Raw genomic sequence first — 57,225 nt, 5'->3', positions numbered from 1 at the left:
ACATTTAGGCCGCCGCTAGGATGGTCCCCATGAGTACTGACGCACGCATCGCATCCGGTCACGGTCTCGCCACAGTCACTGCTGAGGGCACAGTTCTGGACACCTGGTTCCCCGCCCCCGTCCTCGCACCCCTGAACGAGAACAACGACGACGCCCTGCTCGCTTCACTGCGCGAGGCGGAGAGCGAGGACGCCGACCGCGGCGTCCGCACACAGGTCGTCTCCGTTGAGGCCGACCTGGACGCCCAGGCCGCCGACACCTCGGATGTGTGGCTGCGTCTGCACCTGCTCTCCCACCGGCTCGTAAAGCCCAACACCATCAACCTCGACGGCATCTTCGGCCACCTCACCAACGTGGTCTGGACCAACTTCGGCCCCTGCGCGCTTGAGGGCTTCGAAACGACGCGGCTGAAACTGCGCTCCCGCGGCCACGTGACCGTCCACAGCATCGATAAGTTCCCCCGCCTGGTGGACTACGTCACGCCCAAGGGCGTGCGCATCGGCGATGCAGACCGCGTCCGCCTGGGCGCCCACCTTGCTGAGGGCACCACCGTGATGCACGAGGGCTTCATCAACTTCAACGCCGGCACCCTGGGCACCTCCATGGTTGAGGGGCGCATCTCCGCCGGCGTCGTCGTCGGAGACGGCACGGATGTGGGCGGAGGCGCCTCCATCATGGGCACTCTCTCCGGCGGCGGCAAGGAGAAGATCACCCTGGGTGAGCGCGTCCTGCTGGGTGCCAACTCAGGTGTGGGCATCTCGCTGGGTGATGACTGCGTGGTGGAGGCGGGCCTGTACCTGACCGCCGGCACCAAGGTCACCGTGCTGGATGCGAACGGCGAGGTCTCCGGGACCGCGAAGGGCAGCGAGCTGTCGGGATCCTCGGGCCTGCTGTTCTTGCGCGACTCCGTCACCGGTCAGGTCCAGGCCCGCCCCCGCCAGGGTCAGAAGGTTGAGCTCAACGCGGCACTGCACGCCAACTGAGACCGGGCCGAACCAGCGATGATCATCCGACGCCGCCAACGCCCCGTCGTTGCCACCCGCACCATGGCCCGCCGCAAGAGGCGGCGCCGGGCTCTGACCGCCTTGGGCGCGGTCTCCGCACTGGTTGCGGGCACCGCCTACGGGGCGTGGCGGTACATCGACGAGAACGAGTATCTCCTCGATGAGCGCTGTGAGGTGAGCATCGGGGGCACCGAACACCGGTTGAGTCCCGAGCAGGCCCACAACGCGGCCACGATCGCCGCCGCGGCCGTAGACCGCGGGCTTCCCCCCGAGGCCGCCGTGCATACCATCGGCATCGCCCTGCAGGAATCCGATCTGGTAGTGCGTGAGTCCGAGGACGAGCGGGACGCCCGCGTGCTCTTCGCCCGCGGCACCCCTTCCTGGTCCGACGGTCCCAACGCCCAGTCCGTGGCGATCTCTCTGGAGGGCTTCTACGACGTGCTGGAGTCCTCCTGGCAGGAAGCGCTGGAGACGGACCAGGACGAAGAGAACGACGACGACGTGGCCAGCGAGGAGGAGGAATCCTCCAAGCCGCCGGCCTGGGATCCCTCCATGGATCTCGAGGAGGCGGCGGAGGCCCTCGGCAGGCCGCAAGACCCCTCGTTCTACCCCCGGCACTATGAGCGGGCCCGTGCCTTCGCCCTGCCGCTGGCCGGCCAGGAGCAGGCCACCATGTTCTGCCGTCTCAGCCAGGACGAGACCAAGGTTCCCGCCCCAAACCCGGAGGGGGTCTCCGACGAGATCGCCGCGATGCTCCCCCACGCCCTCCAGATGCCCTTCACCGAGCCGGAGGAAGGCGAGGAGTCTGAGGAAGAGAGCTCCGAGTCGGAGGAGTTCGCGCCCGAGCCCATCACCGATGGCATCATCACCGTCGAGGGCGAGGGTTCAGAGGCGGTCATGACCATCGCAGTGCCCGAACGCGACGGGGAGTATGACTACCTCTGGATGCTCGGCCACTGGTCCGTGGCCACGGCCTACGACTACGGCATCGAGTCCGTGCTGGCCGGCCCGTACCGCTGGGAGCGCGACAGCGGCCTGTGGGTACGCGGCCAGGGCCACAGCGACGACGCAGTGGTCCTGCGGTTCGGCCCAGACGAGGACTGACCCCTACGGTTCGGGTTGCTCGCCCCCTGCGCCCGAGCCGCCCGAACCCTCCTGCGCACAAACCGTTCGGTGTCGGATTGTGACGACATTCTGACCCCCAGACCGCCCGAACTCCGGTCAGAATCCATCACCGAACGGGAACTTCCCCTATAGAACGCAGCAGCGCCCCGGCCGTGACGGCCGGGGCGCTGCTGCTATAAGGGGGGGGTCTTACTTCACCGGGTAGTCGCGCAGAGCCTCGCCGGTGTAGATCTGGCGAGGACGGCCGATCTTGGTGGTGCGGTCGCTCATCATTTCGCGCCACTGGGCGATCCAGCCGGGCAGACGGCCCAGAGCGAAGAGGACGGTGAACATCTTCTCCGGGAAGCCCATGGCCTTGTAGATGAGGCCGGTGTAGAAGTCGACGTTCGGGTAGAGCTTGCGCTCCACGAAGTAGTCGTCCTCCAGGGCCACGGTCTCCAGGCGCTGTGCGATGTCGAAGAGCTCGTCGTCGCCGCCGAGCTTGACCAGCAGATCGTCGGCCAGCCCCTTGACGATGCGAGCACGGGGATCGTAGTTCTTGTAGACGCGGTGACCGAAGCCCATCAGGCGGATGCCGGCTTCCTTGTTCTTCACCTTGTTCATGAAGTCCTCGGGGCTGATGCCCTCGGCCTGGATCTCCTTGAGCATCTTCAGCACAGCCTCGTTGGCGCCGCCGTGAGCGGGGCCGAAGAGCGCGTTGATGCCGGCGGAGACGGAGGCAAACAGGTTTGCCTGGGCGGAGCCCACAAGACGCACCGTGGAGGTGGAGCAGTTCTGCTCGTGGTCAGCGTGGAGGATCAGCAGCGTGTCCAGGGCCTTGGCCACGTCGGGGTCCACCTCGTAGTGCTCGGCAGGCACGCCGAAGCAGCCGCGCAGGAAGTTCTCTGCGAGGTCGAGGTTGTTGTCCGGGTAGAGCATCGGCTGACCGATGGACTTCTTATAGGCGTAGGCCGCGATGGTGGGCAGCTTGGCCAGCAGGCGCCAGGTGGAGCGCTCGACCTGCTCCTCATCGAACGGGTCCAGGGAGTCCTGATAGAACGTCGACAGGGCGGAGACCGCGGAGGAGAGCACCGGCATGGGGTGCGCGTCGCGGGGGAAACCCGAGAAGAAATCCTTCAGATCCTCGTGCAGCAGGGTGTGGCGACGCGTGGTGGCGTCGAACTCTGCCAGCTGCTCCGGGGTCGGCAGCTCGCCGTAGATCAGCAGATAGGAGACCTCAAGGAAGTTCGAGTTCTCTGCGAGCTGCTCGATCGGGTACCCGCGGTAGCGAAGGATGCCCTCGTTGCCGTCGATGTAGGTGATCGCCGATTTGGTGTTGGCGGTGTTCATGAAGCCGGGGTCATAGGTGACGGCCCCGGTGGTCTTCAGCAGAGGACCGATGTTGAGGCCATCATTGCCCTCAACGGCGGTCTCCACAGGGAGCTCCAGGTCCTGTCCCTGATAGCTCAGGCGGGCCGAAGTCTGCTCGGTCATTGCGGTCTCCTTCATCAGACACAGTCAAGTGACAACAGTGAACAACCTACCTTGTGTGAGCGATCACAGGAAAGTTCGTGACGGAACCGGCCGGTTCAGGCAGTCAACCGTTCGGCGGCCGCTGAGATCCGTTCGTCAGTGGCCGTCAGCGCGACCCGGATATAGCCGGAGCCCGCTTCGCCGTAGAAGACGCCGGGCCCCACAAGGATCCCCCGCTCAGCCATGTGCCGGACCATCTGCCAGGTGTCTGCGCTCTCAGGGGCCGCGGGCTGGGAGAAGCGCCCGCTACGGTCGGTGGTCCACAAGTAGAGGCCCGCAGCGGAGTGCTCCACTGTGAAGCCTGCCTCTTCCAGAGCCGGCTTCAGGATCGCACGACGACGCCGGTACAGCTCCCGCTGGGCCTCGACGTGGGCGTCGTCGTCCATCGCGGCCTGCAGGGCCGCCTGCACGGGCATCGGCATGATCATCCCCGCGTGCTTGCGGGTGTTCAGCAATCCCGCGATAAGCCGCGGGCAGCCCGCGGTGAAGGCAGCCCGGTACCCGGCCAGATTCGACTGCTTGGACACGGAGTAGACCGCCAGCAACCCCTTGTGAGAATCACCCGATACGCGGGGGTCCAGGATCGAGGGAGCCTCGTCCACGTCCCAGGGCAGCTCGGCGTAGCACTCGTCGCTGGCGACGACGGCGCCGATGCGGCGGGCCAGGGCGACGACCTCGCGCATGTGCTCGACCGAGTCGACCCTGCCGGTGGGATTGCCGGGAGAGTTCAGCCAGATGAGCTTCACCCGGGCCAGGACCGACTCATCGAGTTCCATCGGGTCGTCAGTAGCCACCGCCTGGGCACCGGCGATCTGGGCACCGATGTCATAAGTGGGGTAGGCGACACGGGGACGCAGGACGACGTCGTCGCGCGTCAGCCCCAGCAGTGTGGGCAGCCAGGCGACGAACTCTTTGGAACCCACGGTCGGGAGGATATGGGCCGGATCCAGTCCCTGAACGCCGCGGCGCCGGGCGAACCATCCGGCGATCGCCTCGCGCAGCGCCGGCGTGCCGTGTGTTGTGGGGTAACCGGGTGCGTCGGCCGACTGCGCCAAGGCCTGCTGAATAACCTGCGGCGTGGGGTCCACCGGCGTGCCGATCGAGAGGTTGACCAGCCCGTCCGGATGGGCGGAGGCCAGCTCGCGGTAGGACGCCATGGCGTCCCAGGGATAGTCCGGCAGGGTCAGCACAGCTGCACGCTCCTCAACGTTCGGGGATGGAATTCTGCAGCACTTTCCCTGCTCAGCGCCCCGAAATGCCGCGGAAATCCATCACCGAACAGAGCAGCGGGGCGGGAAAGGGAACTTGGCCGTGGCCTAGTGTTCGTCGTGCTCCTGGGGTGGCAGCGCGGCGACGACCTCGTGGTCCTTCTCGATCTTGCCGAGCTTGGCGGCACCGCCGGGCGAACCGATGTCGTCGAAGAACTCGACGTTGGCTCGGTAGTACTCGCTCCACTCCTCGGGCAGGTCATCTTCGTAATAGATGGCCTCCACCGGGCAGACCGGCTCGCAGGCACCGCAGTCCACGCACTCGTCCGGGTGGATGTAGAGAGAGCGTTCGCCCTCGTAGATGCAGTCCACCGGGCACTCGTCGATGCAGGCCTTGTCCTTGAGGTCCACACAGGGCAGTGCGATGACGTAGGTCATAAGTGTCGAAGTCTCCTTCAGCGGGTGCGTCAGCTTCCCAGTCTACTGCCACCCGGGGGTGGCTGCCTCGGCCGGAGCCCTTGCGCCCGGCGGTAGGCGTCTCGGGCAAGGATCCACTTCACCAGGACCATGGCCAGCAGCGTCACGCCTGCACTGCCGAGCCACCAGAGCCCGGAGGCGATGACCGGACCGGGGACCAGCTCATAGGCCTGCGGACTGTAGGGCACCATCAGCTGGTCCGGGCCGGGCCACCCGTAGGCGATGGAGGCGACCGTGAAGGTCGAGGCCCCCATGACGAGGGTCTCCGTGAGCCGGCCGGCCGTGAGTCCTGCCCAGATCTGCGCCATGAGCGCGATCAGCAAAGCAAGCGCTGCACCCCAGGGCAGCACCAGACCCGTCTGGGTTCCCCCGATGATCCACAGGTTCCCATGGATCAGGGTGCCCAGCGCGCCCCAGATGAGGCCAGTGGCGAAGCAGATTCCGAGCAGCACCGGTCGGGCCATATTAGGCGTTGGCGCTCTTCTTCTTACGGGATTCCTTGAGCCGGTCGGAGGCGTTGAGAATCACCTTGCGGATGCGGATGGCCTCCGGGGTGACCTCCACGCACTCGTCGTCGTTGGCGAACTCCAGGGACTCCTCCAGCGTGAGCTTGGTGGGCGGGGTGAGGCCCTCGAAGCTATCGGCGGAGGCAGCTCGCATATTGGTGAGCTTCTTCTCCTTGGTGATGTTGACCTCCATGTCATCGGCACGCGAGTTCTCGCCGACGACCTGGCCCTCGTAGACCTCCGACTGGGGCTCCACGAAGAAGGTGCCGCGCTCCTGGAGGTTGATCATCGCGAACGGAGTGGCAGTGCCCGCCCGGTCAGCCACGAGCGAGCCCGAGGTCCGGTACTCGATGGCACCCTTCCAGGGCTCGTAGCCGGCCGCGTAGGAGGAGGCGATGCCGGCGCCGCGGGTCTCGGTGAGGAACTTGGTGCGGAAACCGATCAGACCACGGGCGGGAACCGTGAACTCCATGCGGATCCAGCCGGTGCCGTTGTTGGTCATGCTCGTCATGGTGCCCTTGCGTGCGGCCAGGAGCTGGGTGATGGCGCCCATGAACTCCTCAGGGGCGTCGATGGTCATGGCCTCCATGGGCTCATGCAGCTTGCCGTCGACCTCCTTGGTGACCACCTGAGGCTTGCCCACGGTCAGCTCGAAGCCTTCGCGGCGCATCTGCTCCACGAGGATCGCGAGGGCGAGCTCGCCTCGGCCCTGAACCTCCCACATATCGGGACGCTCGGTGGGCAGCACCTTCAGGGAGACGTTACCGATGAGCTCCTGGTCCAGCCGGTCCTTGACCTGGCGGGCGGTGACTTTGGCTCCCTTGACTCGGCCGGCCATGGGCGAGGTGTTGATACCGATGGTCATGGAGATCGCGGGATCGTCCACGGTGATGACCGGCAGCGGCTTGGGGTTGTCGATGTCGGTGAGAGTCTCGCCGATCATGATGTCGGAGATACCGGCGACGGCGACGATCTCACCGGGACCGGCGGACTCCGCCGGCACACGCTCCAGGCCCTTGGTGGCCAGCAGCTCGGTGATCTTCACCGACTTCACGGAACCGTCCTTGCGCGCCCAGGCAACCTGCTGGTTCTTGCGCAGGGTGCCGTTGAAGATGCGCAGCAGTGCCAGACGCCCGAGGAAGGGGGATGCGTCGAGGTTGGTGACGTGGGCCTGGAGAACCTCGTCGTCGTCGTACTGGGGAGCGGGGACGTGCTCAAGGATGGTCTCGAACAGGGGCTCGAGGTCCTCGTTCTCGGGCAGACCGCCGTCAGCGGGCTGCTCCTTGGAGGCGCGGCCGGCCTTGCCGGAGGCGAAGACCACCGGCAGGTCCAGCACTGCGTCGACGTCGAGCTCGGGGTTCTCCTCGGCCACGTCGGAGGCCAGACCCAGCAGCAGGTCCATGGTGTCGGAGATGACGCCGTCGATGCGGGCGTCGGGACGGTCGGTCTTGTTGACCACCAGGATCACCGGCAGGGAGGCCTGAAGGGCCTTGCGCAGCACGAAGCGGGTCTGGGGCAGGGGGCCCTCGGAGGCGTCCACGAGCAGGACGACGCCGTCCACCATGGACAGACCGCGCTCCACCTCGCCGCCGAAGTCGGCGTGGCCGGGGGTGTCGATCACGTTGATGGTCACCTGGTCAGTGCCAGCGTGAGCCTGTGCCGAGGGGCCGGAGTAGAACACGGTGGTGTTCTTGGCCAGGATGGTGATGCCCTTTTCCTTCTCGAGGTCACCGGAGTCCATGACGCGGTCCTCGAGGTCGCCGTGACCGCCGACCGCTTTGGTCTGACGGAGCATGGCGTCGACCAGAGTGGTCTTGCCGTGGTCGACGTGGGCGACGATCGCGACATTGCGCAGATCATTGCGAGTGGTGATGCTCATGAAGAGAAGGGGCCTTCCGAAAGATGCGAAACGTGTGCGCGGTCTAAGGGCGCACCCGTCTTAGTGTACGTGCCTTCCCGCGCCTGTCCTGCCGCCGGGGCAACACCGGGACAGGCGCGGGAGGAACGTGCAGCACCGAAAGGGCCGCTATCAGGCCCGTGACCTAAGAGGCGTCCTCGGTGGCCGCGACCGCCTCGTTCTGGTCCGCGTAGTGGCACGCGGCTTGCTGGGTGATGCCCGGGCGCACGATGAGCTGCGGCGTCTTCTCCGCGCACAGGTCCGTGGCCTTCCAGCAGCGGGTGCGGAAACGGCAGCCCGACGGCGGATCCGCGGGGTTGGGCGGATCACCCTGTAGCACGATCTGCTCGCGGCTTCCCCGCAGCGTGGGATCCGGCACCGGCACCGCAGACAGCAGCGCCTGGGTGTACGGGTGGGCAGGAGCGGAGTAGATCTCCTCCTCCCTGCCCAGCTCCATGAGCCGGCCCAGGTACATCACACCCACCCGGTCGGAGATGTGCCGCACCACCGAGAGGTCGTGGGCGATGAAGATGTAGCTCAGGCCCAGTTCCTTCTGCAGATCCTCCAGCAGGTTCATGACCTGGGCCTGCACGGAGACGTCCAAGGCAGAGACCGGCTCGTCGCAGATGATCACATCGGGGTTCAGGGCAAGGCCCCGGGCGATGCCGATGCGCTGGCGCTGACCGCCGGAGAACTGGTGGGGATAGCGGTTGATGTGGTCGGGGTTGAGGCCGACCAGCTCCAGCAGCTCCTTCACCCGGTTCCGGATGCCCTGGGCGGGCTTCACGTCCTTGTGCAGGCGGTAGGGCTCACCGATGATGTCGCCCACCGACATGCGCGGGTTCAGCGACGTGTAGGGGTCCTGGAAGATGATCTGGATCTTCCGGCGCAGACGGCGCAGCTCCTCGCCCCGGGGCTTGAGGAAGTCCTGGCCTTGGAACTCGATCGATCCGGAGTCCGGCTCCTCCAGGCGCATCAGCAGCTTGGCCAGGGTGGACTTGCCGGACCCGGACTCGCCCACGATGCCCAGGGTCTCGCCCTTGCGCAGCTGGAAGCTGACGCCGTCCACCGCCTGGACGGCACCCACCTTCTTCTGGAAGACGATGCCCTGAGTCAGGGGGTAGTGCTTGACGAGGTCCTTCACCTCGAGGACGACCTCGGAGTCGGCGAAGGGATCGGTCGGAACGGGATGGGGATTGAAGCTCATGCTCGGGCCTCCTCTGTGCCCTCGGCGCTCATCGCGTAGATCTTCTCCGCATAGTGGCAGGCGGAGCGGTGGCCGGGGACAATCTCCCGCAGCGCCGGACGCTCCTGCACGCACCGGTCCGTTGCGAACTCGCAGCGGGGGCTGAAGGGGCACCCCGGAGGCATGTTGGTCAGCGCGGGAGGCAGGCCCGGAATGGCCTTGAGCCTCTCACCCTGCCCGTCGATGCGCGGGATCGAGTCCAGCAGACCCTTGGTGTAGGGGTTGGCGGTCTTCGCATAGATCTCGAAGACGTCGGCCGACTCCATCACTCGCCCGGCGTACATCACCGCGATCTTGTCCGCGACGTCGGCGACCACCCCCAGATCATGAGTGATGAGGATCAGGCCCATGTTGTACTCGGCCTGAAGCTCCTTGAGCAGTCGCATCACCTGCGCCTGGACGGTCACGTCCAGCGCGGTAGTGGGCTCATCGGCGATGAGCACATCGGGATCCAGCGCAATCGCCATGGCGATCATGATGCGCTGACGCATGCCGCCGGAGAACTGGTGGGGGAAGTCCCAGACCCGCTTCTCGGCGGCCGGAATGCCGACCTTCTGCATCAGCTCTACGGCCTTAGCCCGGGCCTGCTTGCGCTTGTACCCCTGGTGCACGCGGAACATCTCCGCGATCTGCCAGCCGACTGGCAGCACCGGGTTCAGGCTGGAGAGCGCGTCCTGGAAGATCATGGAGATATTCATGCCGCGCAGCTTGCGCCGCTTGGACTCCGGCATGGTGAGCAGGTCCTCACCGCGGTAGAGGATCTCGCCTCCGGCGATGTGCCCGGGGGGCATGTCCAGGATGCCCATGATCGTCTGGGCGGTCACCGATTTGCCCGAGCCGGACTCGCCGAGGATCGCCAGGGTCTCCCCCGCGTGCAGGGTGAAGTTCATGCCGTTGATGGCTTGGGCCACACCGGCTTTGGAGCGGAACTCCACCTGCAGGTCACGGACTTCCAGCAGCGGGGTCTCCGCCGTCGTCGTCGTAGTGTCAGTCACTGTGGCGGCCTCTTTACTTCTTCTTGGACTTCGGGTCGAGGGCATCGCGCACGGCGTCGCCGAGGGTCATGAAGGCGAAGACTGTCACCGACACGAAGATCAGCGGGAACACCAGCAGATGCGGGAAGGACGTCAGGTAGCCCTTGGCGTCTGAGAGCTGCAGCCCCCATGAGATGGCCGGCAGCTGCAGCCCCACGCCCAGGTACGTCAGGGTCGCCTCGGCGCCGATGACGATTCCGGTGAACACCGTGGCGTAGCCGATGACCGGGCCCAGGGAGTTGGGCAGGATGTGCCGGCGCATGATGGTGACGTGCCCGGCGCCCAGCGCGCGGGCCGCGGTGACGTACTCGGTGTTGACCACGGAGATGACGGAGCTGCGCATGAGGCGAGTCATGGTGGGCCACATGAAGATGATCAGCACGAACGCGACTTCTCGGACGCCGCGGGTGGAGATCACGTTGAGGAAGACCAGGGCACCCAGGATGAAGGGCACGGCGAAGACCATATCGGTGACTCGCGAAATGATGCTGTCGATCCAGGAGCCGAAGTAGCCGGCCGTCAGGCCCAGCACGATCGAGATCAGCAGCACGCCCAGGCTCACGATGAAGCCGACGGCGATGGAGCTGCGGGCACCGTAGATGATGCGGGAGTAGTAGTCGCAGCCCTGGATGTCCGTGCCGAACCAGTGCTCGGCCGAGGGGGTCTGACGGTTGCGGGAGAGGAAGCACTCCCGGGGGTCATAGGTCGCGAAGAGCTGCGGGAACAGCGCCATGGCCAGCATGAGCAGCAGCAGGGTTCCCGAGATCAGGAACCAGGGATTCTTGCGCAGGGAACGCCAGGCGTCAGCCCAGAGGCTGGCTTCAGCGGCCTGGTTCTCCTCCGTCCCGTCGCTGACGGAGGTGGAGACCGGCGTGGTGCGGGCTTCGGGGAGATTACTCATAGCGGATCCTTGGGTCGAGCAGGCCGTAGAGCAGGTCAACGACCAGGTTGATCGCGACGAAGAAGATCACCATCAACGTGACGATTCCGACGACGACGGTTCCCTCCTGGGCTCCGATGGAGCGGTAGACCTGCTCACCGAGGCCGGGAAGATTGAAGATCGACTCCACAACGATGGAGCCGCCGAGCATCGAGGCCAGGTCTGCACCGATGAAGGTGACCACCGGGATCATGGCGTTGCGCAGACCGTGCCGTCCGATGACGCGGGTACGGGTGAGCCCCTTGGCGGTAGCCGTGCGCACATAGTCCGATTGCATGGCGTCGACCAGCTCTCCGCGCAGCAGGCGCGCGATGATGCCGGTGGAGACCGAGGCCAGCGTGAAGCCCGGGAGGATGTAGCTCATGAGGCCGTCTCCGGCGCCCGCGATGGGCAACCAGCCCAGGTTCAGGCCGAAGACCAGCTGCAGCAGGAAGCCGATGGCGATGATCGGCAGGGCCACCATCATCACGGTGCTGACCTGAACCAGACGGTCGATGAACCGGTCCTTGTAGATGGCGCAGAGGATGCCGGCGATGATGCCGAAGATGGACTGGATGGCCGTGGCGACCAGCGCGAGCGTCACTGTAACCGGCAGACGCTGCTGGATGATGTCCAGCACGGGACGGCCCTGGAAGGTGGTGCCGAAGTCTGCGGCGGTGAAGACACCCCAGATGTATTTGAAGTACTGGACGAAGAAGGGGTCATCGAGGTTGTACTGCTGCCTGAGCTGCTCCTGGACCGCCTCGGGCATCGCACGATCGCCGGCCAGAGCACGGATAGGGTCACCAGGAATGGCGAACACCAGCGCGTAGACGATCAGCGTGGAGATGAGGATGACGGGAACAAACTGCAGCAGACGCCGAATGATGTAGCGAGTCATTGGTGTCCTTGGGTGGGCGCGTAACAGATCACATAGTAGGTGGGGCACACACAGGGACGCGACCCGACTGGCAAATGCCGGTGCGGGCCGCGTCCCTTATGCTCCCTGGTGGATCAGCTCTCGACGAGCTCGATCTGCCAGAGGTGGGTGAAGGTGTTGCCCTCGCCCATCTGAACGGTCTCGCCGTTGACTCGGTCGGAGTAGACCACGGTGTAGCTGGAGAACCACATCGGGATCACGGGCATCTCCTCCAGGAGAATCTCCTCAGCCTCCTGGTAGAGAGCGGATGCCTCGTCCGGATCCGGGTTCGAGTTGGCCTCGTCGATCAGGTTGTCGAACTCCTCGTTGGAGAACCCGGTGTAGTTGGAGGACTGCCCGGTGGTGTAGATGGGCTCCATGGCGTACTGGGCGCTCGGGTAGGAGATGGTCCAGCCCAGACGGAACGGACCGGTGACGGCCTGGGTGTCGTGCAGGTCCAGGTACTGGGCGAACTCCAGGGACTGGAATTCGATGCTCTCGATGCCCAGGTTCTGCTGCCACTGGTTGGTCACAGCCTCGACCCACTGCTCGTGGCCGGCGCCGGAGTTGAAGTAGACGGTGAGCTCGCTGGGGCCTCCCGCGGACTCGTAGAGCTCAGCGGCTGCCTCGGGGTCGAACTCGCAGTACTCGCACACGCCGTCGCGGCCCTCGGGAAGGAACTCAGGGATGATGCTGGTGGCGGGGGTCTGCGCGCCGTCGAAGATGCCGTCGATGATCTCCTGGCGGTCAATCGCCATGGACAGAGCGTGGCGCACGTCGGGATCCTGGAACTCCTCCTGGTAGAGCGGGAAGCCCAGGTAGGTGAACGCGCCGGTGTCGAAGGAGACGTGGTTCTCACCGAAATCAGCCTCGAGCTGGCTCAGGCGGTTCGGAGGAGTGGTGTCCAGCAGGTCGAGCTGACCGGCCTGGACATCCATGTAGGCGGTGTCGATGTCGGAGTAGATGCGCCACTCGATGCGCTCCGGCAGGCCGGGGTTCTCGCCGGCGTAGTCCTCGAAGCGGTTCGCGGCGATCTGCACGTCGTGCTCCCACTCGCCATCGATCTGGTAGCGACCGTTGCCGATGGGGGCCTGCTCGTAAGCCTCGATGTCCTCGAAGGCGACCTCCGGCATCGGGTAGAACGCCGTGTAGGTGAGCATGTCGGGCAGCGGGGAGAAGGGCTCGGTGAGCTCGATCTCCAGGGTGTAGTCGTCAATAGCGCGGACGCCCTCGAGCTCCTCTGCTTCGCCCTCGACGACGGCGTCGTAGCCGGCAAAGAGCTCGAAGAAGTTGGCGCTCTGCTGTGCGTTCTCGGGGTCCACGACCCAGTTGAAGGTGTCCACGAAGGTCTGGGCGGTGATCGGGTCACCGTTGTGGAAGGTCCAGTCCTCCCCCAGGGTGAAGGTCCAGGTGGTGGCGTCCTCGGTCTCCCAGGACTCGGCCACACCGGGGATGGGCTCGTAGGTCTCGGTATCAGCCTGGACCAGTCCGGTGAACAGGTGATCCAGCACCCAGGAGCCGCAAACCTCGGTCGAGTTGCCCGGTACCAGGTTCTGGGGCTCACAGTTGTAGGCGCTGATGGTGCCGCCGCCCTCCACGGGCTGAGCTCCGTCTGTGCCGCCGTTGCCGCCGCCACCGTTGCCGCCGTCGCCGCCGCCGCAGGCGCTCAGTGCAAGCGCAGCCACCGCAGCCCCGGCGATCGCCAGGTGGCGAGCCTTTCGCTGTTCAGTCATTGAAGCTTCTCCTCATAGTGCGAGAGTCGGACATCACGCGTGCGTGACCCGGATCTCTTGGGTGAGCAAGTGCTGACCAGGATAGAGGTGCCGCGGACCCTCGGCGGACCGATCTCCGACCCCGGGACAAGGGGGGCTCGCCGCCTCCCAGCACCTAAGGCAGCGGCTGAGTGAAAGACTGGAAAAAGTCAAGATGGGACTGTCAACGTCGGCGAAACATAATCCACGGACTGAGACGTATGTCACTAGGCGGAATTTTCCCCGGAATTCAGCGGAAGTTCATATTCAGTGTTTGGCCAGCCAGCGCACAGGGTGTTCAGGGGTGAAAGGCGGGCACATTCGGCTATGAAACATGCCGTTAACATTCGCAAGCCCCGTGGGCTGGGTGCACTGTCCGCCCCTTGAGGCTGAATATGACTAAATGTTACGCACGACACGTCTGGGGAGAGGCGCAGCGCGCCCCTCCATCCTCGCGTTTGTCGGGGTCATCGACGCCAGACGTCCTCGGGATCTGAGGTTTCACCGCGGCTCATCCGCAGCGCCTGAGCTGCGGCGATGAGCTGCTCGTACTTGGCGTTTTTCTTCTCCAGCCCCTTGGTCTCGCGTGGGGGCAGCATGATCGTGCGCTCGGCTTCAATACCAGCCTGCAGCTGCCGGCTGCGCTCTAGCTCTGCGTCGAACTCCGCTCCGAAGAGCAGGACCAGGTTCATGATGTAGATCCAGAACAGGAAGATAATGATGCCCGCCAGCGCTCCGTAGGTGGCCTCGTAGTTGGCGAAGTTCATCACGTAGATCGCCACGCCCACGGTGGTGATGATCATGACGATGATTGCCAGGAGCGCACCGGCAGAGATCCAGCTGGCACCGGGCTGACGAATATTGGGCGTGCAGTAGTAGAGCAGGGCAATACCGCCCGCGGCAAGGATCAGCAGCACCACGGGGCTGGCCCAGTTCCACACCGTCACCGCGGTCTCCCCCAGTCCCACGGTGTTGCCGATGGCCTCGGCCAGCGGACCGGAGACCACCAGCATCACGGCGGCCAGGGCCACCAGCACGATGAGCGCCACGGTGACGCCGTAGAGCAGGGGGCGCAGCTTCAGCACGCTCCGGCCCTCCTCCACTTCCCAGATCCGGTTCATGGCCCGGGAGAAGGCGTTGACGTAGTTCGAGGCCGTCCAGATGGCGGTGAGGATACCGAGGGCGAGACCGAGTCCAGCGCCCTGAGCGGCGGTGATGTTGCTCAGCACCAGCTCGGCCGTGTTGACGATGTCGTTGTCCTCTCCCCCACCGGTCATCTCACGCACGGTGTCCATGAAGAAGGCCTGGCTGCGGTCGGCTTCCCCGACCAGGGAGAGGATGGAGACCAGGGCGATGAGGGCGGGGAAGATCGACAGGACCGCGTAGTAGGTCAGAGCCGCCGCAAGGTCGGTGCACTGGTCTCGGCCGAACTCTGAGAGCGTGCGCTTGAAGCTGTAGCGCCATGAGGCCTTGGTCAGCTTGGGTGGGACGTCGGGTTTGCGCTCGTCCTTGTGGCTGCGGTGGCTCTCCTCGTATTCCTCCCGCTGCCGGGCCTTGACGAGGAACGGCTGATCGGCTGCCGCGGCGACGGTGCCCGGACGCGAGGCGTCCTCGTAGGTGGCGGTCTCGTCGAAGATGTCCTGAGCGTCGTCGTCGTGCTTGCGTGCTTGGTATGCCTTCAGACCCTCGTCACTCATACTGCCCAAGTATCCGGATGGACTCTGGACAGCAGCTGGACAGGCGGAGGGGCGGTGCTGAAGATCAGGCGTCGACGTCGCGCCGGGTCTTGACCAGGTCGTCGGTGTGGGTGATCGCTGCTGGCAAGGAGTTTCTCAGGTACCCCGTGCGGGCGATCGCCATGGACCCTACCGCAGAGGTCAGCAGCTGAGCGACCACCGCGATGAGGGCTTTGATCAGGTTGGCCGTGCTGAAGTCCATCAGCAGCGCACCCACCACGATGCTCGCCACGCCCAGGCCCGCGGAAGTGCCCACCGCTGAGGCGCGCAGGTACAGGTCAGGCAGGCGGAACAGCCCGATGCCCGCCACGATGATGGTGGCGATGCCGAGGAAGACGCAGATCAGCCCCGCCACGTGCAGGATGTCGTGGATGCTCATCAGCGGCGGCCTCCTGATCCGAGCCGGGCCATGGAGATCGCCGCCATGAAGCCCAGCAGCGTGGCGATGAGAATGATGTCGAACAGGGCGGCGATGTCGGTGCGCAGACCGATCAGCGCGATGAACCCGATGATGGCGAAGAAGATCAGGTCCGCAGCCACCGCACGGTCGGTCAGGCGCGGGCCGATGAAGGCCCGGGCAGCGGCGAGAATCATGCCCAGCGCCAGCAGGAGCAGGGCAATCTCGAGCGTGACCTCAGAGATCATGCGGTCTCACCCGCCTCAGCCTCATCGGAGACGTCCTGGGCCCGCACCACCGGGGCGTGCACGGGCCGGCTCAGGTCTCCGGGCGTCCGGCGCATGGCACGCAGCATGCGGTCCTCCATCTCCTGGATCTCCGCGACCAGGGCCTCGCGAGAGTCCACGAACATGCCGTGGACGTAGAGAATGCCGTGCTCGCGTGAGAGCGAGAGGGTCAGCGTGCCCGGGGTCAGCGTGATGAATGTGGAGATCAGGGTCCACTCGGCCTCAGTGCGGCTGGCCGCGGGCACCGCGATGATGGCCGGGCTCATCTTCTGGCTCTTCCGGGGCCGCAGCACATCGGCGGTGACCCGCAGGTTGGCCAGGAAGAACTCTTTGATGTACCAGAGCAAGAAGCTGATCACCCGCCACGGCCAGGAGGCGAGTGTGGCGTCGTCGTACTTGTGGCTCATGCGTTGCTCACCGCCTCCACGTAGTCCTGCGGGTTCAGCAGGTTCTCTGCGGCAGTCTCCGACAGGCTCATCAGAAGCTCAGCGCCCAGGCCGAAGAAGAGGGTCACCGCGGCCAGCAGCATGCCCGGGATGAGCAGCCGGACGGGCACCTTCACCGTTTGCGTCTTGGGATCACGCACGCTGGGGTCCAGCGCTTTGACCGTCAGGGTCGGGGTGCCGGCCTGGGCCTCGACCCGCAGATAGCGTTTGCCCCACATGCGTTCCTGGTAGGTGTAGGCTCGTTCCTCCAGCCCCTTGGGTTCGGGCGCCATGAAGACGCCGGTCCAGATCTTCAGCATGGACAGCAGAGTGAAGACACTGACAAGGACCGCGACGGCGGCGACCCAGTAGTGGGCCTGCTCCAGGGTGGCCTGGATGATGGCGAACTTGGCCACGAAGCCCGAGAACGGCGGCAGACCAGCCAGGGAGAGCGCCGCGACCATGAAGGTCACCGCAATGAGCGGTTCGCGCTTGAGCATGCCGCCGAGTTTGTCGATCTCGCCGGTGCCGTAGGTCTCTTCGATCGCACCGGTGGAGAGGAAGAGGCTGGCCTTCACAATCATGTGGTGCAGCAGGTAGAAGATGCCCGCGGTAAGCCCCAGTCCGGTGAACAGGCCCACGCCGATGAGGATGTAGCCGATCTGGCTAATCATGTGGAAGACCAGGATGGAGCGGGTGGTCTTCTCCCCGATCGCGCCCAGCACGCCGATGAGCATGGTGAGGCTAGTGACCAGCAGCGCCACCCAGAGGAACTTCTGATCGCCGTCGAAAAGCAGCGAGTAGATGCGGTAGATCGCGTAGATGGCGACCTTGGTGTGGATGCCGGAGAAGAGCGTGGTGATCGCCGGCGAAGTCATGGGATAGGTGCGGGTGAGCCATCCGTGCACCGGCACGACGGCGGCCTTAATGCTGATGGCGGTGAGCACCACACCGCCGGCCACGGCCACGGCGGGGTCCTCGAGTGCGGCCCCGCGCAACTCGGCGAGGTTCACCGTTCCTGCGGTTGCATAGACCAGAGCAATGCCGACCAGCAGCAGGGTGGAGGCCAGCAGGTTCACCGAGACGTAAATGCGGGCACCGTGGGAACCGAGCTTGGCGCCCATCATGGCCAGCAGTCCGTAGCTGGGCAGAAGCATGACCTCGATGAACACGAACAGGTTGAAGATGTCACCAGTCATCAGGGCGCCGGCCACACCGGACATCAGCACCAGGACGAACGGGTGGAAGAACCGTGCCCGAGCCTCGTGGGTGCCCATGGCGAACAGAACGCTGGCGATGCCGAGGATCGCAATGATCATCAGCACCAGCGCGGAGAGGGCGTCGACGACGAAGGGAATGGAGACGCCGTAGTCCCACAGACCCACCTGATGAGCCAGGATCGTCCCGTCGTGGGTGGCGATCACGAGGAGAATAGAGGCTGCCAGCAGGGCGAAGAGCGTGCCCAGGCTGATGATGTGCCGGGCAGTCTTGTTCTTCCGCAGCGCGGCGCCCAGCGCAGCCATCAGCAGCGGTACTGCCACCAGCAGCGGAAGCAGCGGCGGGAGGGTCTCAGTCATACGGTCCTCCCTGAAGTGGTGGTGCCGGAACCGTTGATGCCGGTCTCGTCGCGTTCGCTCTCCACCGCGATCTCTCCGGATGCGGTGTCCATCCCGTGGAGTGCGGCGTCTGTGGTGTCAGGGCTGTGCAGCTTGGCCGGCGAGTCCTCGTCATTCTCGGTGTCGTCATCGGTGGTCGTGGTGATCGCCAGGGTCAGCATGAACATGGTGATCGCGAAGGCGATGACGATCGCGGTGAGGACGAAGGCCTGCGGCAGGGGGTCTGCCTGGGTGCTGGGATCGGCTGAGCCGATGTAGGGCACGTCACGGTAGGCGACGTTGCCCGCGGCGAAGAGCATGAGGTTTGCGGCATGGCTGGCCAGCACGAAGCCCAGGATGATCCGGACCATGCCGCGCTGCATGATCATGTAGACGGCAGCGGCGGTCAGCAGGCCGACGGCGATCGCGATGCTCACGGCTGATCCTCCTTTCGGCTGGTCACGGCACTCTGACCCTGTGCCGCTCGGCTGCCCTCAACGGCCACCGGCGGTTCGCCCGGGTCCTCCCCGGCCTTCATCTGCAGCTCGCGGATAGTCGCTGCCGAGGTGCCCTGGGCCTGCAGGTGCTTGCGCAGCAGCTCGGCGGGGTACCGCTGGGCCTGGCCGAGACGGTCCAGGGCGACCAGCACGGTGCCAACCACAGCCAGGTAGATGCCTAGGTCAAAGACCAGGGCGGTGGTCAGGGTGAATCCGGCCTCGGTGCCCCAGGGCAGCGGCAGGCCCTCGAGAATGACGATCGGGCGCAGGTAGGACCCCTCGAGGAAGCCGAAGAGGCCGGTGGCTGCGCTGACCAGGATCCCGCCAACGATCACCAGGGCATAGTCGAAGCGCAGCTTCACTGCCGAATCGGACGGAGCCACCAGGTAACGCAGGGCGAAGAAGCCGCCGAGCACGAGGGCCGAGATGAACCCGCCGCCGGACTCATAGTGCCCGCGCAGCAGCAGCACCAGGGAGAGCAGCACGATGAACGGCGTCATCCACTTGAAGACGCTGCGCATCGCCACGGTGTTGTCATCAGCGTTGTCCAGCGGGGTCCCGATCCACAGCTTGGATTCGGCCGGCTCGTTGTCCGTGGTGGAGAACGCCGAGTTCAGCACGGCGAGAATCGCAAACCCGGCCACGCCGAGCACCACCAGCTCACCGAAGGTGTCCAGGGCACGGAAGTCCACCAGGATCGAGTTGACGATGTTCACCGCGCCGACCGTGTCATAGGTGGAATCGAGGTACCACTGAGACACATCGGAGCGGCCGCTGCGCCCCATCAGGGCGAATGTTGCCGTGAAGGCCATGAGGCCGAAGCCGATCGCGACCACGGCCGAAACCACGGTGCGGGTGCGGGAGACCCGGTGGAACTGCCGCGGCAGTTTGCGCAGCACCAGCACCAGAACGACGACGGTGAGGATCTCCACCAGCAGCTGGGTCATGCCGACGTCGACCGCGCCCAGGGCGAAGTACCAGGCGCCGACGACGAACCCGGCGCCGCCGGCCAGCACCACAGCCGCTGTGCGGGAGCGGGTGATGACCGTGCCGGCCAGGAAGATCACCAGCAGGCCGATGAGCACCCAGTCGATGGGCTGGCTGTGTCCCTCGGTGAAGCTGCCGACCTCGCCCACGTAGAGCACACCGGCGATGAAGAGTCCCGCCAGGAAGATGCCCGGCGCGGTGAGGTGAAGCCCGTGCATATCGCTGCGTGTGATATCACCGACGCGCCGCCCGAAGGCGATGGAGCCGGTGCGCATCTTCTCAGCGACCTCCACGCCGGTGAAGGGCAGGATGGTGCGCGGGATGACGTTGTCGACCCCCGCCCGGCCGAGCACGGCGATGAGCCCGATCCCCATGATCGCTACCGAGAGCATCAGATCGGTGCTCACCCCACCCCACAGGTAGAAGTGAGCGTCATAGCTGCCGGAGTAGGACGCCGTCGTCGCCCGTGCCAGGAGGTCATCGAAGATGAAGGGGATGAAGCCCAGCACCACACCGGCGATCGTTGGCAGCAGGGCCGGCAGGTAGAAGCTGAAGGGAGCTTCGTGGGCTCCGGCGGGGTCCATGGGCTGGTAGGTGCCGTCGTTGTAGCCGGCGTCGCGCTTGCCTACGCCCCGGTAGGAGGTGAAGGCGCCCAGCACAATGCGACCGCAGTAGGCGAAGGTTCCCACCGCTGCCAGCACCGCGATGATGGTCAGCACCCAGGTCAGGCTGGTGCCGAAGGTGCCGTACTCCTCCGCCGAGAGGAATCCCTTGAGCAGGTTCTCCTTGGAGACGAATCCGAACAGCGGCGGTACGCCCGCCATGGAGAGCGAGGCGATCAGGGTGATGGCGAAGGAGACCGGCATGGTCTTGCGCAGGCCGTTGAGCACACGGATGTCTCGCGAGTGCGCCTCGTGCTCGATGATGCCGACCATCATGAACAGCGCGGACTTGAACAGCGCGTGGGCCACGACGTGGATGAGCGCAGCGGCCAGCGCCACCGGTGTTCCCACACCGATAATCGCGACCAGGAAACCCAGCTGGGAGACCGTGGAGTAGGCCATGATCTCTTTGATGTCGTGCCGCTGCAGCGCAAAGAGGGCACCGATGAGCGCGGTGATCAGACCGCAGCCGATGAGCAGCACCTGCCAGATGACGACGTCGTCGAACACCGGCGAGAATCGCAGCAGCAGGTAGATGCCGGCCTTGACCATAGCTGCGGCGTGCAGGTACGCCGAGACGGGCGCAGGGGCCACCATCGCGTCGGGCAGCCAGAGGTGGAACGGGAACTGGGCGGACTTGGTGAACGCGGCGAACGCGATGAGCACCGCGACGACGCCGGTGAACGTGGCGTTCTCCTGCCACACCTCATGCTGCAGGGCCTCGGAGATGCGGGTGGTGCCGGTCTCGACAATGGTCCACAGCACCGCGGTGAGCAAGCCCAGGCCGCCGGCCATCGTGATCAGCAGGGTGCGCTGAGCAGGGGCGGGGGCCTTCTCCCCGGAGCGGTTGATGAGGAAGAAGGAGCAGAGAGTGGTGAACTCCCAGAAGACGAAGAGCAGGATGAGGTCATCGGCGAGCACCATGCCCGACATCGCGAAGACGAACAGCAGCATCCAGAGGTAGTAGTCGCTGGTCTTCTTCTTCACGGAGAAGTAGCGCGCGCTGTAGGCCATCACCAGGGCGCCGATGAAGAGCACCAGAAGCAGGAAGACCATACCGAGGCCGTCCAGGCGCAGGCTGATCCCCACGTCGATGGTCGGGATCCAGGGCAGGTGCTGCTCGGGGGTCTCACCGTCGATGATCTGCGGGATCCACGGAAGGGTGGCAGCCCCGAGGCCTGCCAGTACCAGAGCGGCGAACCACCCAGTATCACGGCCCAGGAAGCGGTGAGCCACCGCAGCGGCCGGAACCAGGACAAGGGTGAGGGACAGGAGGACCAGCAGGGTCATCGGAGGTCCTCCTTGGTTAGTGCGTCAGCGGGCAGGCAGTGTCAACAGAACAGTCTGGGCCTCGCTGCCCATCCTATTGCCGACCCGTCTTCCCGGCGCACCGGGTAACGACTATAGCCATAGGAAAAGGCGGCCCGCAAAGTGTGGGCGCTGACTCAGCCGGTGGTCTCCACCACTCCGCAGGCCAGTCGTGCGCCGGTATCGCCGGTCACCAGCGACTCATAATCCAGTCCGCCGTAGGCGTAGCGGTCGGGGATATTGCCGTGGTGGTCGGCCTCAGCGTGGACGATGACGGCTGCGCCGTCGTCAGAGGTCAGCAGGTCCAGGCTGAGACGATCTGTGACCACACTCATGCGTGCGGTGCCGTCATGGTTGACGAGCAGGTTGGGGAGGTCTCCGGCGTGGTCCGGATGATAGATGTCCGCTCCCTCCTGCTGCCCGTCCATGCCTTCGGGAGTGGGGCTCTCTTCGGGAGCATCCTCGCCCTCGACCACGCCGGGATCTTCAGGGGGCAGTCCGGGCAGGTGTCCGCCCGCGGAGTAGAAGTCCCCCACCTGCCCCCAGTCGTTGACGGACTGAGGTTCGCACAGGCCGGTCTCGTGCACGGTGAGGGCTCGGAAGCCGGGCACCAGGTCCTGCATTTCGGCCTCGAGGAGCATGCCCTCCTCCAGCTCGGTGAAGCGCACCGTGCCGATGGGGTTGCTGGCCTGGTCATAGAGCTCAGCCACGGCGTCGGGATTCTCCTGCCCGCCGGCGCCCTGTGCGGACGAATCGGCGCCGCCCTCCTGGGCTGCGTTGTTTTCAGCCGGGGCCTGAGTCCCGGTGGTCTCCTCATCGGAGGGAGTGTCGTCACCTCCGCAGCCGGTGACCAGCAGAGCGGCCAGTGAGAGGGCTACGGCGGGGATCTGCCAGGTTTTCGCGTTCATCGCAGGCCAGCTTACCCCCGTGCGCTGGGAGGGGCACCGGTTCTGATCGCGGGTCCTGCGCATCGGGCCAGCTGAGAACGCTTCTGCGCACCGCTCGCACCATAGGCTTTTGCCCTGATCCCGGTCCAGAATGGGCAGTATGGGCCACGATCACTCACATTCCCACCACGACGACGGCACCCCCGGTCACCGCCGGAGACTCGCCATCGCGTGCGGCATCACGGTGGCCATCGTGGTGACCCAGGCCCTCGGTGCCTGGGTGACGGGTTCGCTGGCGCTGCTCACCGACGCCGTGCATTCGGCCTCCGACAGCATCGGGCTGATTCTGGCGCTCGTCGCCGCCTCCCTGATGTTCCGCGCTGCGACTCCGGGGCGCACGTGGGGCTTTCGCCGGGCGGAGATTCTCGCCGGTTTTCTCCAGGCGGGTCTTCTGCTGGGCATCGGCGTCTACGCGCTGGTGGAGGGTCTGAACCGGCTGGGGCTCTTCGGCGCGGCAGCCGCCCCGGAGATTCCTCCGGTGGAACTGCTGATCTTCGGCGGACTGGGCCTGGCCGGCAACGTCGCTTCGCTCGCGGTCCTGGCCGGCGGGCGCCGGGCGAACTTCAATATGCGGGCGGCCTTCCTGGAGGTCCTCGCCGATGCGCTGGGCTCGGTGGGGGTCATGATCGCTGCCGTGATCATCTGGACCACCGGCTGGATGCAGGCCGACGCCGTCGCCGCCCTGCTCATCGCCGGGCTCATCATTCCGCGTGCTGCGCGGCTGCTGGTGGAGACGGGCAAGATTCTGCTGGACTTCACTCCCCGTGGACTGGACCTGGAGGAGGTGCGCCGGCACATGCTTCGCCTGGAGCACGTCGAGGAGGTCCACGATCTGCACGCCTCCACGGTGGCCACGGGCCTGCCTGTCCTCTCAGCCCACGTGGTGGTCGATGAGACCTGCTTCCGCGACGGCTGTGCCCCGCAGAAGCTCGCCGAGCTGAAGGCCTGCGTGGCCGAGCACTTTGACGTGGCAGTGGAGCATTCGACCTTCCAGCTGGAGACCCGCGCCATCGCGGACTCCGAGACGCACGTGCACAGCTGAGCCGCCCCGCCGTCGTCGTCGGCTTCGCCGGTCAGGGAGGAGCCATGAGCGCAATGACGGCGTCCATGCGGTCATCCGGAGCCAGCTTGTTCCGGTCCTGGGCGCCGCAGGCGGTGCAGCGGTGAAGCAGGATGTAGCCCTTCTTCCCGGAGTGGTCCACGCCGACGGGTTCCATGGGCGCACCGCAGTCTGCCGCGCGGTCCCCGGGCATGACGTCGACGTGCCGCGACCACAGGCAGCGCGGACAGTGATTCCGGTAGCTGCCCCCGGTGTGTTTGGGGATGGGCTGGCCGCAGTGGATGCAGTCGAAGCCCGTGTTCTCAGCCTCCCTGCCCTGCGGCGAGTAGCTCACGCCCCCTCCCCCGCGTGCTGGGCCGTGGCCGAGGCGTAGAGGCACAGGGCGCCTGCGACGGCGACGTTAAGCGATTCGGCCTGTCCGTAGAGAGGGATGGAGACCCGCTGGTCGGCCAGCGCCTTCTCCTGGTCGCTGAGGCCGTGCGCCTCATTGCCCAGCAGCCAGTAGGTGGGAGGCACCAGCCCTGCTCCACCCTCGGCCTGCAGCTGCGCCAGCGAGACGTCGCCGTAGCCGTCCGCGGCCAGAACCTGGCCACCATTGCTGCGCACGAAGTCTGTCAGCTGCTGAAGGTCGATGCCGCTGGCGATGGGCACGTGAAAGTGCGAACCCGCGGCAGCGCGGACCACTTTGGGAGCCCAAGGGTCGGAGCTTCCCGGGGTGAGGATGACGACACCGGCCCCTGCCGCGTCAGCGGTGCGGATCAGCGTGCCGACGTTGCCCGGATCCTGAACTCCTGCCAGGACCGGTGCCAGCTGCACCGGCGGGTAGTTCACGGACGCCCCCTGTGTGCTGCCTTCGCTCGTGACCTGGACGGTGCTCGCGCTCATACCCACCAGGAGAGAGTCGAGTCCTTCGAATTCCAGTTCAGGGATCCGGCATACGGCGATCATGCCCTGGGAGGTCTCGGCGTCTCCCATGGCCTTGAGGACCTCACTGGTGGCCTCGCGCAAAAAGATCCGTGCCTCACGGGGAAGCTGGCGCTCGGGGTCGAAGAGGACCTCACGGACCCGGTCCAGCAGCGCCTCGATGTCCGGGTGCTGCTGGAGTGCTTCGGGGTCGAAGTACAGGGCATCCACCTCGGGGAGGCACCAGACTGGGGCCAGCTGAGCCCGACGTCGCCCGCTATCCCGGGGATCGGCGGTGGTGGCAAAGGTGTCCGGCTCATCCCACCGGCGCAGCCACAGGGCCAGTGCCTCACGCACCGGCTGGGGGCCCTCCGCCTGGAACAGCTTCTGCTTCTTCCGCCCGGCGCGCGTGGCCAAGGCAGCGACCTTCTTCACGCGGTCAGAACGGGGGTTCTCGATCAGGAACTCATCGGTCACGCGAGCTGCTCCTTCATCAGAGGGTGCGGGGAGGGACGATGGTCCCCACCTTATAGACAACGCAACGGCGCCCGTCCCCTGCGTGAGGGAACGGGCGCCGTCGTCGTCCGCGGTAAGGCGTCAGGACGTGGTGATCACGCGGCCTTAGCGGCGTTCACGTCCGAGGGCAGAGCCTTGCGTGCGGTCTCCACCAGGGCCTCGAAGGTCTTGGCGTCGGAGACGGCCAGCTCGGCCAGCATGCGACGGTCCACCTCAACGCCAGCGGCCTTCAGGCCCTGGATGAAGCGGTTGTAGGTCAGGCCGTGAGCGCGGGAGGCAGCGTTGATGCGCTGGATCCACAGGCGGCGGAAGTCGCCCTTACGCTTCTTGCGGTGCTGGTAGTTGTAGGTGTAGCTGTGGAGCAGCTGCTCCTTCGCCTTGCGGTACAGGCGGGAGCGCTGTCCGCGGTAGCCGGAGGCCCGGTCAAGGACCTTGCGGCGCTTCTTCTGCGCATTCACTGCGCGCTTTACTCGTGCCATTCTCTAGTTCTCCTGGAAGTCTTAAGCCGTAGGTCTTACTTGCCGAGCATCTTCTTGATGCGGCTCTCGTCAGCCTTGGTGACGATCTGGTCAGATGCCAGGCGACGGGTCAGGCGGGAAGACTTGTGCTCCAGGTAGTGACGGCGGTTAGCCTGCTGGCGCTTGATCTTTCCGGAGCCGGTGAGCTTGAAACGCTTCTTGGCCCCGGAGTGGGTCTTGTTCTTCGGCATGGTGCCGTTCTCCTTACATCGTTCGGACCTGCAGCACCTTTGTGTCGGCGCCCGCATCACATCACGGGCCGACGGCGGTGCAGAGGTGGATCACGCAGCCGGTAGGCCCGGCCGGGATCCCTTTTCATCAGGAGCTGATCGCCCATGAGGGCAGAGATCAGCAAACCCGACTGTCCATGATACGGGACAGCCGGGCAGTTGCCGAATCCGGCGGGCGCCAGAGGCCTCTCGGCTCCGCCGAACGGCTCGCGGGCCACCCGCGGATGGAATCCATACAGAATCTGCTGTTGCTGTTTTCGTCGGAATCTCCGGCTATTCCGACGAAAACAGCAACACTGGTTGAACATCCCGCCCGCGGAACATCGTCTTCAGGCGTGATGGTCCGCGCGAGCGGACCGGGAGCCGCGAGGTCAGGGACCCGGGCGCCCGGTGGGCCGGGTGTGCGGGCCACCTCGTGGAGAGCAGGCGGGGCACCCCGCCTGCGGAACATCACAGATTCTTGAGCTCGTCCGGGAGGTAGTCCTCCATCGAGTTGGAGAGCGGCTTAGCGGCCTTGGCATCGGTGTTCACGCGCTCGGCGTTCTTCTTGGCACGACGCTCATTCTTGGCCTTGCCGCGCGGCTTGGAGTCATCCTCTGCCTCGGCCTCAACGGCCTGGTTCTTCACCTGCGCCTTGGTCTTCAGGGGGCCGACGACCATCACCATGTGGCGGCCGTCCTGACGCGGCGAGGACTCGACCTGGCCAAGATCGGCCACATCCTCGCTGAAGCGCTGGAGCAGACGCACGCCCATCTCGGGGCGCTGCTGTTCGCGGCCGCGGAACTGGATCATGGCCTTGACCTTGTCACCGGCTTCGAGGAAACGACGAGCGTGACCAACTTTGGTGTTGTAGTCGTGGTCGTCGATCTTCAGGCGGAAGCGAACTTCCTTCAGGGCCGTGGTGGTCTGATTCTTGCGGGACTCACGGGCTTTGACTGCAGCCTCGTACTTCCACTTGCCGAAGTCCATCAGCTTGCAGACCGGCGGCTTGGCCTGAGGGGCAACCTCAACCAGATCTAGATCAGCTTCTGCGGCCAGACGCAGCGCGTCTTCAATCCTGACGATGCCCACCTGCTCCCCCTGGGGGCCGACGAGGCGGACTTCGGGCACACGGATGCGGTTGTTGATGCGTGGTTCGCTGATCTGTCCTGCTCCTGCTTCGATGAAAGTCTGTTTGGGTGTCTCAGCTTCGGGCACGCGGTGGCGCGGCCGAATTGGACTGTGACAAGCTTATCAGCATGCACAGTGACCCCAACACCCCCGACCAGGCTGCACCCGCTGCCGAGGAACTCGCCGAGGCCGTGGGCCTCCACACCCGCGACATTGCCGAGGTGCCCGCCGTCGAGCTGATCAACACCGTCTCGGTGCACCTGATGAGCGCCGCGGCGGTCAAGACCGGCCTGGCTGACGGCCCTGATGCGCAGGAGCTGAAGGACCTCGATGAGGCCCGCAAGCTGATCACCGCGCTGGCCGGTTTGGTCACTGCGGCTGCGCCTGAGGTGGGATCCAGCCACGCCGCCCCCCTGCGCGACGGCCTGCGCTCTCTGCAGCTGGCCTTCCGCGAGGCATCTCTCATCCCGGACGCGCCGGGCAAGGGCCCGGGCGAGAAGTGGACCGGCCCGGTCAACTGACCCTCTTTACTGAACGTTACTGATTTACTGAACGTTACTGAACCGTGCCGCCCGATGCCGGCCCCGCCGTCTGCTTGCAGCAGGCGACGTGGGAGAAAAGTGTGCCGAAACCACGCAATGACTGCCTGATCCCGGGCTGTTGCTGAGGTTTCGGCACACTTTTTCTGCACCTTCCCCTAAGCTGCGGCGGCAGGAGCGCCACGCTGCATATTCCGTGCCGCCGCGGCGTCGGCGATCATCTCCTCCAGACCCCGTTCCGGAAGCCACCCCAGCAGACGCCGGGCCTTCTCCGGGGAGGCCACCAGCACCGCCGGATCCCCGGCCCGCCGCGGGTGGTGCTCGACCTCTACCTCCTGGCCGGTGCCGTGCTGGACCGCGAGCAGCACCTCGCCCACCGAATGACCCCGCCCGGTTCCGAGGTTGAACACCTCGTGCCGCGAGGGCTCGATGCTCTCCAGGGCGCGCAGGTGCGCCTGGGCAAGATCGGCCACATGAATGTAGTCGCGCACGGCCGTGCCGTCGTCGGTCGGATAGTCCGTGCCGAAGACCTTGGCGGTGGCACCCGTGAACGCAGCCTCCAGGAGATTCGGGATCAGGTGGGTCTCCGGCTCGTGCCGCTCCCCCAGCTCTGCAAGTGCCCCGGCCGCGTTGAAGTAGCGCAGCGAGACCGCGCCCAGCCCGTGGGCCGCCGCCGAGGCGGCGAGCATGTGGTCGATCGCCAGTTTGGAGGCTCCGTAGGGGTTGATGGGTGCGGTGGGGTGCTCCTCCGTGATGACCCGACCGCGCGGCTTGCCATACACCGCCGCGGTCGAGGAGAAGACCATCTTCTTCACCCCGGCCTCGCGCATCGCCTCCAGCAGCGCCATGGTCGCGGTGATATTGCCGTGCCAGTAGCGCTCCGGATACGCCACGGATTCCGCCACCTGGGACCGCGCCGCCAGATGCACCACGGCATCGACTCCGCCCAGGACTCGCTGAGGTCGGGTGATGTCCCCCACCACGAGTTCGGCCCGGGAGTCCACGGCCTCACGGTGTCCGGTGGAGAGATCATCCAGCACGACGACGTCGTGCCCCTCCTCCACGAGGCAGCGCGTCACGACGCTGCCGATGTAGCCGGCTCCGCCGGTGACCAGAATTCTCATTGTTCGTCCTTGTTCCCACGCAGGGCTCACAGCGGCCCTGCACGTGTCTTGGGGCTTTCGTGTCTGGGAATAGACGCTAGGAATCAGGAGTGAGAGCCCCATGAGACGAAGATGAGAGAACGGGCTCATTTTTCTCATGAAGCTCTCATGGCGCTCTCACACTGGGCCGGAAAGCTTGAGCACCATGAGCATCACTGTCGCTATGTACTCCCACGATTCGCTGGGCCTGGGCCATGCCCGGCGCAATCGTGCACTGGCCCATGCGTTGGCCGCTGATCTGCCGCGGCTGACCGGGCAGCGCGTGCGCGGTCTCCTCATCGCCGGACACCCCGACGCCACCCAGGACGCCCTGCCTCCCGGGTGGGACTGGCTGGTGCTTCCCGGATTCGCCCGTACCCCCGGCGGCTACGCCAGCCGCAACCTCGGGGTCAGCGCCTCCCGGCTGACCGCACTGCGCAGCGGCACCGCCGCGGCCGCACTGGAGGCGGTCGAACCGGACCTCTTCATCGCCGATCGCCACCCCTTCGGCGTGGGAGATGAGCTGGGCGAGGCTCTGAGCATGCTGCGTGAGCGCGGCACCGCCACCGTGCTGGGCCTGCGTGAGGTGCTGGACTCTCCCGACGTCGCCCGCCGTGAGTGGGAGAAGGCCTCCTGGAACGGATTCAGCGGGGCCGACGCCGTGGCAGCCGCCTACGACGCCGTCTGGGTCTACGGGGATCGAGGAGTCTACGATCCGGTGGCCACCGGTGAGCTGCCGGGCCCGCTGGCCGAGCGCTCTGTATTCACCGGCTACCTCTCCCACGGCCGCCCGGACGATCCGGTGGGACCCTCCGGAGTCCAGGCCCCCCAGCCGTATGTACTGACCATGGTCGGCGGCGGCTCAGACGGCGGAGCACTGGGCCTGGCCGCCGCCACGGCCCGAGTCCCGGCCGGGCACACGCACATCATCCTCACCGGCCCGCAGATGCCGCAGAAGGATCACGACGCGATCCTCGATGCGGTCTGCCGCTCCGGAGCGCCGAAGGGCACCGTGCGTGTGAGCCGCTACGCTCCGCACGTGCCGAAGCTGGTCCGCCATGCCGCGGCGGTGATCTCCATGACCGGTTACAACTCCATGGCAGAGGTCATGGCCACCACGACGCCGGCGCTCACCGTGCCGCGCTCCGGCCACCGCGAGGAGCAGCCGCGCCGTGCCGCGGCCCTGGCACGGGCAGGGGCCGTTGACCTGCTGCCCGCCGATGAGCTCTCTGCCCAGGCCGTGGGCGAATGGTTCTCCTCCGCCGTCCGGCGCAGGACGTTCCGCGACCACATCGACCTCGACGGCCTAACCCACATCGGCGACGTCGCCCACGAACTTCTGGCCGCCCAGCGGCCCGCAGCCGTTACCGGGCTGCAGCACAACGCCACCGAAAGGATCCCCCATGTCTCCGTCTGAGAACACCGCCCTGTCTGAGAGCACCGCTGCCTCTGAGCACGTTGTCCTGCCCCAGGCACCCGCACCGGTGGTCGGCTATGTGCTGAAGATGTATCCCCGGTTCTCAGAGACGTTCGTCGTCTCCGAGATCCTGGCCCGCGAGGCAGCCGGGGAGAAGATCGTGATCTTCTCCCTGCGCCCCACCACGGATACCCGATTCCACGCCGAGCTGGCGCGCGTACAGGCTCCCGTCATCCATATCGGACGCACCTCCGCCGCAAGCCGCTTCTGGCAGCGCCTCGGCGAGGCTGCGGAACAGCCCACTGTGGCTGCCGGGCTTGCCCGGGCCCTGCCCGAGCTGCTGGAACTGGACCAGGATGATGCCTTCCAGTCCGTGATGGTGGCTCGTGCGGCACTGGAGCACGGGGTGACCCACCTCCACGCACACTTCGCCTCAGTGGCCACGACCGTAGCGCGGGCCGCCGGCATGATCGCCGGACTGCCGTACTCGTTCACCGCCCACGCCAAGGACATCTTCCACGAGAGCGTGGATCAGGAGCAGCTGCGGCGCAAGCTGGCCGATGCCCACCACGCGATCACCATCTCCGGCTACAACCTGGAGGACCTCCGCCGCCGCTTCGGCACCGCAACCTCGCGCCTGTACCTGGTGCACAACGGCCTGAACCTGGAGCGCTTTCCCTACGAGCCCGAGCGCCCGTCCGGAAACGGCGTCCCCCGTCTGCTGGCCGTGGGGCGCTTGGTGGAGAAGAAGGGCTTCCTCCACATCGTCGACGCCGTGGCCCGCCTCAAGGCGGCTGGAATGAGCGTTCGCGCCGACATCCTGGGTGACGGCCCCGAGGCCGGCCCCCTGCGAGAGCGTATCGCCGCGCTCGGCGTTCAGGATGAGGTCTCCCTGCTGGGCGCTCGCACCCAGGCCGAGGTCACCGAGATGCTCGGCAGCCACGACCTGTTCGTGGCCCCCTTCGTGGTCGGCGCCGACGGCAATGCTGATGGTCTGCCTACGGTGCTGCTGGAGGCCATGGCCCGCGGCATCCCCTGCGTGGCCGCCGACGTCACTGCGGTGGGCGAGGTCATCCGCAACGGCAGCCCCACCGCCGAGCGCACCGGCTGGCTGGTTCCCACCTCGGATGCAGAGGCCCTGACCGGCGCCGTGCGGGAAGCCTTGGGCATCACCTCCCAGCGACGCCGCCAGATCACCGACGCCGCCAGAAACCTTGTGGAGTCTCTGTTCGACTCCCGGCGCCAAGCCACGCATCTTCGACGACTGGTCAGCACCCCGCGCGCTGACCTGCCGACCCTGCCCGATCTCACCGAGACAGAGCAGTCAGCTGCGGCAGACCAGCCCGCCGCGGTCCGCGCCTCCCTGCCCGCGGGTGCGCCAAGCGCCCGGGAAGACCGGCTGAGCGACGGACCCGATCGCGCCGTCCGTACTGGGCCCACACAGGAGGTGCTCGTATGAGAATCGCCTACATCCTTGCCGATCCCGGCATCGGGATCTTCGGCACCAAGGGGGCCAGCGTCCACGCTCAGGAGATGATCCGAGCCTTCCGCGCCCTGGGGCACGAGGTCACCGTCTACTGCACCAAGCGCGGCAACAAGGCAGGACGCCCGGAGACGGAGTTCGTGCCCGAGGACCTGCAGGATCTGCCGATCTTCACCGTGAGTGTGGCCGGAGCCAAGGGTGCCGCGGAGCGGGAGCTGGCCGTCATGCGCGCCGCCTCCCGCATGGCTGCCCTGGCCGCGGAGGAAGGCTGCGAACTCATCTATGAGCGCTACAGCCTGTTCTCCGACGCCGGCGTCCAGGCCAAGCAGCAGCTGCACGCCCGCGGCATCACCGTTCCCCTCGTGGTGGAGGTCAACGCGCCCCTGGCCCAGGAGCAGCGCGCCCACCGGAGTCTGCATCACGAGCAGCTGGCCCAGCAGATCACCACAGAGGTTTTCTCATGCGCTACGGTGCTCAGCTGCGTCTCCGAAGCCGTGGCCGCATGGGCTGCGCAGGAGGCCGGGGCCTCCCAGGACTCTGCGACGGCCCAGCCGCGCGTCGTCGTGACGCCCAATGGCGTCAACACCGAGCGTTTCCGTCCTGCCGCCGGCGGGAACTCCGCCTTCACCGTGGGTTTTGTGGGCACTCTGAAGCCCTGGCACGGCACGGAGATTCTTCTCCAGGCCTTCGCCGCCGCCTCTGCCGCCGCCGCAACGGAAACTGCGCACGACGACGGCGAGCGCTCGCCTGCTCGACCGTGGCAGCTGGAGATCGTCGGCGACGGACCGCTGCGCGAAGATCTGACGGCCTTGGCCGCCGAGTTGGGCATCCGGGACCGCGTAGTCTTCCACGGCGCGGTGCCGCCGCAGGATGTCCCGCAGGTAATGGGCCGGTTCGACGTCGCCACCGCGCCGTATCCTGTACCGTCTGACACCCAGCAGCACTACTTCTCCCCCCTGAAGGCCTACGAGTACATGGCAGCAGGTCTTCCCGTGGTGGCCTCGGAAGTGGGCGAGCTGCCCCACCTGCTGAGCTCCGAGGGCCCGGCAGATCAGGCGGCGGGCCTCACGGTGGAGCCTTCGAACGTGAACGCACTGGCGGACGCGCTGCGCGAGTTGGCTGCCGATGCCCCACGGCGGCAGCGTCTGGGCCGCAATGCCCGAGCCGCCGTCGTCGCCCATCACAGCTGGAGGGCTCGCGCAGCCGATGTCCTCGGCCAGGCCGGGGTGCCGGTCTCCGACACTCCGAGCACCTGGCCTGCCGGTGAAACCCTCCCGACCGAGAACTCCGCACCGCTCAACCGGAAGGTGATGCGCGTATGAGCCCCTCGAAGAAGACTCGCTCCTCCACTACGTCCAAGGAGTCGCGTGCGCTGCACCGCTCCGCGCTGCGCCGCACCCTGCGGATGGTGCTGCCCTTCGTGACGGAGCACAAGCTGCTCCTGGCACTCGGCTTCCTGGCCCTGGTGGGAGATGTGCTGTTCCGCATCCTCGAGCCGTGGCCGGTGAAGTTCGCGATCGACGCCGTCACCGAGGCGCTGGGCGCTCAGGTGAACGAGACGATTGACTCCGGAGAGAACGTGGGCCGGATGATCGCCTTCTGGTCGGTGACCCTCGCGCTCATCGTGGCGGGGCGCGCTGTGGCCAACTACGGCTCCACCATCGCCTTCGCCAAGGTCGGGGTGAAGGTGGCGGCCAGGCTGCGCTCCAAGGTCTTTGAGCACATCCAGTCACTGTCCCTGCGCTATCACTCCAAAGCCTCTGTGGGAGATACGTCCCAGCGCCTGGTCGGCGATATGGGGCGCCTGCAGGAGGTCGCCGTCACGGCAGGCTTGCCTCTGGTCGGCAACCTGCTCACGCTGGTGGCCCTGCTGATCGTGGTCGTTGTGCTGAACCCCGCCCTGTCCCTGGTCGTCATGCTCACCGCGGGCGGCTATCTGCTGGCCTCGCGGGCGCTGTCCCCGAAGATCAGCTCCGCCTCCCGCGCCACCCGCAAGGGTGAGGGCCAGCTGGTGGGCGACGCCGCTGAGGCTATGGGCGCCATCCGTGTGGTGCAGGCCTACGGCTTGGAGAACACGGTGGCGCAGGGTTTTGCCGCCGGCAATGCCAAGGCGCTGAAGGCCGGGATCAAGGCACGCCGTCTGGCGGCTCGGCTGGAGCGGTCCACCGACATGTTCGTGGGGCTGGCCACCGCCGTCGTTCTGGGCTTCGGAGGCTGGCAGGTGCTGCAGGGCATCATGACCCCCGGTGACATGGTGCTGTTTCTGATGTACCTGAAGATCGCGATGAAGCCGCTACGGGATATGGCCAAGTACACCGGGCGCATTGCCCGGGCCGCTGCCTCCGGCGAGCGCATCGCGGACCTGCTGGATGAGCCCGTGGAGATTCGTGATCCCAAGGACCCCATGCCGATGGGGCGGGTCTCCGGCGAGGTGTGCTTCCACCGGGTCAGCGCCCAGGACGGGCGCGGACGGCAGCTCTTCGACGACGTGAACCTGCGGATTCCTGCGGGCCAGCGCGTGGGCCTGCTGGGCGCCTCGGGCGCGGGCAAGTCCACCTTGGCCGGCTACCTGCTGCGACTGGCAGACCCCGACTCCGGCGCCGTGCTGGTGGACGGGTACTCGACCCGTAGTGTGGCCAAGGCTGACCTGCGGCGCAACATCTCGATCCTCCTACAGGAATCGGTGTTGTTCTCCACCAGCATCAGGGAGAACATCCGCTACGGCCGTCAGGACGCCAGCGATGAGGAGATTGAAGAGGCTGCCCGCCGTGCCGGTGCCCATGATTTCATCATGGCCATGCCCGAGGGGTATGAGACGGTGCTGGGCAACCGCGGAGACACGCTCTCCGGAGGCCAGCGACAGCGCATCGCCATCGCCCGAGCCCTGGTGCGCGATGCGCCCATCGTGCTGCTGGATGAGCCCACCACGGGCCTCGACCCGGCATCGCGCGGACTGGTGGAGTCCTCTCTACGCGAGCTCACCGAGGGGCGCACCACTCTGGCCATCACCCATGACCTGAGCATGATCGAGGGTCTGGACCGTGTCCTGTGGCTGGAGAACGGCTCGATCGTCGAGGATGGTTCGCCGGCCGTGCTCATGGCTGATTCCAGCACCCGACTCTCCCAGTGGGCAGCCGCACAGCGCCGCAGCCTGGAGACTGACCCGTCTGAGTCCCCGTCCGTCACCGCCGCCGAGGCCCGTCAGGAGGTGCGACTGTCATGATGACCTACGAACTGCCTCAGGTCGCTCCGCCGCCGCACGTACCGCCTCAGGAGCAGGCGGACGCGCACATCGTCGAGCTGATCGGGCTCGACGGCGCCGAGGCCCTGCTGGACTCCCACCGGCTGAGCGCCCTGCTGGGCCGCGAGGTTCTGATCACGCATCTGCGCATCAAGCCGCGGCACTCGCTGGTGGTGGCCTTTCGGGAGGCAGGGCCCAGAAGGACCGGGGCCTCCTGCTCGGGCTACGGCTGGATCACCATCACCGACGACGCCGACAAGTTCACCAAGGCTCTGCAGCGCGCCTCCAAAGTCGGTGAAACTCTCACCGTGCTCCGCGATGAGTCTCCATGGATCATCAGCGGCAGTGTCTGGGCCGACCCGGTCCTGGCCAAGGACGTCGCCGATATGCGCTCGGCCCTGGGCGGGCGGCCGGTCGAGGTCCTGCGCTACAATCCTCGCCGCCGGCTAGTGGCAGCCGTGGGCGAGGGCGAGACCAGAAAGGTCATCCGCGTAGTGCCCGGTGCGGGCGAGCGCCTGCTGAGCATTCAGGAGCAGTGGCGCAGCGCCGAAGTGCCCGTCACGCGGGCCCGCCCGCTGGGCCAGCGCGGTTCCGCCACCATCGTTCCGCTGTGGGGCTACGGCGATCTGGTGCATCACCCCCACGCACCCGCCGCCGAGACGGCCGGCGCGGCACTGGCTCAGTTGCACGCCCGAACCACTCTCCCCTGTGGTGCGGGCACCGAGCCCGCTGACTCCGCACAGCCACCCGGCGGTGTCCTCCCGGTGGATCCTCAGACCCCGGCCCACGCCGTGGCCCTCTACGCGCCCTGGCTGGAACGCCGCTCAGCGCGGCTGAGCGAGCTGCTCACCGAGCGTCTCACCGAGGTCGGCACCGGGTCGATAGTCCGGCTCCATGGTGATCTCTCCCCCGACCAGGTCATCCTTGCCGCGGAGGGATCCCACAAGATCCGGTTCATCGATTTGGAGCGCAGCGGCATGGGCGAGGCCCTGCGGGATCTGGGCTCCTGGGTCGCGGCATGCCGTCGCATGGACCTGCCCCACCTGGTAGATCCCTTCCTGGAGGGCTATGCCAGGGCCTCCGGACAATGCGTCTCCGCCCTGCGGAGATCTGCTGCCTCCCGCAGCTGGGAGGCCTATGCGCACCTGAGCGCCTCTCTGGATTCCTTCCGCCACCGGGAGAGAGACTGGCCGCAGGCCGTCACCCGAGCGATCGAACTGGCCGAAGAGGCCCTGAGCGATGCCCGCGAACCGTAAGACGAGAGGCCGCTGAATCATGACCGCACCACGGATGACCACGACGCCGCGAAACATACCCACCGCAGAGACTGTGACCTCCGCACCCGAAGAGTCTCCGGCTCATACCGCTGCGGAGCCGCTGCCCCGCGAGCTCAATGCTGAAGGAGCCCGCTGGTCCGTCCGGCGGGCCTGGCCCGATAAGCACCCCTGCCGCCTGGGCGTGGAACTGGGCGGGCTGGAAGCGGACGCGGCCGGCCAGATCCGTGCAGGCTGGTGGGAGCACCAGCAGCTCGCACTGCTGCCGGAGGGCGAGGACCCCAAGCTGCCGGCACTGGCTGCCTTCGCGCGCCGCGGCGACGTGGTCTCCCACCGCCCCGCCAAGCGGGCCGTGGTCCACGAGGCAGAGACTGACTCCTTCATCAAGATCGTTCGACCGGGCCGCGCACAGGGGATCCTGGACGGCATCACCCGTGCGGCAGTCTTTGAAGGCCCGTTCCGCACACCGGAACTGATACAGGTAGATGACGCTGCCCGCTCCGCCTGGGTACGCTTCCGGCGTCTGGAGGGGGTCAGTCTCCACAGCCCTGAGGAGCTGCCGGGAAGACTCTGGCACCAGGCCTGGGAGGACGTTCTCCATGCGTGGGAGGCCGCCGGCCGCCGGTCCGCTGAGCACACCACCGCCGTCCACGGCGTGACGGAGGAGTCCCAGGTACTCAGGCACTGGGCTGAGCAGGCCGCACCCCTGATGACTGAGGGCCGGGAACTCTGTGCCGCTGCAGAGTCCCTGGGAGTCCTCCTGCAGGAGCTGCCACAGGCACCGCTGCGCGTCAGCCATCGCGATCTCCACGACAAGCAACTGCTGTGGTCGCCCAAGGGCCCCGGACTGCTGGACGTGGACACTGCGGCCCTGGCTGATCCGGCCCTGGACCTGGGCAATCTGCGCGCCCACGCTCTGCTGCGCCACACCCAGGGGCTGTGGTCGGCAGAACAGGCCGGCGTCGTCGTCGCTGCAGTGGACAGCGCTGCGCGCAGCTGCTCCGTCCCGGCGCCGTCCCTTGGCGTCTACGAGGCCGCTGCGCTGCTGCGTCTGGGATGCGTCTACGCGTTCCGCCCGCAGTACGCCCCGGTGGCCGCGCAGCTGCGCAGGACTGTGCACCAGGTGCTCAGGGAGCCGATCACGACTCCGCTGGGGGACTCAGGCGTGGCCTGAGGTGTGCCGGTTCAGGGTTCGGCGGTCTTCTCAAGCCACATCTGGGTGGGCCGCACAAACAGGAGCACCAGCGCCGCGGCGGCGGGAACCAGGAAGATCAGTCCCAGAAGCCATGCTCCGCCGATCAGGAACGGGAACGAGAGCACTACGATGAGCAGCTGCAGCACCATCGAGGGGGTGCGTGCCGCCGCCGAGCCCATGAAGATGCGGAATCCCAGGAGGATGAGGATGACTCCGGCGAGCACGAAGAGCACCATCATGGCGATCTGGCCTGCGGCGTCGAGCACCTCGGCCTGGGACATCAGGGTTTCGGCCACAGTGAAGCCGACGACGGCGGCACCCTGCAGGAAGAGGATCACGTAGAGGGCCCAGACGCTGGCGGGCCGCTGCGGCAGCGGAGCGGAATCGGACATGGGCTCTATTGAATCATCTGCCGGGGCCCCACCACCGCGGCCGCAGAGCGCAAAATGAGAGTTCTCTCATGTTCGTCTCCTTTTTCCCTCACATTGGCGAGATGAACTGGGGGTGTCTCTAGGATGAGAATTCACCACCGACCAAGGAGCATCTCCCAGACGATGAGCAGACAGACCACCTGGGTCATGACAGGGGCCCTGAGCATTGTCGCCCTCGGGGGCGGCACCGCAATGGTGCACGCCATGAGCGACCGGGCCAGCGAGGATCTCGGCCCTGCCATGCAGGTCGCCTCTGCCTCGCAGGATTCCGGAACCGAGCCCAGCGAAAGCCCCTCCCCCACGGCAGTTCCGACCCAGATCACCCCGGAGACCACGACGCCGCCCACCCCTGAGTCCTCCCCCAGCGAGCGGTCGCGCGGAGGCTCCAGCTCATCACAGTCCGGTTCAGGGGGCTCGGGCGGCTCCAGCTCCGGCGGTTCCAGCTCAGGAGGCTCCGGTGGGGGCCAGCAGCAGGCCTCTGCGCCCACCACGGCTCCCACCACTCAGGCGCCGCCGCCACCGCCGACCACGGTGGCTCCCCCGCCGCCGTCGGTGTACCAGGGCGAGGTCACCAGCCCCACCACGTGGACAGCACCCACGACTCCCACGACGTAGAACCCCAGTGAAGGGCCGTCAGCTGATGAGGACTCCCTCAGTGTCAGCTGAGGGCCCTTCAGGCTTCCAAGCGGTAGCCCACGCCACGGACGGTGCGGATCGTGTCGGCACCGACCTTGGCCCGGAGATAGCGCACGTAGACGTCCACGAGATTGGACCCGGGGTCGAAGCTGTAACCCCACACCCGCTCCAGAAGCTGCTCCCGGCTGAGCACCTGGCCGGGGTGACGCATAAAGGTCTCGGCGAGCGCGAACTCCCGCGAGGAGAGCTCGTGCTCCTTTCCGTCGTCGGTCTTCACCGTCCGTGCGTGCAGATCCAGCACCAGCCGTCCGGCACTCAGCGTCGTAGGCTCCTCTGCGGACCCCGAGCGCAGACGCAGCCGGATGCGCGCCAGCAGCTCGTCAATGCTGAACGGCTTGGCCATGTAGTCATCCGCGCCGGATTCCAGGCCGGCCACCGTGTCCGTGGGGGTCCCCCGGGCGGTGAGAATGATGACAGGCGTGGTCCACCCGCGCCCGCGCAGGCGTGAGAGCAGCTGCAGACCGTCTTCATCGGGCAGCCCGAGGTCCAGCACCGCCAGGTCATTGTGGGTGTTCAGAGCGAATTCGAAGCCCTCACCGGCGGTCTTGGCGCGCACTGTGGCGTAGCCGGCAGCCTTGAGGCCCTTCTCCACGAACGAGGCAATGCGGTCCTCGTCCTCGATGATCAGTACAGAGGTCACGGCAGGAGGTCCTCCGATTCGTCCAGCGGCTTCTCCGCCTCGATGATGTCCGGGGCGGGTATGACGATAGTAAAGGTGGAACCGGCCCCAGGCTCAGAGTCGACCTCCACCCGGCCGTCATGGGCCGCGGCGATCGCCTGAACGATCGGCAGCCCCAGACCCGATCCCGGAGCGGAGCGATCGGTGCGTTCGAAGCGCTCGAAGATCCGGTCCACGTCCTCGGGTGCAATGCCCTGCCCCTGATCCCGCACGCTGAAACCCACTTCATCGCTGCTGATGACTGAGGCCAGCGCAATGACGGAATCCGGCGGGGAGAACTTCACGGCGTTGGCGGCCAGCTGCAGCCAGGCCTGGGTGATGCGCTCCCGGTCCATCATGGCCACCCCCTCGGCGCGGTGCGAGACCCGCCAGCGTCGCTGTCCCAGCGCCACGGCCTTGTCATACATCTCGTCGGTGAGAATGCCGATATCGGTGGGCTCAGGCTGCACGAACCCGGGGTGGTCGGCCTGGGCCAGGGTCGTGAGATCGTCCACTACGCGATTCATGCGCTTGAGTTCGTCAAGTGTCAGCTCACGCGTGGCGTCCACGTCCTGGGGGTCGGCCGGATCGAGAACCTCCAAGTGTCCGCGCACGATCGTGATCGGGGTGCGCAGCTCGTGACTGACGTCGTGGATGAGCTGATCCTGGGCACGGAAAGACCCCTCGAGCCGGTCCAGCATGGCGTTGACGGATTCGGTCATCTCCGCCAGATCATCACGCCCGGAGACGGGAATCCGCTCGGAGAGCTCATCCCGGCCACCGCCGATGCGCCGGGATGTGCTGGCCAGCACCCGGATGGGATACAGCACCCGGCCGGCCACGATCCAGCCGACCAGTCCCACCACTAGCAGGGAGAATGCGGCGACGGCCGCGTAGATGATGAAGACCTCGGAGAAGACTCGCTGCTCTCGCTCCAGGTCATAGACCAGCACGAGGGCGGCGGACTCCATTCCCTCCTCGGCCTGCTCCTCGGACGGGTGCACCGGCACCACGGCGGAGCGGTAGGTGGTGAGATCGGTGGTGGTGGTCACGAACCGGGCGCGGTCTCCCACGGCCATCTGGGACAGCACCTGCCGCAGCTCAGGGTCTTCGTGGATGGCCACATCGGCCACGGGAGCGGTGTACTCCATGCGCTCCCCCACATAACCGCCGATGCCCTCGTTGGTCGCGGGAATCACGCGCTGCATCGCCGTGCGCACCAGATCCTCGGGAGAGGCGAAGGGCTCTCCGGTGGTGGGATCCACCCCCACCTCATGCAGCTGGCGGAACTCTTCGGCGTCAGCGCTGAGCTCGGCGTCGACCCGAGCCTCGACCCGAAGCTGCTGCAGCCATAAGGCCGTGTAGCCGGAGACCACCAGCGCCAGTGCGGCGAGACCCACGACGGCGGCCAGGATGCGGGCACGCACCGTGATGGTCCGCCACGGCCATCGACGGCGGGCACTCGTGGTCTTGGGCGCAGAAGTCACCGCACAAGTTTCTCACTGGTGACAGGACCAATGTGCCGAAAATCCGTGAGAGTTTTCTCATCGCGCCCTCCAGCCACCCGCGATGCAGGCTGCAGCGGGCGTTCGCGGGGTGCTGCCAGACTGGTGACCCCCGCCCTGGAGACCGCGGTGACAGGATAGAGCTATGAATTTCGCCGTCGAGGAGTTTCTTCGCAGCGACGACGCCGGCTGGGTGCTCCAACCGGCGCTCGCCTCCGCCGGGCTTCCTCTGGATGCCTGGCAGCTGGAGCGCGTCTACACGCGCCCCGGAGCGGAGACTTCGGCGAAGTACCTCGTAGAGGCTGACGGCCACACGCTGCGCCTGATCGCCTCGACGGCCCAGCTCAGCGATACGGACCGGCAGGCCCTGGGCGCGGTCCGCTGCGAGTCCTCCGTGGGAACCCTGCACCTGTGGGCCCATCCCGCCGATCCCCACCTTCCCGGACTGCGGATCGCTGAAGACCCCGCAGTTCTCGGCGAGCGACTGGCGGCCTCGGGACTTCTGACCCGCGGCTCGACAGCAGCGACCCCACAAGACCTCCACGCCCGTGGATGGCAGGTCGCCAGCACCGATCTGCGGGTGCTGAGCCCGCTTCGGCGAGCCGTCTACCGGGTGGATCTCGTCCTGGAACCCTCCGGTGCAGGGCAGCCGGCACCGCGGGAGCATCTCTTCCTCAAGGTTGTCAGGCCCGCCAAGGTCGCCGAACTGCTGGATCGCTACCGGGCTTCTCCCCTCACGCCCGCATTCACCGACCTGGGGGATGGCATCATCGCGCTGCGCGCCGCCGAGGGGGCTGCCCTGGCAGAGCATCTGTATCTGCCCTCGCGGCCGCCGCAGGCCGCTCCGCTGGATGCCTCCCTGATTCCCGGCGCCACGGGTGGTTTGAGCAGGCGCGCTCTGCAGTTGCGTCCCCGAACTCCCGTCGCTCAGCGGCTGGGCACCTTCATCGGACCTGCTGCGGCGTCGGGGGCTCCGCGTGAGCGCCTCATGGACTTACTCGCCAGCATTCGAGCGCACCTAAGGCCGGAGCCCGGGCCGGTGGTTCCCGTGCACGGCGACTTTCATCCCGCCAATCTGTTTCTGGCCGCCGATGCTTCTGAGGTGACGGCGCTGATCGACGCCGACACCGTAGGGCCGGGCTACGCGGCCGACGACGCCGCCGTGATGATGGCGCACCTGTGCCTGCTGCCCAGCTTCGATGCGGCAGGCTATGCTCCGGTACCGCACTTTGCCCGCACTCTCTGGGACCTGCTGGTCCAGGAGCATGAGGCGGAGGATCTGGGAGCACGCAGTGCCGGCGTCGTCCTCTCGCTTCTGCCGGGGGCGCGCACGCTTGCCCAGCAGGAGCACTACCTGCGGGCGGCCGAGGCGCTGGCGGTCCAGGAGATGGACTGCGTCTTCGGTCCGGGCGAATGAGCGCGATGCGTCCGCCAGCCCATGTGATGAATCCCACACGGTGAAGTCGTTATTTCTGCGGTGATAGGTCTTGTTTGCCTAGCGTTAACATGTCAGCCTTGAATGCGTAACCAGTTGGGCATGGCGCACTCCCTTTCTCAGCAGTCCTTCCCGGCACCGTTGACGGGCCGCAGCACGCTAAGACGCTGAGCAGCACCCGCACCGGTATTTCTCGGTAGCCTCCCCGACATACACCCAAGACAGCAGCCTTGGCGGTCCCTGCCGCCGCGGCACCAAGGAGTAGTGATCCGCAATGGATTGGCGCAGCCGAGCAGCATGTTTGGACAAGGATCCGGAGCTGTTCTTCCCCGTCGGCAACACCGGACCCGCCCTGCTGCAGATCGAAGAAGCAAAGAGCGTCTGCCGGCGGTGCCCCGTGATGGACACCTGCCTGCAGTGGGCACTCGACACCGGCCAGGATGCCGGCGTCTGGGGCGGCATGAGTGAGGACGAGCGACGCGCCCTGAAGCGGCGTGCCGCACGCGCTCGCCGCGCCAGCTGAGACTGGCGCACACTAGACACTTCCCCGGGTCCCGGTGGTGAGCCTCACGGTTCGCCGCCGGGACCTTCTCGTATCCGCCCGTGGACTGAGCGATCCTGGGAGTCGACGACCTCGGGATAAAGCGCACGGGCACGCCTAACTCAGGATGGGGGCGCGCAGCACCACTCGTGTGCCGACGCGTTCCGCCTCGGCGTCCCCGGGCTGCCATTCGATGGACCCGGAGAGTTCCCCTCGGACGAGAGTCTTGACGATCTGCAGACCCAGCCCCGGCTCCCAGTCCCCCTCCGGAAGGCCCACGCCGTCGTCGGTGAGCTCCACATCCAGGCGCTGACGTCCCGCGGCGTCGGTGTGGCGGTGCACGGTCATGATGACCGTGAGCTGGCGGTGCTCAGGGTCTTCGCTGAAACCGTGTTCGACCGCATTGGCCACGATCTCCGTGATCACCAGCGCCAGCGGCGTGACCATGTCCGGAGGCAGTTGGCCGAAGCTGCCGTGGAGCTCGGTGATGATCCTGCGATCAGACTGCGCCATCTCCGCAGCCAGCCGCAGCTGACGACGCATCAGCTCGTCGACGTCGACGGTCTCCTCCAGGCCCTGTGAGAGCGAGTCGTGAACCATCGCGATGGTCTCCACACGCCGCATGGCCCGGCGGAGCCCTTCCCGGCCTTCCTCGGAGTCCATACGCCGACTCTGCATCCTCAGCAGCGCCGAGACCGTCTGGAGATTGTTCTTCACCCGGTGGTGAATCTCCTTGATGGTGGCGTCCTTGCTCATGAGCTGCTTCTCACGCCGTCGCAGCTCCGTGACGTCACGGCACAGCACAAGCGCAGCGAAGCGCTCCCCGTTGCGGTAGAGCGGGATCGAGCGCAGCGTCACCGCTGCGCCATGCGCCTCCAGCTCGGCTCGCATGGCACGCCGTCCGGTGAGCATGAGGGGCTGGGACTCGTCGACCACCACACCAGTGGCTCGCTGCAGCTCGGCACCGATTCCGGCCAGCGAGCGGCCTTCCAAGGTGTCGGCGACCCCGAGCCGCGACAAAGCAGAGACCGCATTGGGACTGGCGAAGGTGATCTTGCCCTCCAGGTCCAGCCGAAGCAGGCCGTCACCGATGCGTGGAGCTCCGGAATAGCCGGTGAACTCCTGGGAAGCATCGGGCCAGAGGCCCTTCGAAGCCATGACCAGCAGGTCTTGTGCGCAGCGCCGGTAGGTCAGCTCCAGGCGTGAAGGCGTCCGCAGCGCTGCCACGGAGAAATGCAGGGTGATTACCGCAACGGTTCGTCCCCGGCGGGTGAGGGGAATGGCGGTGACCCGCATCTTCGCCGGAGACGGCTGCCCCTGGTCGGAGGAGTTCGTCTCAACTTTGGAGACCCACGCCCGCTCCACCATGGGCTTCAGATCCGCCCGGATCCTGTCCCCGACGACGTCGCGGTGAATAAGCGTCTGTGTGGTGGAGGGACGGGCTTGAGCCAGCGCCACATAGGAGCGGGCCTCAGCACTGACGAAGCCCTCCACCGTGTGGGGGAACCACAGCACCAGGTCGGAGAAGGCTAAGTCCGAGAGCATCTGCCAATCCCCCACCAGGGCGTGCAGCCACTCCACATCGCCCCGGCTCAGGTGCGGATGGGCGTCGAGACGATCACTGAAGACAGCCATGTAGGTGATGCTCCCCTTGCCGATCGTTTAGGCGCTGATGAGTCCGCGCAGCTGGCGCAGGAGCACCGTCAGCGAGGCGATGTCGTCGCCGCCCTTGGCCGCGAGCTCCTCGAAGAGACGGCGACTGCGATCCAGTCGCTGCGCATGGGCGTCCTTCCATGCCTGCAGGCGCTCATGGGCGGGTGCCGGTTCGGTGGTGCGCAGCACGGACTCGGTGATCTCTTTGGCCGCGGCGTAGAGCTCTTCGCGCTGGGCGCCGCGGGCCAGAGCCTGCCACTTGTCACGCCGCGGAAGCGCAGCGATGCGCTCCAGCAGCGTGTCCACGCCGAAGTCTGCGTAGACGGCGTAGTAGACCCCGGCGATCTCCTCGGAGTCCTCCCGCAGTTCCTCGGCCAGAGAGGCCACATCAAGCAGGGAGAAGCTTTCGAAGAGCTGGGAGTACCAGTCGGAGAGCTCCTGGGGCAGACCGTGCTCGGCCAGCTCGGCCCGCCGCTGGGCCACAGCTTGGCTGTTCTCGCCCTGCAGGTAAGGCTCGAGGTCGCGGTAGAGCGGATCGATGTGGGAGCGGTAGCGCTGAATCTCCTCAGCGATGGTCTCCCCTGGGTGATCCTGCTGCAGCAACCACCGCACCGCGCGGTCCAGCAGCCGTCGCATATCGACGTACATGGCGGCCCACTTCTCCCGCGGGAAACTCACAGGAAGAGCCCTCATGGCGGCGTCGAACTCATCCAGGCGGAAGACCTCTCGGGCCACGACGAAGGCTCGCACCACCTGATCCTCGGAGGCGAAGGTCTCCTCCATGGTGCGGAAGACGAAGGTGGCTCCGCCCATGTTGATGGTGTCGTTGGCCAGCACCGTGGCGATGATCTGGTGCGCCAGGGGGTGCCGGTGCAGCTCAGCGCTGTAGTCCCGGGTGATTCGCGAGGGGAAGTATTCTTCCAGGACCTGTGAGAACCACTCGTCTGAGGGTAGCTCGGAGGCGGCCAACGCGCCCTTGAGCTGAATCTTGGAGTAGGCCGCGAGCACAGACAGTTCCGGTGAGGTCAGCGGGGCGACGCCCTCCTGGGTCCGCTGCGCAATCTGCTCTCCGGTAGGCAGCACCTCAAGCCGACGATCCAAGCCCGCGGTGTCTTCGAGCCAATCAATGAGGCGCCCGAAGCTGGGAGACCACTGGTTCAGCCGCTGCCGGTCGGCCAGCAGCAGGACGTTCTGATCTCGATTGGTCTGCAGGACCAGTTCGGCGACCTCCTCGGTCATTTCTTTCAGCAGGTCAGTCCGGTCGTTCTCCGCGAGGTGGCCGGAGGAGATGAGCCGGTCCAGCAGAATCTTGATATTGACCTCGTGATCGGAGCAGTCCACACCGGCGGAGTTGTCGATCGCGTCGGTGTTCAGCCGCACGCCGTGCTGAGCGGCCTCGATACGCCCGGCCTGGGTGAGTCCGAGGTTTCCGCCCTCGCCGATCACGCGGGCACGCACCTCTGTGCCGTTGATCCGGATGCCGTTGTTGGCGCGGTCTCCGACCTCCTCGTGCGTCTCATGTGCCGCCTTGACATAGGTGCCGATGCCGCCGTTGTAGAGCAGGTCCACCGGGGACTTCAGCAGGGCCCGGATGAGCTCGGGCGGAGTCAGCTGCTCCACCTCGGCGGGCAGGTCGAAGCGCTCACGCATCTGGGGCGTGATCTCGATGCTGCGCGCGCTACGGGGGAAGACCCCGCCTCCCTCCGAGATCAGCTCGGGGTCGTAGGCGTCCCAGCCGGAACGCTCGGCGGTGAAGAGTCGCTGCCGCTCGGCGAAGGAGGCCGCGGCGTCGGGGTCGGGATCGATGAAGATGTGCAGGTGGTTGAATGCCGCCACCAGCCGGATGTGCTCGGAGAGCAGCATCCCGTTGCCGAAGACGTCTCCGCCCATGTCCCCGATCCCGACCACGGTAAAGTCCTCGCTCTGGGTGTCCTGCCCCATCTCGGCGAAATGGGATTTCACCGACTCCCAGGCGCCGCGAGCGGTGATGCCCATGGCCTTGTGGTCGTAGCCGACCGATCCTCCGGAGGCGAAGGCGTCGCCCAGCCAGTGGCCGTACTCCTTGCTGATGGCGTTGGCGGTGTCCGAGAACGTTGCGGTGCCCTTGTCCGCAGCGACCACGAGGTAGGCGTCGTCGCCGTCGTGGCGCACCACATCCTCGGGTGGGATGATCTCGATGCCCTCCTCGCCCTCGATCTGGTTATCCGTGACATCCAGAAGCGCGCGGATGAAGATCTTGTACGCCTCGCGGCCTGCCTCAAACCAGGCGCCGCGGTCCTCACGGGGGTTGGGGAGCTGCTTGGCGAAGAACCCGCCCTTGGCACCGGAGGGCACGATGACCGCGTTCTTGGCCATCTGCGCCTTCACCAGTCCTAGCACCTCGGTGCGGAAGTCCTCCTGCCGGTCCGACCAGCGCAGACCGCCGCGGGCAATCGCGTCGAACCGCAGATGGGTCCCCTCCACGGCCGGGGAGTAGACCCAGATCTCATGTGCCGGACGCGGCTGCGGAGCTGCGTCGATACTCGCCGGTCGCAGCTTGAAGGAAACCCACTCCCGTCCCTGGTAGAGGTTGGTGCGGTCGGTGGCATCGATGAGGTTCAGCAGCGTGGAGAGCACGCGGTCGGCGTCGAGCGTGGAGACGTCTTCCAGGGCCTCGGTCACCCGCGTACGGCAGGCCCGCATGGACTCCTCGCGTCCCTGCTCGATCTCCGGAGAGAACTTCGCGGTGAAGTAGTCGACCAGTCCGCTGGCCACCGCGGGGTTGGACAGCAGCGCCTCGGCGAGGAAGTCATAGGAGTGGGAGCTGCCCAGCTGGCGCATGTACTTGGCATAGGCGCGCAGCACGGTGACCTTCCGGCTGGAGAGCCGAAGGCGAAGGACCAGTCGCGAGAAGACATCGGCCTCGCTGCGCCCGGTGAGCACATCCAAATACGCCTCCTTCAGGAGGTCGATCGTGGTGTGCGGGTCAACGTCAGAGGGGTAGCACAGGCCGAGGTCGTAGAGGTGGAAAGTGGCTCCGTCTGCAGCACGGATGGCATAGGAGCGCTCATCCAGAACGGTGAGTCCGAAGTCGTCGATGATCGGGAGCGTATCGGTCAGCGTCTTGGGCTCAGTGAGGTAGAGCTTCAGGCGCATATGCGCGGCATCCTCCCCTCCGCGCGGCGGGTAGAAGTACAGGCGCGGACCGGCCTCGGGCACCGCCTCCAGAGTTTCGAACTCAGCGGCGTCGTGAAGGGCGTCGGGCACCTCGTAGAGGACCCGGTAGTCATCGGGGAAGGCCTCTCCCCACCGGCGGGCGATGTGGTCGGCATGACCGGTGGAATACCGCTCCGCGGCCTCTTGGGCGATGCCCTCGCCCCAGGAGCGGATGGCTCGGGTGAGTCGGGCCTCCAGCTCATCCTCAGCGATGGAGGGCTCGCCGGCGTCCTCCTTGAGCCGCATGCGGAAGAACACCCTGGCCAGAACGGAATCCGACAACCGCACGGTGAAGTCGATGGATTCAGCGTCGATATGGGTCAGCAACTCGGACTCCACCCGGCGACGTACGGCGGTGTTGTAGCGGTCACGCGGGAGATAGACCAGCGCGGTCATGAAGCGCCCGTAGTGGTCCTCCCGCAGGAAGAGCTTGACGCGACGGCGTTCCTGCAGCTGCAGGATCTGCCAGGTGACGGCTTCGATCTCCTCGATGTCCATCTGCAGCAGCTCATTGCGCGGGTAGGTCTCCAGGATCTGGAGGAGGTCGTTGCCGGAGTGCGAGTCGGCGGTGAAACCCGAACGCGCCAGCAGCTGCTTGGAGCGGGCCCGAAGCAGCGGGATGGTGGAGATCGACTGGGTGTAGGCGCGCTCGCTGAAGAGTCCCAGGAAGCGTCGCTCACCGGTGACGGTGCCGTCCTCCGAGAACGTCTTGACCGCGACGTAGTCCATGTAGGTCCGCCGCCGAACGGTCGAGCGGGAGTCGGCTTTGGTGATGACCAGGGGCTTAAGCCCGCGCGCCCGCTCTCGGCTCGGGTCAGAGAGCTCTGAGGCGCGCTTGGGTACAGGGACGCCGTTCACGTCCGAAAGAATGCCCAGCCCGGTGCCGGGCACCGGTTCCAGGTGGGAGGCGCCGTCGTCGTCGGTGATCTCGTAGTCCCTGGATCCCAGGAAGAGGAAGTTGCCCTCGCCCATCCATTCCAGCAGCTCGGAGGATTCATTGATCTCCGGCAGCCCGGTGGTCCGGCGCAGACCGGCGGCGGCGGTGCGGACCTGCTCGATCATCGCGGCCTGGTCACGGTTGCTGGCCTCGACGTCGACGAGGATGCTGCGGATTCCCTCCGCTAGTGTGCTGGCCTGCTCCTCGGTGATGACGCGGTCCAGCTCCACCGCGATCCAGGATTCGATCTGGGTCCGGTCAGAGTCGCTGATCAGCGCAGCCAGCGAGGGCAGGGTCTGGGTGTCGCCGGAGGAAAGCGCCCGGGTCTCGGTGGGCAGCTCCTTCACCTCTTTGAGCTCATAGCTCTGCGGGTCCCTGGAGGTCAGGAAGATCGGGTGCACCACCAGGGAGATCGCGTGCCCGCAGCGGGTGATCTCTGCGGTGACCGAGTCGACCAGGTAGGGCATGTCATCGGTGACGACCTCGACGATGCTGCGATGCCCGACCGTCACGACGGACACGGCCGGCTCGCCCTGGGAGCGACTCCTGGCCAGCTGGGCGTGCTGCTGGACCCGGTCGAGCTGGTGGTCCCGACCCACTTGCCAGAGGTCTTCGTGGGCGATGTGCGCGTAATAGGACTCAGCGAGCCGGTCCACGGAATCAGCGTCCCGAACGGTCCACAGCAGAGTCTCAGCGGTCACGTGTGTCACTCTCCGAATCGCAGTCGCCGACGGCCGGAACTTTCCGACCTGGTCATGCTTCAGCCTATCTTTCCCTCAGTGCGGGGACTAGCACGCTCACCGCTGATGCGCCGGCTGCGTCGGCCTGTTCTCCCGCCGGACGCCAGCCTCCGCCGCCGGGAGGGGATGACGATCCCGGCAAGCTGCGCGATCTCACGGCGAAGGACCGATTGCGGAGCCGCTTCGGCAAGGACCTGTCCCTTCAGGAGCGCGGTATCGCATGCGGCCTGATCCCACGACAGGAAGTGCCCGATCCGTCCGCGGCCCTGCAGCTGCTCCCATGCCTGCCGCAGCTGATCGCGGGGAGATCGTCCCACGACGGTGCGGCGCACCTGATTGATGATCAACTCCGGGGTCACCGCATCGGGGAGCCGCTCGCGGTGCTCCTCCAGAGCTTTGACCAGGCGTGAGAAGCTCACCGGGTCCGCCGCTCCGACCGTCAGCGTCCGGTCAGCGCTGCGCAGGGCGCTCAGCGTCGCGCCGTGTCGCTGCGGGGCGAGGACGTCGAACCCCGTCTCCTCCGACTCGATACTGGCGGCGACGTCGATGAGGACGCAATCGTAGTGTATGGCTGCCAGCTTCAGGACTCGCTCTATGCCTCGCGGGCGCAGCTGGGCCCAGCGGTCGGCTCGGGGCAGGCCGGTCAGCACGTCCCAGGCGGCTCCTGCGGTCTCCACCGTGATGGCGCTTCTCGCCAAAGCCGCATGGTCCAGCGTTCCCATCTCGGCGAAACGGCATGCCTGCGCCAGTCCGGCCGTCTCATCCAGCAACCCCAGATGGACGGCCACTGCCGCAGCGGTGGTGTCGGCGTCGATCAGCAGCACCCGCGCTCCGGAGAGTGCCAGCTCGGCCGCGAGGTTCACGGCTACGGTGGTGCGCCCGGGACTGCCGTGAGACCCCCACACGCAGGTCAAGCCCTGCAAGGGCACGGACTCACCGGAGGTCTCAGCCTCAGTGATGTCCTCCGGGCCCTGCGGGGGTGCCGAATCGGTGCCGGAGATGACATAAGCCTCCGGGGCCGACGCCTCGGCGGTCGGTGTACTCGGCCAGTCCTGGACCACCGGCGAGGGAAAGGAGGACAATTCCACACCTTCGGCGACCATCGGAGGGCCGGGGATGTCCCGTCCCTCCTCCAGCGCACGGGCGAGCCGGGCGGGATCGACGTCGTCGTCGAAGCAGACTGCCCCCAGTCGGCTCAGCCGTGCCCGCTCCGCGGCGACATCAGACACGATGACCACATGGGTGCCTCGGCCGCGCAGCTCAGAGAGCAGGGTGTCAGCGAGCGCCTCCGTACCGCCGACGATGAGCGCCGCGTCGGCCCGGATCGCCGCCGCCACAGCAACCAACTCCGCCAGGTCCTCGCAGCGGCGATCCACGGTGACGCGACTGTGCAGACTCTCCAGCGCCGCCACGTGGTCCCGAGCGAGCTGACCCGTGGTGACGACGGAGCAGTAGTGCATGCTCATGGCGCAGCCGAGGGAGCGGCATCCTGGGTGGGTTCGGAAGAGGGCAGCTCCGCCCCGGCCGGCAGCACAGACAGTGCAGCACCTGAACCCATGGTGGCCAGAAGATCAGGGATCTCCGCCGGCTCCACCAGCATTTCGACTGTGACCGCGTGAGCGGCTCCGAACGCCGAGGTGTCTTCACGGATATCGATGACTTCGGCACGCTCAGCGGCACGCCGGACCTCAGGCGACTCCTCGTCAAGCACCGCGGCAGAGGTGGCCCAGACGTCGACGAGGCGACCGGGTTTCACCGCCCCCGCCAGAGGATGATCAACCTGTACCGTGACGGCCTGCCGGCCCGAGGCGTCGGCGGAAGCCACCGCACGCCGCGGAAGCAGCTCACCCTCGCCGATGAATGTGACGACCTCCACGTCCTCGGGCAGACCCTCCTCTGCGGAGAGGTAGTGCGAGGCGCCGTCCTGGTAGCGAATGTGGACGACACGAAGGTCCTGATCAGTGAGCGGGTCCCCCACCGAGAGGGCGCGGTCGGCAGCATAGACCGGGATCGTACGGTCTTGTGCGGAAACCAACGCCACGACCCCGGCCACTGATACCGCGGTGATCAGCAGGCCTAGCAGCAGCCGCGGGTCCCTCCAAGACGGACGGCGCAGGCGCACGGCCGTCTGGTCCGCCTCTGATTCAGCCGGTCCACCAGCACTGTTCCTCTCGGCCGGGCTCCCGTTCCGGCGCATGGATGTCCTCGTTGACATGACTCCACTCCCACGTGTCCTCCGTGAGAGTCACAGTAGTAGAAGGCCCACCGGCTGGGAAGAACCTCTGGGTCCTGTGGAGAACGGAGCTTGGCCCACTCACCCGGCGATGCCACAATGGAAACGATCGACATCAAACGCGACCTTTTGACACGACTGTCCCCTCAAGGAGATGTCATGCGTAAGTTCCTCACCCTCCCCGATGTGGCCGAGGCTCTGAGCATCTCTATGTCGCAGACCCGCGCGCTCATCAAATCCGGAGAGCTTGAGGGCATTCAGATCGGTGGGCGTGGCCAGTGGCGGGTCGAGGAAGCCAAGCTCGACGAGTACATCGAGCGTCAGTACGCAGCCCAGCGGGCAGCCCGGGCTGAGCGCTCAGCCCCGCAGGCGACCTCCGAGCCGCGCTGACGCCTCAGAGGGCGAAGTCCGCACTGCCGCGCACGGCACATATCCCTGACAGGGGGACGCTGACCGTACCCCCGGAGCCACTGCGAAGGTCAAGATGATCCTGCCCCACTGTGAGGATTCTCCCCCGGCCCAGCTCGTCCTCAGCGCCCAGAAGAACCACGGGCTCTGCCGCCTCGGCTAGCATCCGCAGCACCGAAGGGAGCCCGAGGCGGCGCTGTGCCGCAGAAGACTCCTCCCGCACCCCTGGACCAAGACCTTCCGCGGTGAGAAGGCTCCGCAGGGGCACTACATAACCGGCTCCTGCCGCCACACCAGCGCACCAGTCCGAACCCACGCCCACCAGCTGAAGCTCGAGGCGCAGATCAGCCTGCACGCGCAGGCGTACGCAACGCCCTCGGTGGGCTCGCAGTCGATCAGCCAGCACGTGCCGGGATCGTTCAAGCTCCAGCATCTGCACCGCCTCGGCCTCCAGGGCTTGGATTTTTTCCTCAGCCCACTGCGCCTCGAAGTCCGAGAAGAGGTGCTCCCACCGCGCGCTCGACATGGGCCCAGTATGCCAGCAGAGCGCTCGGTTCTCGTGACCTCTTCCCACAGCACTTCACACTGTGTATGCTCTGAAGCCATCAAACAGCATCAAACGGCAACGAACGGAATCGACATGCTGCGTGATCTCGCGGTGAGCCTCACCCTCGTCCTAGCAGGCCCGGCGCTGCTGCTGTGCGTCCGGGCCACGCTCATCCCCGCCGGCCTTTCGGAAGGCAACGGATCTCTGACGTCCGGGGCACTTCCGGCCCTGCTGCAGAGCGTGCAGCGCCTGATGCACAACGATCCCGCTGCCTATGCCGCCCTCCTGGGGCTGCTCGCGGCCCTGTGCGGCATCGGCCTGACGGTGTATGCCCTTCTGGGGCTGCTGAGCACTCTGCTGTGGGCACTGGCCATCAGGAGCTCCCGGGTGCAGGTCTCACCGGCGCTGATCACAGCCCTGCGGCGCATGGCGCCCGAGGCGATGCGCCGGCTGGCAGCAGGAGCCCTGGGACTTCAGCTGAGCTTGGGACTGGGACTGACCGGTCTGGCCCCCGCCGCGGCCCAGGCGCTTCCTCCCACCATCGATCACGCGAACTCCCGCACCGATCCCGCGCCGCACACAGAATCTTCCCGGCGACCAGCAGGCCCTCCCCACGAGACCCGCCCCGAGCAGCCACGCAGCGTCCTGTTCCTGCCTACTCCCCCGCCGGCGGAGTCGCCACGGCTGCGCCCACCCGAGCGGGAAGCCCATGACCTCCGCCCCGGCGTGACGGTGCGACCGGGCGACTCGTTGTGGGACATTGCTGCCGATCACTTGGGGCCTGACGCCGACGACTGGGAAATTGCCGCGGAATGGCCGCGCTGGTGGGAGGCCAACAGGACGCGCATCGGAGACGATCCTGCCCTGCTCAAACCCGGCACTCTTCTTCACGCGCCCTCTCCTCGAGACGGTGACCTGTGAAGACAGCCAGCTCTGCTCGCCCCTTAACCCCGAGACATCACGGAAGGACAGAACCCATGACCGCTACTGTCGCATCACCGGCACGCAGACCCGCCCAGTTCACCCTTCAGCGCGAGGCCGAGGCTCGGCGCCTCGCGGCGCCTGACCGTCCCCGCTCAGACTTCAGCGCGACAGCGCCCCAGGACGGAGATGGGACACGGCCGACCGCGTTAGCAACCTCCCGCGAAGAGCATCGACAGATTCTGGCGATCTCACGGATTGTCTGCGTCGCTGCGGTGGAGTCACTGGCAGGTCTGCGCCCGGTTCACCAGATGGCACGTTGGCTTCATTTCGATGTCCATCAACGGTTGCGGGTGCGAGCGGAGCTAATAGCCCGTAACCGGCATGTGCAGCATTCGCGGGGAACGGCACTGCGGACCTCGCCTCGTCCGGCGGAGGTCCGCAGCATGCGGGCAGACAACGTCGCCCGGGGTGTCTGGGAGGTGGCGGTGATCTTCACCGACGGCCACCGCACCCGGGCCTGTGCGCTGCGGCTGCAGGCGCACAGGCGGCGCTGGCAGGTTGTTGCCCTAGAACTGGGCTGATCAGTTAGTGGCCGCGGGGCTCGAGCCCTGGGAATCCTTCAGTCCGGGAACCTTGACCTGCTTGCCCGAAACCGCCACGCGCCCGTCCTTGACGCCGGGCAGGGAGGTCTTCTCCTCCTCCGGCACCACAGACTGCACCTCGGCCTTGAAGAGCAGCCGCACGGAGTCCTCGCGAATGCCGTCAGCCATGGTCTGGAAGAGCAGGTAGCCCTCGCGCTGGTACTCCACCAGCGGATCGCGCTGCGCCATCGAGCGCAGACCGATTCCCGACTTCAGGTAGTCCATCTCGTAGAGGTGCTCCTGCCACTTGTCATCAATCACTGACAGCAGCACGCGGCGCTCAAGCTGCCGCAGAGCCTCCGCCCCGATCTCCTCTTCCTTCTTCTCGTAGGCAATCTTCGCATCGGAGACGAGCTCGCGCTTGAGCAGTTTGACGGAGAGCTGATCCAGCCCGCCGGCCTCCTCCACAAGATCCTCGATCTCCAGCGTGATGGGGTAGAGCCCCTTGAGCTCCTCCCACAGACCTTCCAGGTCCCAGTCCTCAGGCGAAGAGGCGGTGGTTTTCTCGTCGATCATCAGGGACACAGCGTCCTCAATGAAGTGCTGCACCTTACCGTGCACATCGTCGCCCTCGAGAATGCGCCGGCGGTCGGAGTAGATGGCCTCACGCTGACGGTTCATGACGTCGTCGTACTTCAGCACGTTCTTGCGGGTCTCGGTGTTCTGGGACTCACGCTGCTGCTGAGCGTTGGCGATCGCCGAGGAGACCAGCTTGTGCTCGACGGGAATCTCGTCAGCCATGGCCGGGGAATTCATGATCCGCTGAGCAGCGGCCTGGTTGAACAGCCGCATGAGGTCATCGGTCAGGGAGATGTAGAAGCGGGACTCACCGGGGTCGCCCTGGCGTCCGGCACGACCGCGCAGCTGGTTGTCGATGCGGCGGGACTGGTGGCGCTCGGTGCCCAGCACGTAGAGGCCGCCGAGCTCACGGACCTCCTTGCCCTCAGCCTCAGCCTCCTCCTTGGCGCGGGCGAAGACCTCAGGCCACTTGGCCTCGTACTCCTCGGCGTCCTCCTTGGGATCCAGCCCGAGCTTCTCCATCTCATGGACGGCGTTGAACTCGGCATTGCCGCCGAGCATGATGTCGGTGCCGCGTCCGGCCATATTCGTGGCCACCGTGACAGCGCCCTTGCGGCCGGCCTGGGCCACGATCGCAGCCTCACGCTCGTGGTTCTTCGCGTTGAGGACTTCGTGGCGGATGCCCTCCTTGGCCAGCAACTTGGAGAGGTATTCAGACTTCTCGACCGACTCGGTGCCCACCAGGATGGGCTGGCCCTTCTTGTGGCGAGCGACGATGTCCTTCAGAACGGCGTCAAACTTCACGACTTCGTTCTTATAGACCAGGTCGTTGTGGTCGATGCGCTGACGCGGCCGGTTTGGCGGAATGGGCACCACACCGAGCTTGTAGGTGGACATGAACTCCGCCGCCTCGGTTTCGGCGGTGCCGGTCATGCCGGAAATCTTCTCGTAGCCGCGGAAGTAGTTCTGCAGGGTTACAGTGGCCCGGGTCTGGTTCTCGGGCTTGATCCGGACGTTCTCCTTGGCCTCGATGGCCTGGTGGAGCCCCTCGTTGTAGCGGCGGCCCTTGAGGATGCGGCCGGTGTGTTCGTCGACGATGTGGACTTCGTTCTTCACCACCACATAGTCGGTGTCGCGCTTGTAGAGCTCCTTGGCCCGGATCGCATTGTTCAGGTACTGAATCAGGGTGGTGTTCTGGGTCTCGTAGAGGTTCTCAATGCCCAGGTAATCCTCGACCTTGTCGATTCCCGACTCAAGGACGCCGACGGTCCGCTTCTTCTCGTCGACCTCGTAGTCCTCATCGCGCTTGAGCTGGGTGACCAGCTTGGCGAAGTCCGAGTACCACCGGGAGATGTCACCGGAGGCCTGCCCGGAGATGATCAGCGGGGTGCGGGCCTCATCGATGAGGATGGAGTCAATCTCATCGATGATCGCGTAGTGGTGCTCGCGCTGGACGAGGTCGTCCAGCGACTGCGCCATGTTGTCGCGCAGGAAGTCGAAGCCGAACTCATTGTTGGTGCCGTAGGTGATGTCTGCGGCGTAGGCCTCGCGACGGGCGGCAGGCCGCATGTCATTGGTGATGGTGCCGACACTCAGCCCCAGGAACCGGTAGACGCGTCCCATCAGATCGGACTGGTACTTGGCCAGATAGTCATTGACCGTGATGACGTGGACGCCCTTGCCGGTCAGCGCGTTGAGGTAGGCCGGAGCCGTCGCCACCAGGGTCTTGCCCTCACCGGTGCCCATCTCGGCGATATTGCCCAGGTGCAGGGCCGCCCCGCCCATGAGCTGGACATCGTAGTGGCGCTGCCCCAGGGTCCGGCCCGCGGCCTCACGGACGGCGGCGAAGGCCTCGGGAAGCAGAGAGTCCAGGGACTCCCCGTCGTCGAGCCGTTCCTTGAAACGCTCGGTCTCGGCGCGGAGTTCCGCGTCGCTGAGCTCCTTGAACTCGTCCTCAAGGACATTGACGGCGTCGGCATAGCCGCGCAGTCGTTTCAGGATCTTCTTGTCCCCGGTCTTGAGGATTCGTTCGAGCAGAGTAGGCACAGCCGGTTCTCCAATAGGTATCTAGACACACTGAACCATGAGTCAGTGTACGTCTTACGGACGCCCCCTTCGAAAGACCTGGGTGTGAAGCGGGTTTTTCTCCGGGGGCGTCCGGGCCTGTTGCGACTTCTGGGACGCTATGCGGCGTTCACGTGCGAGAGCGTCGTGCCGTTGGAGGGACGGTAAGAGCGTTCTTCAGTCTCACCGCTTGCCGCCTTCTTCTCCGGGTCCAGAGAGATGACGCCGTAGGTCCACCCGCGACGTCGGTAGACCGCTGAGGGCTGACCGGTCTCGGCGTCGATGAAGAGGTAGAAGTCGTGGCCCACGAGTTCCATCGCGTCGACAGCGGCGTCGACGCTCATCGGCTCGGCGGGGAAGACCTTGCGCCGGATGCGGATGGGATCCGCCCATTCGTCCTCGGCCGGCGGCGCGTCGTGAGCGTCGGCGGCGTCGAGTACCTGTTCGTAGAGGGGCCGATCCGGGTCCGCGGGAGTGAGACCGGCGAGCGCCTGACCCACGGACGGCACCGCATGGGGGTTACCGTTGGTGCGTGCCTGGGTCTTCTTCTTATCGCGCGCCCGGCGCAAGCGCTCGGTGACTTTGTTCAGAGCGATCTCGAAGGCTGCGTACTTCTCCTCAGCCTGAGCTTCAGCCCGGACCACCTTGCCGCGGCCGATGACTGTCAGCTCGACGGTGATGGTCTCGGCGGCATTGCGATGCGAGTTCTCACTGGAGACCTTGACCTCCAGCCGTTGGCCCCTGTCGGCGAGCTGGCTGATCTTCTCCAGTTTGCTTCCGACGTGGTCCCGGAATCCCTCCGGGATGGTGATGCCGCGGCCGGTGTAGGTGACCTGCATGGTCATGGGGTCCTCCTTCTCTCCGTAGCTGCGCAGCGGTGCGGAGAGACCGTACAAGCCCCTCGCCGCTGCGATGGGACTCTTATTCAGGTACCCATACTTCACCCTATGACGAAGACCCTTTGAGGGGAAGGGGCCGACGAGACTCAGAGAAAGTCCCCGCGTAGCCAGGGGCCGTGCCTCATAGAAAAG

At 66.4% G+C, this 57,225-nt stretch carries 50 protein-coding genes; 16 read left to right on the top strand and 34 right to left on the bottom strand.

What is annotated here, in order from left to right; genetic code table 11:
- Positions 1–29 precede the first annotated feature (29 nt).
- Both dapD and RH857_RS02855 read left to right on the top strand, forming a co-directional pair.
- A complete protein-coding gene (gene dapD / locus RH857_RS02860) occupies positions 30–983 on the top strand; it encodes a 2,3,4,5-tetrahydropyridine-2,6-dicarboxylate N-succinyltransferase (protein WP_310536469.1) in 954 nt (317 codons plus the stop codon).
- An 18-nt stretch (positions 984–1,001) separates the two neighbouring features.
- On the top strand, positions 1,002–2,108 hold the full coding sequence (locus tag RH857_RS02855; protein ID WP_310536468.1) for a hypothetical protein: 1,107 nt from the start codon (positions 1,002–1,004) through the stop codon (positions 2,106–2,108).
- Between the two features lie 210 nt (positions 2,109–2,318).
- On the opposite strand, the gene RH857_RS02850 is transcribed toward RH857_RS02855, so the two are convergent.
- From RH857_RS02850 to RH857_RS02765, 18 genes are all read right to left on the bottom strand, one after another.
- Complete coding sequence (locus tag RH857_RS02850; RefSeq protein ID WP_310536467.1) at positions 2,319–3,602, bottom strand: citrate synthase; 1,284 nt, start codon at positions 3,600–3,602, stop codon at positions 2,319–2,321.
- Positions 3,603–3,697: 95 nt separating this feature from the next.
- Positions 3,698–4,831: a succinyldiaminopimelate transaminase gene (gene dapC, locus RH857_RS02845; protein ID WP_310536466.1), complete on the bottom strand. Its 1,134-nt coding sequence runs from the start codon at positions 4,829–4,831 to the stop codon at positions 3,698–3,700.
- A 126-nt stretch (positions 4,832–4,957) separates the two neighbouring features.
- Positions 4,958–5,287, bottom strand: coding sequence for a ferredoxin (gene fdxA, locus RH857_RS02840; protein WP_310536465.1), 330 nt, complete (start codon positions 5,285–5,287; stop codon positions 4,958–4,960).
- A gap of 29 nt (positions 5,288–5,316) precedes the next feature.
- On the bottom strand, positions 5,317–5,790 hold the full coding sequence (locus tag RH857_RS02835) for a hypothetical protein (protein ID WP_310536464.1): 474 nt from the start codon (positions 5,788–5,790) through the stop codon (positions 5,317–5,319).
- Between the two features lies 1 nt (position 5,791).
- On the bottom strand, positions 5,792–7,711 hold the full coding sequence (gene typA / locus RH857_RS02830; protein ID WP_310536463.1) for a translational GTPase TypA: 1,920 nt from the start codon (positions 7,709–7,711) through the stop codon (positions 5,792–5,794).
- Positions 7,712–7,874: 163 nt separating this feature from the next.
- Complete coding sequence (locus RH857_RS02825) at positions 7,875–8,936, bottom strand: ABC transporter ATP-binding protein (RefSeq protein ID WP_310536462.1); 1,062 nt, start codon at positions 8,934–8,936, stop codon at positions 7,875–7,877.
- Positions 8,933–10,015 carry an ABC transporter ATP-binding protein gene (locus RH857_RS02820; protein ID WP_374761108.1) on the bottom strand — a complete coding sequence of 361 codons (1,083 nt, stop codon included), beginning with the start codon at positions 10,013–10,015 and terminating at the stop codon, positions 8,933–8,935. The genes RH857_RS02825 and RH857_RS02820 overlap by 4 nt, the downstream gene beginning before the upstream one ends.
- Complete coding sequence (locus tag RH857_RS02815; protein ID WP_310536460.1) at positions 9,984–10,910, bottom strand: ABC transporter permease; 927 nt, start codon at positions 10,908–10,910, stop codon at positions 9,984–9,986. The genes RH857_RS02820 and RH857_RS02815 overlap by 32 nt, the downstream gene beginning before the upstream one ends.
- The gene (locus RH857_RS02810; RefSeq protein WP_310536459.1) at positions 10,903–11,829 is read right to left on the bottom strand and encodes an ABC transporter permease; all 927 of its coding nucleotides are present in this window, start codon (positions 11,827–11,829) and stop codon (positions 10,903–10,905) included. The genes RH857_RS02815 and RH857_RS02810 overlap by 8 nt, the downstream gene beginning before the upstream one ends.
- Before the next feature lie 113 nt (positions 11,830–11,942).
- Complete coding sequence (locus RH857_RS02805; RefSeq protein WP_310536458.1) at positions 11,943–13,580, bottom strand: peptide ABC transporter substrate-binding protein; 1,638 nt, start codon at positions 13,578–13,580, stop codon at positions 11,943–11,945.
- A gap of 485 nt (positions 13,581–14,065) precedes the next feature.
- On the bottom strand, positions 14,066–15,295 hold the full coding sequence (locus RH857_RS02800) for a YihY/virulence factor BrkB family protein (protein WP_310536457.1): 1,230 nt from the start codon (positions 15,293–15,295) through the stop codon (positions 14,066–14,068).
- A gap of 64 nt (positions 15,296–15,359) precedes the next feature.
- Positions 15,360–15,713, bottom strand: a complete 354-nt coding sequence (locus tag RH857_RS02795; RefSeq protein ID WP_310536456.1) for a cation:proton antiporter — start codon at positions 15,711–15,713, stop codon at positions 15,360–15,362.
- A complete protein-coding gene (locus RH857_RS02790; protein WP_310536455.1) occupies positions 15,713–15,979 on the bottom strand; it encodes an MrpF/PhaF family protein in 267 nt (88 codons plus the stop codon). Before RH857_RS02790 ends, RH857_RS02795 begins: the two co-directional genes overlap by 1 nt.
- A complete protein-coding gene (locus tag RH857_RS02785; protein ID WP_310536454.1) occupies positions 15,976–16,425 on the bottom strand; it encodes a Na+/H+ antiporter subunit E in 450 nt (149 codons plus the stop codon). Before RH857_RS02785 ends, RH857_RS02790 begins: the two co-directional genes overlap by 4 nt.
- On the bottom strand, positions 16,422–18,020 hold the full coding sequence (locus RH857_RS02780; protein ID WP_310536453.1) for a monovalent cation/H+ antiporter subunit D family protein: 1,599 nt from the start codon (positions 18,018–18,020) through the stop codon (positions 16,422–16,424). The genes RH857_RS02785 and RH857_RS02780 overlap by 4 nt, the downstream gene beginning before the upstream one ends.
- Entirely contained in the window at positions 18,017–18,475 is a 459-nt protein-coding gene (locus tag RH857_RS02775) for a sodium:proton antiporter (protein ID WP_310536452.1), read from the bottom strand. The genes RH857_RS02780 and RH857_RS02775 overlap by 4 nt, the downstream gene beginning before the upstream one ends.
- The gene (locus RH857_RS02770; protein ID WP_310536451.1) at positions 18,472–21,474 is read right to left on the bottom strand and encodes a DUF4040 family protein; all 3,003 of its coding nucleotides are present in this window, start codon (positions 21,472–21,474) and stop codon (positions 18,472–18,474) included. The genes RH857_RS02775 and RH857_RS02770 overlap by 4 nt, the downstream gene beginning before the upstream one ends.
- Before the next feature lie 155 nt (positions 21,475–21,629).
- Positions 21,630–22,400 (bottom strand): superoxide dismutase family protein, encoded by a 771-nt coding sequence (locus tag RH857_RS02765; protein ID WP_310536450.1) that lies wholly within the window; start codon positions 22,398–22,400, stop codon positions 21,630–21,632.
- Between the two features lie 139 nt (positions 22,401–22,539).
- Between RH857_RS02765 and RH857_RS02760 the strand changes: the two genes are divergently transcribed.
- Positions 22,540–23,481 carry a cation diffusion facilitator family transporter gene (locus RH857_RS02760; RefSeq protein WP_310536449.1) on the top strand — a complete coding sequence of 314 codons (942 nt, stop codon included), beginning with the start codon at positions 22,540–22,542 and terminating at the stop codon, positions 23,479–23,481.
- A gap of 31 nt (positions 23,482–23,512) precedes the next feature.
- Here the strand turns inward: RH857_RS02760 and RH857_RS02755 are convergent, their stop codons facing one another.
- The 5 genes from RH857_RS02755 to infC all read right to left on the bottom strand — a co-directional run bounded on the left by RH857_RS02755 (position 23,513) and on the right by infC (position 26,863).
- Complete coding sequence (locus RH857_RS02755; protein WP_310536448.1) at positions 23,513–23,833, bottom strand: RNHCP domain-containing protein; 321 nt, start codon at positions 23,831–23,833, stop codon at positions 23,513–23,515.
- The gene (locus RH857_RS02750; protein WP_310536447.1) at positions 23,830–24,879 is read right to left on the bottom strand and encodes a TrmH family RNA methyltransferase; all 1,050 of its coding nucleotides are present in this window, start codon (positions 24,877–24,879) and stop codon (positions 23,830–23,832) included. The genes RH857_RS02755 and RH857_RS02750 overlap by 4 nt, the downstream gene beginning before the upstream one ends.
- A 134-nt stretch (positions 24,880–25,013) precedes the next feature.
- Positions 25,014–25,397, bottom strand: a complete 384-nt coding sequence (rplT, locus tag RH857_RS02745) for a 50S ribosomal protein L20 (RefSeq protein WP_310536446.1) — start codon at positions 25,395–25,397, stop codon at positions 25,014–25,016.
- Positions 25,398–25,432: 35 nt separating this feature from the next.
- Positions 25,433–25,627 (bottom strand): 50S ribosomal protein L35, encoded by a 195-nt coding sequence (gene rpmI / locus RH857_RS02740; protein ID WP_310536445.1) that lies wholly within the window; start codon positions 25,625–25,627, stop codon positions 25,433–25,435.
- A 489-nt stretch (positions 25,628–26,116) separates the two neighbouring features.
- Positions 26,117–26,863, bottom strand: a complete 747-nt coding sequence (gene infC / locus RH857_RS02735; RefSeq protein ID WP_310536444.1) for a translation initiation factor IF-3 — start codon at positions 26,861–26,863, stop codon at positions 26,117–26,119.
- Positions 26,864–26,904: 41 nt separating this feature from the next.
- Here infC and RH857_RS02730 point away from each other — a divergent pair, with 41 nt between their 5' ends.
- Complete coding sequence (locus RH857_RS02730; RefSeq protein ID WP_310536443.1) at positions 26,905–27,297, top strand: DUF1844 domain-containing protein; 393 nt, start codon at positions 26,905–26,907, stop codon at positions 27,295–27,297.
- 176 nt (positions 27,298–27,473) lie between these two features.
- Here the strand turns inward: RH857_RS02730 and galE are convergent, their stop codons facing one another.
- Entirely contained in the window at positions 27,474–28,439 is a 966-nt protein-coding gene (galE, locus tag RH857_RS02725) for a UDP-glucose 4-epimerase GalE (protein ID WP_310536442.1), read from the bottom strand.
- A gap of 184 nt (positions 28,440–28,623) precedes the next feature.
- Between galE and RH857_RS02720 the strand changes: the two genes are divergently transcribed.
- The 6 genes from RH857_RS02720 to RH857_RS02695 are packed head-to-tail and all read left to right on the top strand — an operon-like array spanning position 28,624 to position 37,046.
- Complete coding sequence (locus RH857_RS02720) at positions 28,624–29,874, top strand: glycosyltransferase family protein (RefSeq protein ID WP_310536441.1); 1,251 nt, start codon at positions 28,624–28,626, stop codon at positions 29,872–29,874.
- Positions 29,861–31,333 carry a glycosyltransferase family 4 protein gene (locus tag RH857_RS02715; RefSeq protein ID WP_310536440.1) on the top strand — a complete coding sequence of 491 codons (1,473 nt, stop codon included), beginning with the start codon at positions 29,861–29,863 and terminating at the stop codon, positions 31,331–31,333. The genes RH857_RS02720 and RH857_RS02715 overlap by 14 nt, the downstream gene beginning before the upstream one ends.
- Positions 31,330–32,679, top strand: coding sequence for a glycosyltransferase family 4 protein (locus RH857_RS02710; RefSeq protein ID WP_310536439.1), 1,350 nt, complete (start codon positions 31,330–31,332; stop codon positions 32,677–32,679). Before RH857_RS02715 ends, RH857_RS02710 begins: the two co-directional genes overlap by 4 nt.
- Complete coding sequence (locus tag RH857_RS02705) at positions 32,676–34,580, top strand: ABC transporter ATP-binding protein (RefSeq protein ID WP_310536438.1); 1,905 nt, start codon at positions 32,676–32,678, stop codon at positions 34,578–34,580. The genes RH857_RS02710 and RH857_RS02705 overlap by 4 nt, the downstream gene beginning before the upstream one ends.
- Positions 34,577–35,854, top strand: a complete 1,278-nt coding sequence (locus RH857_RS02700; protein ID WP_310536437.1) for a phosphotransferase — start codon at positions 34,577–34,579, stop codon at positions 35,852–35,854. The genes RH857_RS02705 and RH857_RS02700 overlap by 4 nt, the downstream gene beginning before the upstream one ends.
- A gap of 19 nt (positions 35,855–35,873) precedes the next feature.
- The gene (locus tag RH857_RS02695) at positions 35,874–37,046 is read left to right on the top strand and encodes a phosphotransferase family protein (protein WP_310536436.1); all 1,173 of its coding nucleotides are present in this window, start codon (positions 35,874–35,876) and stop codon (positions 37,044–37,046) included.
- A gap of 11 nt (positions 37,047–37,057) precedes the next feature.
- On the opposite strand, the gene RH857_RS02690 is transcribed toward RH857_RS02695, so the two are convergent.
- Positions 37,058–37,459 carry a hypothetical protein gene (locus RH857_RS02690; protein WP_310536435.1) on the bottom strand — a complete coding sequence of 134 codons (402 nt, stop codon included), beginning with the start codon at positions 37,457–37,459 and terminating at the stop codon, positions 37,058–37,060.
- Positions 37,460–37,621: 162 nt separating this feature from the next.
- On the opposite strand from RH857_RS02690, the gene RH857_RS02685 reads away from it, so the two are divergent.
- A complete protein-coding gene (locus RH857_RS02685; RefSeq protein WP_310536434.1) occupies positions 37,622–38,113 on the top strand; it encodes a hypothetical protein in 492 nt (163 codons plus the stop codon).
- 58 nt (positions 38,114–38,171) lie between these two features.
- Here the strand turns inward: RH857_RS02685 and RH857_RS02680 are convergent, their stop codons facing one another.
- Together RH857_RS02680 and RH857_RS02675 are read right to left on the bottom strand one after the other, a co-directional pair.
- Positions 38,172–38,834: a response regulator transcription factor gene (locus RH857_RS02680; RefSeq protein WP_310536433.1), complete on the bottom strand. Its 663-nt coding sequence runs from the start codon at positions 38,832–38,834 to the stop codon at positions 38,172–38,174.
- Positions 38,831–40,339, bottom strand: coding sequence for a sensor histidine kinase (locus tag RH857_RS02675; RefSeq protein WP_310536432.1), 1,509 nt, complete (start codon positions 40,337–40,339; stop codon positions 38,831–38,833). Before RH857_RS02675 ends, RH857_RS02680 begins: the two co-directional genes overlap by 4 nt.
- A gap of 163 nt (positions 40,340–40,502) precedes the next feature.
- Here RH857_RS02675 and RH857_RS02670 point away from each other — a divergent pair, with 163 nt between their 5' ends.
- Both RH857_RS02670 and RH857_RS02665 read left to right on the top strand, forming a co-directional pair.
- Positions 40,503–41,774, top strand: coding sequence for a phosphotransferase (locus tag RH857_RS02670; protein WP_310536431.1), 1,272 nt, complete (start codon positions 40,503–40,505; stop codon positions 41,772–41,774).
- A 292-nt stretch (positions 41,775–42,066) separates the two neighbouring features.
- On the top strand, positions 42,067–42,315 hold the full coding sequence (locus RH857_RS02665) for a WhiB family transcriptional regulator (protein WP_028463811.1): 249 nt from the start codon (positions 42,067–42,069) through the stop codon (positions 42,313–42,315).
- A 135-nt stretch (positions 42,316–42,450) separates the two neighbouring features.
- Here the strand turns inward: RH857_RS02665 and RH857_RS02660 are convergent, their stop codons facing one another.
- The 4 genes from RH857_RS02660 to RH857_RS02645 are packed head-to-tail and all read right to left on the bottom strand — an operon-like array spanning position 42,451 to position 51,073.
- Positions 42,451–43,968 (bottom strand): sensor histidine kinase, encoded by a 1,518-nt coding sequence (locus RH857_RS02660; RefSeq protein WP_310536430.1) that lies wholly within the window; start codon positions 43,966–43,968, stop codon positions 42,451–42,453.
- A 27-nt stretch (positions 43,969–43,995) separates the two neighbouring features.
- Positions 43,996–48,819: an NAD-glutamate dehydrogenase gene (locus RH857_RS02655; RefSeq protein ID WP_310536429.1), complete on the bottom strand. Its 4,824-nt coding sequence runs from the start codon at positions 48,817–48,819 to the stop codon at positions 43,996–43,998.
- Between the two features lie 59 nt (positions 48,820–48,878).
- Positions 48,879–50,324: a CpaE/TadZ family protein gene (locus RH857_RS02650; RefSeq protein ID WP_310536428.1), complete on the bottom strand. Its 1,446-nt coding sequence runs from the start codon at positions 50,322–50,324 to the stop codon at positions 48,879–48,881.
- Positions 50,321–51,073, bottom strand: a complete 753-nt coding sequence (locus RH857_RS02645) for a CpaB family protein (RefSeq protein WP_310536427.1) — start codon at positions 51,071–51,073, stop codon at positions 50,321–50,323. The genes RH857_RS02650 and RH857_RS02645 overlap by 4 nt, the downstream gene beginning before the upstream one ends.
- 177 nt (positions 51,074–51,250) lie before the next feature.
- Between RH857_RS02645 and RH857_RS02640 the strand changes: the two genes are divergently transcribed.
- Complete coding sequence (locus RH857_RS02640; RefSeq protein WP_310536426.1) at positions 51,251–51,481, top strand: helix-turn-helix domain-containing protein; 231 nt, start codon at positions 51,251–51,253, stop codon at positions 51,479–51,481.
- 4 nt (positions 51,482–51,485) lie between these two features.
- Here the strand turns inward: RH857_RS02640 and RH857_RS02635 are convergent, their stop codons facing one another.
- Entirely contained in the window at positions 51,486–52,025 is a 540-nt protein-coding gene (locus RH857_RS02635; protein ID WP_310536425.1) for a hypothetical protein, read from the bottom strand.
- A 114-nt stretch (positions 52,026–52,139) separates the two neighbouring features.
- Between RH857_RS02635 and RH857_RS02630 the strand changes: the two genes are divergently transcribed.
- Positions 52,140–52,967, top strand: a complete 828-nt coding sequence (locus RH857_RS02630) for a LysM peptidoglycan-binding domain-containing protein (protein WP_310536424.1) — start codon at positions 52,140–52,142, stop codon at positions 52,965–52,967.
- A gap of 56 nt (positions 52,968–53,023) precedes the next feature.
- Entirely contained in the window at positions 53,024–53,551 is a 528-nt protein-coding gene (locus RH857_RS02625) for an Rv3235 family protein (protein WP_310536423.1), read from the top strand.
- Here RH857_RS02625 and secA read toward each other — a convergent pair whose 3' ends face one another.
- On the bottom strand, positions 53,552–56,176 hold the full coding sequence (secA, locus tag RH857_RS02620) for a preprotein translocase subunit SecA (protein WP_310536422.1): 2,625 nt from the start codon (positions 56,174–56,176) through the stop codon (positions 53,552–53,554). It abuts the gene before it with no gap.
- Positions 56,177–56,313: 137 nt separating this feature from the next.
- Positions 56,314–57,039, bottom strand: coding sequence for a ribosome hibernation-promoting factor, HPF/YfiA family (gene hpf, locus RH857_RS02615; RefSeq protein ID WP_310536421.1), 726 nt, complete (start codon positions 57,037–57,039; stop codon positions 56,314–56,316).
- Positions 57,040–57,225: the final 186 nt, after the last annotated feature.

Source organism: Nesterenkonia flava (assembly GCF_031432335.1).
Lineage (GTDB): Bacteria > Actinomycetota > Actinomycetes > Actinomycetales > Micrococcaceae > Nesterenkonia > Nesterenkonia flava.
This window is presented reverse-complemented; position numbering and strand designations above follow the sequence as displayed.

Bases quoted from the DNA above. Each gene is read 5' to 3' on its own strand.
- dapD (WP_310536469.1), top strand. From the start codon at position 30: ATGAGTACTGACGCACGCATCGCATCCGGTCACGGTCTCGCCACAGTC.
- RH857_RS02855 (WP_310536468.1), top strand. From the start codon at position 1,002: ATGATCATCCGACGCCGCCAACGCCCCGTCGTTGCCACCCGCACCATG.
- RH857_RS02850 (WP_310536467.1), bottom strand. From the start codon at position 3,602: ATGACCGAGCAGACTTCGGCCCGCCTGAGCTATCAGGGACAGGACCTG.
- fdxA (WP_310536465.1), bottom strand. From the start codon at position 5,287: ATGACCTACGTCATCGCACTGCCCTGTGTGGACCTCAAGGACAAGGCC.
- RH857_RS02835 (WP_310536464.1), bottom strand. From the start codon at position 5,790: ATGGCCCGACCGGTGCTGCTCGGAATCTGCTTCGCCACTGGCCTCATC.
- typA (WP_310536463.1), bottom strand. From the start codon at position 7,711: ATGAGCATCACCACTCGCAATGATCTGCGCAATGTCGCGATCGTCGCC.
- RH857_RS02825 (WP_310536462.1), bottom strand. From the start codon at position 8,936: ATGAGCTTCAATCCCCATCCCGTTCCGACCGATCCCTTCGCCGACTCC.
- RH857_RS02820 (WP_374761108.1), bottom strand. From the start codon at position 10,015: ATGCCCTCGACCCGAAGTCCAAGAAGAAGTAAAGAGGCCGCCACAGTG.
- RH857_RS02815 (WP_310536460.1), bottom strand. From the start codon at position 10,910: ATGAGTAATCTCCCCGAAGCCCGCACCACGCCGGTCTCCACCTCCGTC.
- RH857_RS02810 (WP_310536459.1), bottom strand. From the start codon at position 11,829: ATGACTCGCTACATCATTCGGCGTCTGCTGCAGTTTGTTCCCGTCATC.
- RH857_RS02805 (WP_310536458.1), bottom strand. From the start codon at position 13,580: ATGACTGAACAGCGAAAGGCTCGCCACCTGGCGATCGCCGGGGCTGCG.
- RH857_RS02800 (WP_310536457.1), bottom strand. From the start codon at position 15,295: ATGAGTGACGAGGGTCTGAAGGCATACCAAGCACGCAAGCACGACGAC.
- RH857_RS02795 (WP_310536456.1), bottom strand. From the start codon at position 15,713: ATGAGCATCCACGACATCCTGCACGTGGCGGGGCTGATCTGCGTCTTC.
- RH857_RS02790 (WP_310536455.1), bottom strand. From the start codon at position 15,979: ATGATCTCTGAGGTCACGCTCGAGATTGCCCTGCTCCTGCTGGCGCTG.
- RH857_RS02785 (WP_310536454.1), bottom strand. From the start codon at position 16,425: ATGAGCCACAAGTACGACGACGCCACACTCGCCTCCTGGCCGTGGCGG.
- RH857_RS02780 (WP_310536453.1), bottom strand. From the start codon at position 18,020: ATGACTGAGACCCTCCCGCCGCTGCTTCCGCTGCTGGTGGCAGTACCG.
- RH857_RS02770 (WP_310536451.1), bottom strand. From the start codon at position 21,474: ATGACCCTGCTGGTCCTCCTGTCCCTCACCCTTGTCCTGGTTCCGGCC.
- RH857_RS02765 (WP_310536450.1), bottom strand. From the start codon at position 22,400: ATGAACGCGAAAACCTGGCAGATCCCCGCCGTAGCCCTCTCACTGGCC.
- RH857_RS02760 (WP_310536449.1), top strand. From the start codon at position 22,540: ATGGGCCACGATCACTCACATTCCCACCACGACGACGGCACCCCCGGT.
- rplT (WP_310536446.1), bottom strand. From the start codon at position 25,397: ATGGCACGAGTAAAGCGCGCAGTGAATGCGCAGAAGAAGCGCCGCAAG.
- rpmI (WP_310536445.1), bottom strand. From the start codon at position 25,627: ATGCCGAAGAACAAGACCCACTCCGGGGCCAAGAAGCGTTTCAAGCTC.
- RH857_RS02730 (WP_310536443.1), top strand. From the start codon at position 26,905: ATGCACAGTGACCCCAACACCCCCGACCAGGCTGCACCCGCTGCCGAG.
- galE (WP_310536442.1), bottom strand. From the start codon at position 28,439: ATGAGAATTCTGGTCACCGGCGGAGCCGGCTACATCGGCAGCGTCGTG.
- RH857_RS02720 (WP_310536441.1), top strand. From the start codon at position 28,624: ATGAGCATCACTGTCGCTATGTACTCCCACGATTCGCTGGGCCTGGGC.
- RH857_RS02715 (WP_310536440.1), top strand. From the start codon at position 29,861: ATGTCTCCGTCTGAGAACACCGCCCTGTCTGAGAGCACCGCTGCCTCT.
- RH857_RS02710 (WP_310536439.1), top strand. From the start codon at position 31,330: ATGAGAATCGCCTACATCCTTGCCGATCCCGGCATCGGGATCTTCGGC.
- RH857_RS02705 (WP_310536438.1), top strand. From the start codon at position 32,676: ATGAGCCCCTCGAAGAAGACTCGCTCCTCCACTACGTCCAAGGAGTCG.
- RH857_RS02700 (WP_310536437.1), top strand. From the start codon at position 34,577: ATGATGACCTACGAACTGCCTCAGGTCGCTCCGCCGCCGCACGTACCG.
- RH857_RS02695 (WP_310536436.1), top strand. From the start codon at position 35,874: ATGACCGCACCACGGATGACCACGACGCCGCGAAACATACCCACCGCA.
- RH857_RS02690 (WP_310536435.1), bottom strand. From the start codon at position 37,459: ATGTCCGATTCCGCTCCGCTGCCGCAGCGGCCCGCCAGCGTCTGGGCC.
- RH857_RS02685 (WP_310536434.1), top strand. From the start codon at position 37,622: ATGAGCAGACAGACCACCTGGGTCATGACAGGGGCCCTGAGCATTGTC.
- RH857_RS02670 (WP_310536431.1), top strand. From the start codon at position 40,503: ATGAATTTCGCCGTCGAGGAGTTTCTTCGCAGCGACGACGCCGGCTGG.
- RH857_RS02665 (WP_028463811.1), top strand. From the start codon at position 42,067: ATGGATTGGCGCAGCCGAGCAGCATGTTTGGACAAGGATCCGGAGCTG.
- RH857_RS02660 (WP_310536430.1), bottom strand. From the start codon at position 43,968: ATGGCTGTCTTCAGTGATCGTCTCGACGCCCATCCGCACCTGAGCCGG.
- RH857_RS02650 (WP_310536428.1), bottom strand. From the start codon at position 50,324: ATGAGCATGCACTACTGCTCCGTCGTCACCACGGGTCAGCTCGCTCGG.
- RH857_RS02645 (WP_310536427.1), bottom strand. From the start codon at position 51,073: ATGTCAACGAGGACATCCATGCGCCGGAACGGGAGCCCGGCCGAGAGG.
- RH857_RS02640 (WP_310536426.1), top strand. From the start codon at position 51,251: ATGCGTAAGTTCCTCACCCTCCCCGATGTGGCCGAGGCTCTGAGCATC.
- RH857_RS02635 (WP_310536425.1), bottom strand. From the start codon at position 52,025: ATGTCGAGCGCGCGGTGGGAGCACCTCTTCTCGGACTTCGAGGCGCAG.
- RH857_RS02630 (WP_310536424.1), top strand. From the start codon at position 52,140: ATGCTGCGTGATCTCGCGGTGAGCCTCACCCTCGTCCTAGCAGGCCCG.
- RH857_RS02625 (WP_310536423.1), top strand. From the start codon at position 53,024: ATGACCGCTACTGTCGCATCACCGGCACGCAGACCCGCCCAGTTCACC.
- hpf (WP_310536421.1), bottom strand. From the start codon at position 57,039: ATGACCATGCAGGTCACCTACACCGGCCGCGGCATCACCATCCCGGAG.